This is a genomic window from Roseibium algicola (assembly GCF_001999245.1).
Lineage (GTDB): Bacteria > Pseudomonadota > Alphaproteobacteria > Rhizobiales > Stappiaceae > Roseibium > Roseibium algicola.
Genome location: NZ_CP019630.1, coordinates 5,138,058 through 5,193,758 on the forward strand (window position 1 = coordinate 5,138,058; position 55,701 = coordinate 5,193,758).

Annotated in this window: 53 protein-coding genes, 1 tRNA gene and 1 pseudogene (1 of these 55 cut by a window edge); 23 read left to right on the top strand and 32 right to left on the bottom strand. The window is 58.6% G+C overall.

Going from position 1 to position 55,701, the window contains the following annotated elements; all coding sequences use genetic code 11:
- Positions 1–78 precede the first annotated feature (78 nt).
- The 3 genes from B0E33_RS23810 to B0E33_RS23820 form a co-directional block, all read right to left on the bottom strand.
- Complete coding sequence (locus tag B0E33_RS23810; RefSeq protein ID WP_077292627.1) at positions 79–597, bottom strand: DUF3833 family protein; 519 nt, start codon at positions 595–597, stop codon at positions 79–81.
- A 68-nt stretch (positions 598–665) separates the two neighbouring features.
- Positions 666–1,670: a P1 family peptidase gene (locus B0E33_RS23815; RefSeq protein ID WP_077292628.1), complete on the bottom strand. Its 1,005-nt coding sequence runs from the start codon at positions 1,668–1,670 to the stop codon at positions 666–668.
- A gap of 54 nt (positions 1,671–1,724) precedes the next feature.
- On the bottom strand, positions 1,725–2,252 hold the full coding sequence (locus B0E33_RS23820; protein ID WP_023001030.1) for a flavin reductase: 528 nt from the start codon (positions 2,250–2,252) through the stop codon (positions 1,725–1,727).
- A 323-nt stretch (positions 2,253–2,575) separates the two neighbouring features.
- Between B0E33_RS23820 and B0E33_RS23825 the strand changes: the two genes are divergently transcribed.
- Positions 2,576–3,679, top strand: a complete 1,104-nt coding sequence (locus tag B0E33_RS23825) for a branched-chain amino acid ABC transporter substrate-binding protein (RefSeq protein ID WP_077292629.1) — start codon at positions 2,576–2,578, stop codon at positions 3,677–3,679.
- A 77-nt stretch (positions 3,680–3,756) separates the two neighbouring features.
- Here the strand turns inward: B0E33_RS23825 and B0E33_RS23830 are convergent, their stop codons facing one another.
- Complete coding sequence (locus B0E33_RS23830) at positions 3,757–4,371, bottom strand: YceI family protein (protein ID WP_023001032.1); 615 nt, start codon at positions 4,369–4,371, stop codon at positions 3,757–3,759.
- 351 nt (positions 4,372–4,722) lie between these two features.
- On the opposite strand from B0E33_RS23830, the gene B0E33_RS23835 reads away from it, so the two are divergent.
- Entirely contained in the window at positions 4,723–5,202 is a 480-nt protein-coding gene (locus tag B0E33_RS23835) for a L,D-transpeptidase (RefSeq protein ID WP_167579676.1), read from the top strand.
- A gap of 51 nt (positions 5,203–5,253) precedes the next feature.
- Here B0E33_RS23835 and B0E33_RS23840 read toward each other — a convergent pair whose 3' ends face one another.
- The 3 genes and pseudogenes from B0E33_RS23840 to B0E33_RS23850 all read right to left on the bottom strand — a co-directional run bounded on the left by B0E33_RS23840 (position 5,254) and on the right by B0E33_RS23850 (position 8,688).
- Complete coding sequence (locus B0E33_RS23840) at positions 5,254–6,129, bottom strand: hypothetical protein (RefSeq protein ID WP_077292630.1); 876 nt, start codon at positions 6,127–6,129, stop codon at positions 5,254–5,256.
- 360 nt (positions 6,130–6,489) lie between these two features.
- Positions 6,490–7,705, bottom strand: a pseudogene (locus tag B0E33_RS23845) (vWA domain-containing protein).
- A 50-nt stretch (positions 7,706–7,755) separates the two neighbouring features.
- A complete protein-coding gene (locus tag B0E33_RS23850; RefSeq protein ID WP_023001036.1) occupies positions 7,756–8,688 on the bottom strand; it encodes an AAA family ATPase in 933 nt (310 codons plus the stop codon).
- A gap of 163 nt (positions 8,689–8,851) precedes the next feature.
- On the opposite strand from B0E33_RS23850, the gene B0E33_RS23855 reads away from it, so the two are divergent.
- Together B0E33_RS23855 and B0E33_RS23860 are read left to right on the top strand one after the other, a co-directional pair.
- Complete coding sequence (locus B0E33_RS23855) at positions 8,852–9,199, top strand: c-type cytochrome (protein ID WP_075282432.1); 348 nt, start codon at positions 8,852–8,854, stop codon at positions 9,197–9,199.
- A gap of 147 nt (positions 9,200–9,346) precedes the next feature.
- The gene (locus B0E33_RS23860; protein ID WP_031269297.1) at positions 9,347–9,619 is read left to right on the top strand and encodes an usg protein; all 273 of its coding nucleotides are present in this window, start codon (positions 9,347–9,349) and stop codon (positions 9,617–9,619) included.
- 17 nt (positions 9,620–9,636) lie between these two features.
- Here the strand turns inward: B0E33_RS23860 and B0E33_RS23865 are convergent, their stop codons facing one another.
- Together B0E33_RS23865 and B0E33_RS23870 are read right to left on the bottom strand one after the other, a co-directional pair.
- Positions 9,637–10,446, bottom strand: a complete 810-nt coding sequence (locus B0E33_RS23865; RefSeq protein WP_077292631.1) for a tRNA1(Val) (adenine(37)-N6)-methyltransferase — start codon at positions 10,444–10,446, stop codon at positions 9,637–9,639.
- 1 nt (position 10,447) lies between these two features.
- Entirely contained in the window at positions 10,448–10,684 is a 237-nt protein-coding gene (locus tag B0E33_RS23870; RefSeq protein ID WP_055654874.1) for a putative signal transducing protein, read from the bottom strand.
- 174 nt (positions 10,685–10,858) lie between these two features.
- On the opposite strand from B0E33_RS23870, the gene B0E33_RS23875 reads away from it, so the two are divergent.
- A complete protein-coding gene (locus tag B0E33_RS23875) occupies positions 10,859–11,875 on the top strand; it encodes a polyprenyl synthetase family protein (protein WP_023001041.1) in 1,017 nt (338 codons plus the stop codon).
- Positions 11,876–11,972: 97 nt separating this feature from the next.
- Here the strand turns inward: B0E33_RS23875 and B0E33_RS23880 are convergent, their stop codons facing one another.
- The gene (locus B0E33_RS23880) at positions 11,973–12,854 is read right to left on the bottom strand and encodes a 4-(cytidine 5'-diphospho)-2-C-methyl-D-erythritol kinase (RefSeq protein ID WP_077292632.1); all 882 of its coding nucleotides are present in this window, start codon (positions 12,852–12,854) and stop codon (positions 11,973–11,975) included.
- Positions 12,855–12,866: 12 nt separating this feature from the next.
- Complete coding sequence (locus B0E33_RS23885; protein WP_077292633.1) at positions 12,867–14,654, bottom strand: tetratricopeptide repeat protein; 1,788 nt, start codon at positions 14,652–14,654, stop codon at positions 12,867–12,869.
- Positions 14,655–14,980: 326 nt separating this feature from the next.
- Between B0E33_RS23885 and ppdK the strand changes: the two genes are divergently transcribed.
- Positions 14,981–17,653, top strand: a complete 2,673-nt coding sequence (gene ppdK, locus B0E33_RS23890) for a pyruvate, phosphate dikinase (protein WP_077292634.1) — start codon at positions 14,981–14,983, stop codon at positions 17,651–17,653.
- Between the two features lie 41 nt (positions 17,654–17,694).
- Positions 17,695–18,651, top strand: coding sequence for an ArgK/MeaB family GTPase (locus tag B0E33_RS23895; protein ID WP_077292635.1), 957 nt, complete (start codon positions 17,695–17,697; stop codon positions 18,649–18,651).
- A gap of 76 nt (positions 18,652–18,727) precedes the next feature.
- On the opposite strand, the gene B0E33_RS23900 is transcribed toward B0E33_RS23895, so the two are convergent.
- The 3 genes from B0E33_RS23900 to map all read right to left on the bottom strand — a co-directional run bounded on the left by B0E33_RS23900 (position 18,728) and on the right by map (position 22,790).
- Entirely contained in the window at positions 18,728–21,007 is a 2,280-nt protein-coding gene (locus tag B0E33_RS23900) for a bifunctional diguanylate cyclase/phosphodiesterase (RefSeq protein ID WP_055654868.1), read from the bottom strand.
- A gap of 172 nt (positions 21,008–21,179) precedes the next feature.
- The gene (radC, locus tag B0E33_RS23905) at positions 21,180–21,893 is read right to left on the bottom strand and encodes a RadC family protein (RefSeq protein WP_077292636.1); all 714 of its coding nucleotides are present in this window, start codon (positions 21,891–21,893) and stop codon (positions 21,180–21,182) included.
- A 66-nt stretch (positions 21,894–21,959) separates the two neighbouring features.
- Positions 21,960–22,790, bottom strand: a complete 831-nt coding sequence (gene map / locus B0E33_RS23910; protein WP_023001049.1) for a type I methionyl aminopeptidase — start codon at positions 22,788–22,790, stop codon at positions 21,960–21,962.
- Between the two features lie 220 nt (positions 22,791–23,010).
- On the opposite strand from map, the gene B0E33_RS23915 reads away from it, so the two are divergent.
- Together B0E33_RS23915 and B0E33_RS23920 are read left to right on the top strand one after the other, a co-directional pair.
- Positions 23,011–23,096, top strand: a tRNA-Leu gene (locus B0E33_RS23915).
- Positions 23,097–23,458: 362 nt separating this feature from the next.
- A complete protein-coding gene (locus tag B0E33_RS23920) occupies positions 23,459–24,634 on the top strand; it encodes an alpha-D-ribose 1-methylphosphonate 5-triphosphate diphosphatase (RefSeq protein WP_077292637.1) in 1,176 nt (391 codons plus the stop codon).
- Positions 24,635–24,814: 180 nt separating this feature from the next.
- Here B0E33_RS23920 and phnE (B0E33_RS23925) read toward each other — a convergent pair whose 3' ends face one another.
- From phnE (B0E33_RS23925) to phnC (B0E33_RS23940), 4 genes are all read right to left on the bottom strand, one after another.
- A complete protein-coding gene (phnE, locus tag B0E33_RS23925; protein WP_077292638.1) occupies positions 24,815–25,672 on the bottom strand; it encodes a phosphonate ABC transporter, permease protein PhnE in 858 nt (285 codons plus the stop codon).
- Positions 25,673–25,674: 2 nt separating this feature from the next.
- Complete coding sequence (gene phnE / locus B0E33_RS23930) at positions 25,675–26,589, bottom strand: phosphonate ABC transporter, permease protein PhnE (RefSeq protein WP_077292639.1); 915 nt, start codon at positions 26,587–26,589, stop codon at positions 25,675–25,677.
- A 168-nt stretch (positions 26,590–26,757) separates the two neighbouring features.
- Positions 26,758–27,669, bottom strand: a complete 912-nt coding sequence (gene phnD / locus B0E33_RS23935) for a phosphonate ABC transporter substrate-binding protein (protein ID WP_077292640.1) — start codon at positions 27,667–27,669, stop codon at positions 26,758–26,760.
- A gap of 89 nt (positions 27,670–27,758) precedes the next feature.
- Complete coding sequence (phnC, locus tag B0E33_RS23940; protein WP_062488481.1) at positions 27,759–28,580, bottom strand: phosphonate ABC transporter ATP-binding protein; 822 nt, start codon at positions 28,578–28,580, stop codon at positions 27,759–27,761.
- Positions 28,581–28,878: 298 nt separating this feature from the next.
- On the opposite strand from phnC (B0E33_RS23940), the gene B0E33_RS23945 reads away from it, so the two are divergent.
- The 4 genes from B0E33_RS23945 to B0E33_RS23960 all read left to right on the top strand — a co-directional run bounded on the left by B0E33_RS23945 (position 28,879) and on the right by B0E33_RS23960 (position 32,063).
- Positions 28,879–29,751, top strand: a complete 873-nt coding sequence (locus tag B0E33_RS23945; RefSeq protein ID WP_062488482.1) for a phosphate/phosphite/phosphonate ABC transporter substrate-binding protein — start codon at positions 28,879–28,881, stop codon at positions 29,749–29,751.
- A gap of 62 nt (positions 29,752–29,813) precedes the next feature.
- Positions 29,814–30,566 carry a phosphonate ABC transporter ATP-binding protein gene (gene phnC, locus B0E33_RS23950; RefSeq protein ID WP_208997697.1) on the top strand — a complete coding sequence of 251 codons (753 nt, stop codon included), beginning with the start codon at positions 29,814–29,816 and terminating at the stop codon, positions 30,564–30,566.
- Positions 30,559–31,392 carry a phosphonate ABC transporter, permease protein PhnE gene (gene phnE, locus B0E33_RS23955; RefSeq protein ID WP_077292642.1) on the top strand — a complete coding sequence of 278 codons (834 nt, stop codon included), beginning with the start codon at positions 30,559–30,561 and terminating at the stop codon, positions 31,390–31,392. The genes phnC (B0E33_RS23950) and phnE (B0E33_RS23955) overlap by 8 nt, the downstream gene beginning before the upstream one ends.
- Positions 31,389–32,063 carry a class I SAM-dependent methyltransferase gene (locus B0E33_RS23960; RefSeq protein WP_077292643.1) on the top strand — a complete coding sequence of 225 codons (675 nt, stop codon included), beginning with the start codon at positions 31,389–31,391 and terminating at the stop codon, positions 32,061–32,063. Before phnE (B0E33_RS23955) ends, B0E33_RS23960 begins: the two co-directional genes overlap by 4 nt.
- Before the next feature lie 24 nt (positions 32,064–32,087).
- Here B0E33_RS23960 and B0E33_RS23965 read toward each other — a convergent pair whose 3' ends face one another.
- From B0E33_RS23965 to B0E33_RS23975, 3 genes are read right to left on the bottom strand one after another with little or no spacing between them, the layout of a single operon-like run.
- Entirely contained in the window at positions 32,088–33,260 is a 1,173-nt protein-coding gene (locus tag B0E33_RS23965; protein WP_055654850.1) for an osmoprotectant NAGGN system M42 family peptidase, read from the bottom strand.
- Complete coding sequence (ngg, locus tag B0E33_RS23970; RefSeq protein WP_077292644.1) at positions 33,257–35,038, bottom strand: N-acetylglutaminylglutamine synthetase; 1,782 nt, start codon at positions 35,036–35,038, stop codon at positions 33,257–33,259. Before ngg ends, B0E33_RS23965 begins: the two co-directional genes overlap by 4 nt.
- A 2-nt stretch (positions 35,039–35,040) precedes the next feature.
- Positions 35,041–36,816, bottom strand: coding sequence for an N-acetylglutaminylglutamine amidotransferase (locus B0E33_RS23975; protein ID WP_062488487.1), 1,776 nt, complete (start codon positions 36,814–36,816; stop codon positions 35,041–35,043).
- 84 nt (positions 36,817–36,900) lie between these two features.
- Between B0E33_RS23975 and B0E33_RS23980 the strand changes: the two genes are divergently transcribed.
- Positions 36,901–37,377, top strand: a complete 477-nt coding sequence (locus B0E33_RS23980; RefSeq protein WP_023001062.1) for a MarR family winged helix-turn-helix transcriptional regulator — start codon at positions 36,901–36,903, stop codon at positions 37,375–37,377.
- A gap of 14 nt (positions 37,378–37,391) precedes the next feature.
- Here B0E33_RS23980 and B0E33_RS23985 read toward each other — a convergent pair whose 3' ends face one another.
- Complete coding sequence (locus tag B0E33_RS23985) at positions 37,392–39,533, bottom strand: bifunctional diguanylate cyclase/phosphodiesterase (RefSeq protein WP_077292645.1); 2,142 nt, start codon at positions 39,531–39,533, stop codon at positions 37,392–37,394.
- Positions 39,534–39,985: 452 nt separating this feature from the next.
- On the opposite strand from B0E33_RS23985, the gene B0E33_RS23990 reads away from it, so the two are divergent.
- Together B0E33_RS23990 and sfsA are read left to right on the top strand one after the other, a co-directional pair.
- Positions 39,986–41,410 carry a TrkH family potassium uptake protein gene (locus B0E33_RS23990; protein ID WP_023001064.1) on the top strand — a complete coding sequence of 475 codons (1,425 nt, stop codon included), beginning with the start codon at positions 39,986–39,988 and terminating at the stop codon, positions 41,408–41,410.
- A gap of 62 nt (positions 41,411–41,472) precedes the next feature.
- Positions 41,473–42,177 (top strand): DNA/RNA nuclease SfsA, encoded by a 705-nt coding sequence (gene sfsA / locus B0E33_RS23995; protein WP_062488489.1) that lies wholly within the window; start codon positions 41,473–41,475, stop codon positions 42,175–42,177.
- Between the two features lie 50 nt (positions 42,178–42,227).
- Here sfsA and B0E33_RS24000 read toward each other — a convergent pair whose 3' ends face one another.
- The 5 genes from B0E33_RS24000 to B0E33_RS24020 form a co-directional block, all read right to left on the bottom strand.
- Positions 42,228–42,908 carry a L,D-transpeptidase gene (locus B0E33_RS24000; RefSeq protein ID WP_197923252.1) on the bottom strand — a complete coding sequence of 227 codons (681 nt, stop codon included), beginning with the start codon at positions 42,906–42,908 and terminating at the stop codon, positions 42,228–42,230.
- Between the two features lie 247 nt (positions 42,909–43,155).
- Entirely contained in the window at positions 43,156–43,665 is a 510-nt protein-coding gene (gene gpt / locus B0E33_RS24005; RefSeq protein WP_023001067.1) for a xanthine phosphoribosyltransferase, read from the bottom strand.
- A gap of 15 nt (positions 43,666–43,680) precedes the next feature.
- Positions 43,681–44,424 (bottom strand): competence/damage-inducible protein A, encoded by a 744-nt coding sequence (locus B0E33_RS24010; protein ID WP_077292646.1) that lies wholly within the window; start codon positions 44,422–44,424, stop codon positions 43,681–43,683.
- Positions 44,425–44,497: 73 nt separating this feature from the next.
- The gene (locus B0E33_RS24015; RefSeq protein WP_077292647.1) at positions 44,498–45,700 is read right to left on the bottom strand and encodes an FAD-dependent monooxygenase; all 1,203 of its coding nucleotides are present in this window, start codon (positions 45,698–45,700) and stop codon (positions 44,498–44,500) included.
- A 15-nt stretch (positions 45,701–45,715) separates the two neighbouring features.
- A complete protein-coding gene (locus B0E33_RS24020; protein WP_023001070.1) occupies positions 45,716–45,961 on the bottom strand; it encodes a zinc-finger domain-containing protein in 246 nt (81 codons plus the stop codon).
- A 214-nt stretch (positions 45,962–46,175) separates the two neighbouring features.
- Here B0E33_RS24020 and B0E33_RS24025 point away from each other — a divergent pair, with 214 nt between their 5' ends.
- Entirely contained in the window at positions 46,176–46,931 is a 756-nt protein-coding gene (locus B0E33_RS24025; protein WP_055654839.1) for an alpha/beta fold hydrolase, read from the top strand.
- A gap of 65 nt (positions 46,932–46,996) precedes the next feature.
- On the top strand, positions 46,997–47,881 hold the full coding sequence (locus B0E33_RS24030; RefSeq protein ID WP_023001072.1) for an alpha/beta fold hydrolase: 885 nt from the start codon (positions 46,997–46,999) through the stop codon (positions 47,879–47,881).
- Between the two features lie 131 nt (positions 47,882–48,012).
- Here B0E33_RS24030 and B0E33_RS24035 read toward each other — a convergent pair whose 3' ends face one another.
- Positions 48,013–48,825, bottom strand: a complete 813-nt coding sequence (locus tag B0E33_RS24035; RefSeq protein ID WP_077292648.1) for an enoyl-CoA hydratase — start codon at positions 48,823–48,825, stop codon at positions 48,013–48,015.
- A 166-nt stretch (positions 48,826–48,991) separates the two neighbouring features.
- Here B0E33_RS24035 and cysE point away from each other — a divergent pair, with 166 nt between their 5' ends.
- Both cysE and B0E33_RS24045 read left to right on the top strand, forming a co-directional pair.
- Complete coding sequence (cysE, locus tag B0E33_RS24040) at positions 48,992–49,828, top strand: serine O-acetyltransferase (protein ID WP_023001074.1); 837 nt, start codon at positions 48,992–48,994, stop codon at positions 49,826–49,828.
- 112 nt (positions 49,829–49,940) lie between these two features.
- Positions 49,941–50,156, top strand: coding sequence for a DUF3126 family protein (locus B0E33_RS24045; protein ID WP_006940479.1), 216 nt, complete (start codon positions 49,941–49,943; stop codon positions 50,154–50,156).
- A gap of 86 nt (positions 50,157–50,242) precedes the next feature.
- On the opposite strand, the gene B0E33_RS24050 is transcribed toward B0E33_RS24045, so the two are convergent.
- Positions 50,243–50,872 (bottom strand): hypothetical protein, encoded by a 630-nt coding sequence (locus B0E33_RS24050; RefSeq protein WP_156912475.1) that lies wholly within the window; start codon positions 50,870–50,872, stop codon positions 50,243–50,245.
- Between the two features lie 282 nt (positions 50,873–51,154).
- Here B0E33_RS24050 and B0E33_RS24055 point away from each other — a divergent pair, with 282 nt between their 5' ends.
- Positions 51,155–51,481: a DUF6949 family protein gene (locus B0E33_RS24055; RefSeq protein WP_023001076.1), complete on the top strand. Its 327-nt coding sequence runs from the start codon at positions 51,155–51,157 to the stop codon at positions 51,479–51,481.
- Positions 51,482–51,487: 6 nt separating this feature from the next.
- Positions 51,488–52,015, top strand: coding sequence for a gamma carbonic anhydrase family protein (locus tag B0E33_RS24060; RefSeq protein ID WP_077292650.1), 528 nt, complete (start codon positions 51,488–51,490; stop codon positions 52,013–52,015).
- A gap of 175 nt (positions 52,016–52,190) precedes the next feature.
- On the opposite strand, the gene B0E33_RS24065 is transcribed toward B0E33_RS24060, so the two are convergent.
- The 3 genes from B0E33_RS24065 to B0E33_RS24075 form a co-directional block, all read right to left on the bottom strand.
- Complete coding sequence (locus tag B0E33_RS24065; protein WP_208993515.1) at positions 52,191–52,700, bottom strand: transglutaminase-like cysteine peptidase; 510 nt, start codon at positions 52,698–52,700, stop codon at positions 52,191–52,193.
- Between the two features lie 545 nt (positions 52,701–53,245).
- On the bottom strand, positions 53,246–53,881 hold the full coding sequence (locus B0E33_RS24070) for a PilZ domain-containing protein (RefSeq protein WP_055654833.1): 636 nt from the start codon (positions 53,879–53,881) through the stop codon (positions 53,246–53,248).
- 367 nt (positions 53,882–54,248) lie between these two features.
- Positions 54,249–54,896, bottom strand: a complete 648-nt coding sequence (locus tag B0E33_RS24075) for a PAS domain-containing protein (protein ID WP_075282469.1) — start codon at positions 54,894–54,896, stop codon at positions 54,249–54,251.
- A gap of 555 nt (positions 54,897–55,451) precedes the next feature.
- Here B0E33_RS24075 and B0E33_RS24080 point away from each other — a divergent pair.
- Positions 55,452–55,701, top strand: the beginning of a protein-coding gene (locus tag B0E33_RS24080; RefSeq protein ID WP_062488494.1) for a rhomboid family intramembrane serine protease. 539 nt of this gene lie beyond the right edge of the window; only the first 250 of its 789 coding nucleotides appear in the window; its start codon is at positions 55,452–55,454; the stop codon falls past the right edge of the window.

The following is a 55,701-nucleotide window of genomic DNA, read 5'->3' on the forward strand; positions in this document are numbered from 1 at the left end:
CGGACAATTTCATCCGCAGAGTAAAAGCTTGAAATCACTCCCGATCAAGCGCCAAGTCGTACCTGAGCCCTGGAAGCTTTACCTTTTAAATGTCAGCGAAACCGTACCGACCGTAATCCCGGCTTTCATGACCTTGGCGGTGTTCCTGACCGTGTTTCTGTCGACCTGTGTCAGCGTGTCGTCAAAACGAAGCAGCAATGGCCCGTTCTCAGTCTCCAGGCTCGCGACGTAGGAGAAACGAAGGTCTCCATTTTCATCTGTGCGAACGTTTGCCGGACCCAGCACGTCGGCTCTCTGGCCGATGTATCGGTCTTCGGCAACCTTCTGGAAGAACCAGGTCTTGGTATCACGTTCACCGTCTTCGTAGACGAAGTCCTCGCGAAGCCGGAGCGTAAAGGTCTTGCTGTTCCAGGTTCCTGTCAGCGTGACGGTGAATGGTCGGTAGACACCGGCGATCTTGCTTTCAAAAACGCCCTTGCCCACCGTTTTCCCGCGGAAGAATTCTTCCAGCACCAGGGATTTGGCGTCGGCCGGAACAGAAGCAGCGACACCTATGGCGAACATGGCGAGAAGCAGAAAACGGTGAACGCGGGTCATGATGGGTAGAACCTCCTTCAGGAAAATCTGCCCAGTTTACGCAGGTCGGCGCGCGTCGGATCTGGTGACTAGCTTCCGAACCGCTCTCGCCACGTTGGGACCGGATCGTCGGCTGCCGGGGCTGCATTATAGACGCCGCGGGCGATGGCACGTGCCAGGCAAGAAGCGGCTGCCGCACCGAGCTGAACCATGTCTTCCAGTCCGTTTTCCATTCGGCGTTGGCCCGTGGAGAGGGCGAAGACGAGATCGCCATCAAGCGGTGTGTGGGCGGGCCAGAGAGCCCGCGCGAGCCCGTCATGCGCCATGACCGCGAGGCGTTTCGCTTCGCCCTTGGTCAGGATGGCATCGGTCGCAACAGCTGCGATCGTGGTGTTGGCACCGGCCTTGAGGCCGTCAAGTTTCGTGCGGACCGTGATGCTGTCCGGCGGCAGCGGATGCGCCATTCCCAGGCCACCGAACTCATCGCCGATTTCAAACGGCGCCGCCCAGAAGTGCGCGCTGTCCCCCACGGTTGCTCGCCCAAGCGCGTTCACCGCGACAATGGCGCCGACCGTGATGCCGTTTTCCAGTACATGGGAGGCAGACCCGAGGCCGCCTTTCAGATTTGCGGTGGTGGCTCCGGTGCCGGCACCGATGGAACCAAGGGAAAAATCATGGCCGATTGCATCAAGTGCAGACCGGCCGAGATCCCGGTAAGGCGCTGCCTGTCCCCAGCTCTTGTCGCCGCCGTTCAGGAGGTCGAACAGGATGGCGGTGGGTACGATCGGAACGCGGACCGGGCCGACCTGGAACCCGTAACCCAGTTCGGCAAGGCGTCCCTGGACACCTGCACCGGCATCCAGACCGAAGGCGGATCCACCGGCCAGCGCGATGGCGTCGATCTTCTCGACGGTCTGCTCCGGCTCCAAGAGCGCGATTTCACGGGTGCCAGGTGCACCGCCGTGAATGGCCACCGAGGTGACCGCGGGTTCGTCCGGTACGAGCACGGTCGCCCCGGATTTCAGTTCAAGATCGGAAGCATTGCCGACCTTGAGGCCCGGGACATCGGTGATCAGGTTGCGTAAACCGGCCATGGGCAGACGGTCCTCGATTGAAGGTGGACGATAAGGAGTGTGATCGGCTGCGTGTCAGGTGTCGAGGCTTTTGTAGCCGCGGCGGACATAGAGAAGGGATTTGCCGGGATCGGTCATCCGAAGGTCGGTCACGGTGCCGACGATGATCGAATGCGTCCCCATTTCGGTGACTGAATAGACTTCGCAATCGACGCTGAGACGCGCGCTGTCGAGGGCGGGGCAGCCAGTGGCCAGACTTGTCCAGTCGCCTTTCTCGAACCGTTGCGGCATGTCCAGCTTGTCTCGCCCGGCAAAGGTGTCGGAAATTTCCTCGTGATCGTCGCTGAGCGTGTTGAGACAGAAGCAGCGGTTTTCGAGAACTGCGCCATGGATGCGTGTTTTCCTGTTCAGGCAGATCAGAATGCTGGCGGGCTCGTCGCTGACCGAACAGGCAGCCGAAACGGTTGCACCCATGCGGCCGCCGGGGCCGTCAGTTGTCACCACGTGGACGGCTGCAGCAATCCGGCTCATGGCTTCCCGGAAAATGGCGGTCTCCAGAGGAAGCCTGTCCTGGTCTTCGGATTCTGAAGAGGTTGGGGACATCAAGTCGGCTCCTGGGCGGCTCAGCGGGAATCAATCGTCTGTCGGACGCGGACGGGAGTTTAGGCGGCCACGGAAAGGATGCCTAGACCATGCTGTGCTCGACACGAGGCAGACGGGTTTTTCTGATATTTCAAGGTCAACACCTTATGAACGCGCGTCGGAAGGTCTCGTAAACCCATCCAACCGAAGTCTTGGGCCGAAAAGCTCATGAATTCATATGGGGCAGGTGTTCCGCATTTGCCACTTAAGCCACAAGTGCGGATTGAGCTGCGGACAGGGCCGCGCTAGGGGTAGGGGGCGATCACCGGATCTTGGGGAGACGAATGACCTTTCAGCAGTTTCTGGCCAGTGCTGGCCTCCTGGCTTACAGCGCCGTTGCGACACCTGCTGTCGCCGACATCCGGATCGCTGTTGCCGGGCCGATGAAAGGGCAGTTTGCTGCTTTCGGTGAAGAAATGCGTATTGGCGCGGAAAAGGCGGTTGCCGATCTCAATGCGGCCGGCGGGGTCAACGGCGAGACACTGGTGCTGGAAACCGTCGACGATGGCTGTGATGCGGACCAGGCTGTGGCCGTGGCCAACCAGTTGATCGGCAGAGACGTTGTCTTTGTTGCTGGCCATCTTTGTTTCAGCAGCTCTATTGCCGCCGCTGAAGTCTATGCCGGAGCGAGGATCGTTCAAATGTCACCGGCAACAACCTTGCCGAAATTCACCGATGAGCGGCAAGGCGAAGGCATCTTTCGTCTCGCCCCGAGGGATGACCGGCAGGCGGACGTGGCCGGCAGGTTGCTGGTGAATGAATTCGGTGACAAACGAATTGCAATTCTGCATGACAAGACAGCCTACGGCAAAGGTCTTGCCGACGCGGTCAAGGCGGTCGTGAACGAGCTGGGAACCAGCGAGAGCATGGCGCTGGGGTTTGACGCAGGCGGTGACGATTTCCGCAGCCTCGTGTCACAACTGAAGCTTCAGGCTGTCGATGTTGTTTATCTGGGCGGTTATCACCCGGAAGCGGGGCTGATAAAGCTGGAGATGGACCGTCAGCGGTTGAGCGCGGTGCTGGTGGCCGGTGATGCACTGATGACGGAAGATTTTTGGTCCGTAACAGGTGAGGCGGGGAATGGAACCTTGCTGACCTATCCGGAGATCCCTCGGGATCGCCCCGAAGCGCAGGAACTGGTTGCTGATCTGGAAGAGGCGGGAGGTTCCGCGGATCGCTTCACATTGACGACCTATGCCGCAATTCAGGCCTGGGCACAGGCTGTCGAGGTCGCTGGTGGTACGGCGTTGCAAGGCGTGGCGACTGCTCTTCAGGACGGAACCTTCGACACGGTGCTCGGAGATGTAACCTTCGACGGCAACGGTGACAGCAATCTGCCGGACTACATTGTCTATGAGTGGCGCAATGGTGTGCCAGAAGCCCGCTAGATCTGCCCCATAATACAAGAGCACGCGGCCTTTGCAGGCACGCGTGCTTCTCAGGAATACAAGGCAAATGGTGTAAGTCAGCTTCGTTTTCCGGTGCCTCTGATCTCGAGATTGACCTTGTCGGCGTAGATCGGCAAACCGGCATCCATGCCGTAGAGGCTGCGGAAAAACCCGCCTGACACTTCGAACCCGACCTGACCGTTGGCCTTGCTGTCGGTAATCTTCACCGAAAGCTTGGTGCGTTTCTGTTTTCCGCGAAGGTTCAAGACACCCTCGACTTCCGCCGTGTTCTGGCCGGTAATATGAACCCGGGTGCTCTGGAATGTGGCCACCGGGTGGTTGGCGACATCAAACATGGCCGAACTCTTCAGAAAACCTGTAACCTTGTCGTTGTTCGTGTGAACACTTCTCAGGTCGACCTTCACGACCACCTGGCTCTTCTCCGGGCGGTTTTGGTCCAGTGTCATCTTGCCGGATACGGTCTTGAATTCACCCGTGACAGGGCCGCGTCCGAGGACCCGGACAGAAAAGCCGGTCGCCAGTTGAGCCGGTGACAGCAGGTAGGTGCCAGTCAGGGATCCGGCGAATGAAGGCAAAGGTGCCGCGGCGAGTGCGACAAGACAGGCGAAGGTTGCGACGGTTTTTCGAAAGGGGCGTTTGAAGCCGCGTGTCGTGGCAGATGTTTGGGTCATTCGACAGGTCCTTGAACAAGATCAACGATGCAACTGGTGCGGCCATGTTCCGCAAGTTTTAAACTCAGGCTCTCTCTTCGAGCCATGGACGCACTATCTCATGAGGCTCCGTCAGACGCGGTGACGCCCGTCACAGGCAAAGATGCGATTGTTCGACCGGTATTCGCTCACCCTCAGATACCAGTTGGCTGGCCGTATTGTCTCTTCACGTTGGAGTGCTGATTAACCTTTTGGTAAGAAAATAGGCCTGTCCCGGTTCTTTCAAGGGAAGGGGCAAGGTAATCTCGGCGCAACTGCATGGAGTTTGTAATGCGTCTGGTCTCCTTGTTCCGCGTTTTCATTCCTTTGATGATGCTTGTTGCAATCAGTGTTCCGCCAAAGTCTGCCAATGCCGCCGAAGTGGTGGGCTTTTCCGATGCCCGCTTTCGCGCCGGAACTATCGTGATAAAGAATTCCGAAAAACGGCTTTATCTGGTGCTCGGCGCCAACAGGGCGATCCGCTACAGGGTTGCAGTCGGCAAACGGCAAAAATCCTGGACCGGACAGGCATTCATAACGGCTAAATACGTGAAGCCCGACTGGGCTCCGTCGGACGAAGTCCGTCGAGACTTTCCGCATTTGCCGACGGTCATTCGCGGTGGCGCGCCCAACAACCCGATGGGCGTTGCCGCCATGACGCTGTCCAACGGAAACTACGCCATTCACGGCACCAACCGGCCGGGCTCCATCGGGCGCGCGGTTTCGTATGGCTGCATCCGGATGGCCAACCACGACATCGAGGACCTGTTTCAAAGGGTAACGGTTCGCACGCTTGTGGTGGCATTGCCGTGAGCGAGCCAGGTGCATTCACTGGCTAGCCGGTAACTGGCGAGGAGATCAGTCTTACCTGTCTCGCTTGCCATTGCGTCCGGATGACGGTGCCGACCAGGCATTTTCCGGGGGTTTCTTTCGGTCCAGATAGGTTCCCAGCATCAGGACGACACCCAGCAGCAGGCAGCTTGTTCCCGCGAAGAACAGTTCGAACGGCGCCTGCTCGGAGGGGGAAATCTGCATTTTATGAAGCACGACCGTGCCGATGATCATGGGCAGCAGGTAAAGAGCAAGCGCGGTGAACTGGCGGTAGAAATTTGACCTGCCTGGTTGCATCACGCTCTGGAAAGGAGCCTGATTGCGCATCTGGACCAGGAGGTCTACCGACACCAGCCACATGCCGAATTGCGTGATCATCGACAGTTCGTTCCCCCACAGAAAGAACGCATAGACTGTTTCCGCAAAGCCGAAGGACAATACGGCCAGGCAGACAGATACCAGGAGCAGCCTGACGACAGTATGCCGTTCCTGGGACAGCTCGAAACTGAAGCAGCAAAACAGGAAGAGAGCCGTTTCAATCGAGAACCGGCCGTACATATTGATCGATTCCAGGGAATGGGACAGCCAGCTGTCGGCAAATAGCGTGATCTGATCCGGAAACAGAGCCTCGGCAATACGAAGGCCCGAGAACAGGATCATCAGGCAGCACAGGGTACCCCTGAGCCAGACCGAGCGCGCCCATTGCAGGCGAAAGAAGATAGCTCCGGCCAGAATGAGAAAACCAAGTGCCGTGATTGGATGAGTAGACGGCTTTGGGCCGGAAAAGGGATCGCCGGAAGAAAGATAGACGTTGTGTCCCAGACCAAACAGGATGACGAGCAGAAGCGAACAGCCAATCACTTGATGGTAGACTGTTTTGTCGAGATCCTGATTGTTGTTCCTGGTCATAACGCGGCAGCAAATTCAAGAGGTAACGTCTGTTTCACACCACAAAAGTGTAGCGCAGTTTAATCGCGTTTTCGAGGTCAAGTTCATGCGGCAGCGCACACCCTGCCGCAGAGGCAGCATGTCGCATTTAGTTTCATGAAATTGAATATACGGTGGGTCCGAGGCCTGCAAACGACCTCTCAAATGACCCTGTCAACTTCTAGTGCCCCAACACGAAGCTGGCAGGGTCTCTTTGTTCATGCCGTCATTTTGAAGCAGAAAATCACCTGCTTCCAGCCTGCATGAAACCAGGCCAGTCAGGCGCCGTCTTCCAGACTTTTGAGTGTCAATTGGACACGTCTGCGCAATAGGCTACCAACGTTACGGTTTCAACCAACGCTTCGGATTGGCACTGCTGTCGCGACCGCCTGAACCCGACAACGCAGAGACAAGATCGGCAACCGCGTCGAGTGAATGAACCGCTCTGAATTCGTCCACATTCGGCAGCATGGCGCGGATACCCTTTGCCTTTGCTTCGAAGCCTTCGAAGCGCAGCAGCGGATTAAGCCAGATTAGTCGACGGCAAGAGCGGTGCAGCCGGTCTATTTCCCGCTCAAGATCCTCGTCCGTATCGCGCTCCAAGCCGTCGGTGATCAGCAGTACGGTCGGCTGTCCCGACAGCACACGGCGAGACCAATGCCGGTTGAAATCATGCAGTGCAGAGGCGATGCGGGTGCCTCCCGACCAGTCCTCGACACCTGACGAGCAAGCTTCCAGGGCCTCGTCCGGATCCTTCATGCGCAATTGTCTCGTGACGTTCGTCAAACGCGTGCCAAACAGGAATGTGTGTACATCCCGCCGTTCCACGGTCAGACCATGCAAGAAATGCAGCAGAAGCCTGGAGTACTGGCTCATGCTTCCTGAGATATCGCAAAGGGCGACGAGCGGTGGCCGTTTTTTCCGCCGGTTTGCGGAACTTCAGGTCAATTATGTCACCACCGGCCCGCATGGAGGCGCGCAAGGTTCGGCGTGGATCGACTTTTCCTCTGGACGCCGGCTTGAGGCGACGAAGCCTGATCTTGTCCAAAGGCATTGTCATGGCCCTGAGCGCCAGCTTGGCTTCGGTAATTTCATCCGACGTCATCTGCGCGAAGTCCTTGGTCTGCAGCAATTCCTTGCCGGAGACGGTGAACTTTGCATCGATTTCGATCTGGGGAACGGTTTCCTCTGCGACCCGCTCTTGCGCTGCCTGAAACGCCTGCGAGACCCGTGTCTGGCCGGCCTTCGGTTTTTCAGGCTCACCTCTGGGCGGGGCGACCGGCGACAGAATCGCCAGCATCTTCTCGATCAATCCACGGCTTTGCCAGTAGATCCGGAAGGCCTCGTCGAACAGCACCTTCTGTTCACGTTTTCGCACGAAGACCGCATGCAGTGTCCAGTAGAGGTCCTCACGGCTTTCGATGCCGGAGACTTCCACGGCCGCAACCGCATCCACCACGGAGGCGGGGCCGACGGGAACGCCCGCCTTGCGCAGCGTTCGCGCGAAATAGACGATGTTGTCCGTGATCCGCGATCGCAACTCAGGAGAGGGTGTCATTGCAGCCTCCCGGATGAGTGCGATGGGCCCCTTGTGGTCTTGTCACCTGTTCAAACCGCCGGCATGGATTGCTGGTGCGGAGCGTCCTTGCGGATGTCGTCGATCATCTGGCGCACTTTGGAGCCGCGGACGCGTTCGATGTCGTCCTGGTATTTCAACAGAACGCCTAGCGTGTCGGATGCCATGTCCGGATCGAGCGCCATTTCGTTGAGTTCGGAAAGAGCTGTCGCCCAGTCCAGGGTTTCGGCGACACCGGGTTGCTTGAAAAGATCCTCGTCGGCACGCAGCTTCTGCACGAAGGCAACCACTTCGCTTGCAAGGCGCTGGGCGGCACCGGGAACCTTGCGGCGGACAATCTCCAGCTCGCGCTCGGCATCGGGATAGTCGACCCAGTGGTAGAGACAGCGGCGCTTCAGGGCATCGTGAATTTCACGCGTGCGGTTGGTCGTGATGATGACGATGGGCGGCTCTGCTGCCTTCACGGTGCCGAGCTCGGGAATCGTCACCTGGTTATCGGCCAGAACTTCCAGAAGAAAGGCTTCGAACGCTTCATCCGCCCGGTCGAGTTCATCGATCAAAAACACCGGCGCGCCTGCCAGCGAAGGTTCGAGCGCCTGCAGCACAGGGCGCTTGATCAGGAAGCGTTCGTCGAAAATCGATTTGGAAAGCTCGGAGTGGTCAGTGTCGCCGGCTGCTTCCGCGACACGGATTTCGACCATCTGAGCGGGGTAGTTCCACTCATAGACAGCGGAGGCGACGTCGAGGCCTTCATAGCATTGCAGGCGGATCAGGTCTCTTCCGAGGGTCGACGACAGGACCTTGGCAATTTCCGTCTTGCCGACACCGGCTTCGCCTTCCAGAAACAGGGGGCGTTTCATCTTCAGGGCCAGATGCAGAACGGTGGCAAGCGACCGGTCGGCCACGTAGCCCGCCTGATCCATCAGGGCGAGAGTGTCGTCAATGGAAGCCGGCAGCTGGTTCATGTTTCCTCCGGTGAACGGGTGGTGATCCCGGTTATATAGAGATACTGGCGTCGAGAACATTGGTGTTGAAGGCACATTTTTCGTGGCCACCGTGTTCCCCCTAATGGGTTTCTGTTTTCGAACCTTCTATAAAAGCGAAACTGATTCAAGGGAGGGAAGTAGAGTGTCGCGCAGCAAACCGTTTTTTGGTGTCGCCGTCATCCTGTTTGCAGCATCGCCTGCTCTGGCTTCTGACGGAGCTTATCCGACGGATCCGGTGAGCGTTGCGACCGGCCGGGAGCTGGCGGAAATCCATTGTGCTACCTGCCATGCAGTCGGCAGGGACGACCAGAGTGCACAGGCCGGTGCGCCCGCCTTTCGTGATCTTTCCAGCCGGTATCCGCTGGAAAGCCTGGAAGAACCATTGGCGGAAGGCATCGTGACGGCACATGACAACATGCCGGAATTTGCGCTGGAGCCGGATGACATCGACGCCTTTCTGGGGTATCTGACCACCATCCAAGTGAAATGATGCTTTTTGCAGCACATGGCTGCTGTTGTTAGCAGTGCCTGTCGAGTGCTGCTAAATTGCTGTTTTTAAACAGCAAATATCCAAAAGTCGGGTTTGGTTAACCAGATTTCCGTGACAATCTTTCTTTGCACAGAAGAAAGGATTGGCATGAAAACCAGCTCTGACTTTGAAAAACGCCTTCTCGGCTATGGACTGATGACGGCGGAAATCCTCTACCGTCTGCCTGATCATCCGAAGTTGCTGCAGAGTTTCCTGTGGCAAACGGAAGACCTGGCGCCGAAATTTCCCGAACTGACCAGGTTTCTCGTGTTCTGGGAACGGGAGATAGAAGGTCGCATCCATTCCGTTCGCGTTGCGCACCAGACCCTGATCTCGCCGGTTGATTTCCGCTATGCGGACGGAGAAATCGTGGTGCACTGAGATGAACGGGACAGGAATCAGCGCGCGCTGAGGCCGAGTCCTTTGCCATCACGCATGACGGCTTTTGACTGAGGGGTGAATTCGGATCCGTCCCCCTCATGCAGTACGAACCCCGGCATCAGCCGCAAGGGGGCCTTGCTGGCGCGAATGGCGCGCAGCAGAACACGTGTTGCTGCCGCTTCCTGTCTCGGACGAAGCGGAATGACTTCGATTGCGCCGAACCGGCCCTTGAGAACGCTCAACAGTTCCTGCAGACCGTCTGCCCGAAAGATGACGGTCAGGCTGCCGCCTTCCTTGACAATATCCGTTGCTGTTTTCGCCCATGGCTCCAGTCCCCGGTCATCGAGCATATGCGCGCCGGCACGAGCACTGTTGGGCGATGCCCGGAAGCGGTCCGCCTCATAGTAGGGCGGGTTCATGATGGCATGGTCCGCCATTGCGGGGGTAAGACCGGCTGCGTGGCGCGCACTTCCCTTGGCCGTAATATCAGCCTCCAGAAGGGAGACACGGCTGGAAAACGCGCCATTGGCGGGGTCTTCAAGGCCGCGACGGGCGAGGGCGAGCACGGTCTCGTCTATATCAACCAGCGTTACCCGAATATCCGGCAAGCGCGCCGCGGCGCAAAACCCGGCGGTTCCGACACCCGCGCCAAGGTCGATGACATGTCCCCGGGTACCATCCGGCAGGGCCGCCGCCAGATAGACCGCGTCAAGGCCCGCCCTGTGCCGGCCACGCTTGGGCTGATGCACATAGACCTTGCCGCCCAGAAAAGCGTCATGGGTCGTTTCCTGTGATGTGCATTCGGTGCTGTCCGTCGGCGAAGTCATGTCAGGCCCGGCCGCTTTCCGGGCGCAGTTCATGTTCCAGACCGGCGTCTCGCACCAGCTTGCGCGCCATCTGGATCTGGTCTGAATCGACAAGTATGCGGCGCGGGATCATGGCCAGCGAACCTTCCAGAATGCTCATATTGCCGTCTGCGACAAAATGTTTGATGCCGGCATCTTCAAGAATCGATTCCAGAAAGGAAATCAGGACGGGATCGTTTGTTCTGACTAGTTCTTCCATTAGATTCCCGGCGTTAGCGGTCCATGTCCTGCGGTCGAACAGAAAGCCTCATCCGACCCGTTTACAGCAAAACCAGCTGATTGCGGCATTTCAACAGTTTGTCAATGGATTGGCGGCTTGCCCCGAAGGCGTTCGCAACATATTGTCCGCACAAATATTCAGGGAGTGCCATTAGTGGCCGTTGTTGCAACTTATACAGACGATCAGCCGCGCCGTCCGAGCATTCAGTCGCTCGTTGATCTGGTGTCCGGCGGCATGGGCGAGGTCAACGATCTGATCCTGTCGAAGGCAGGATCGAATGTTGAATTGATCCCGGAAATCGCCAAGCACCTGATTTCCTCAGGCGGCAAGCGGCTCCGGCCGATGCTGACGCTGGCCTGTGCCGAGATGTTCGGCTACCAGGGCGATGGTCATGTCACGCTGGCGGCCAGCGTGGAGTTCATGCATACCGCCACGCTGTTGCATGACGATGTCGTGGACGAAAGCGACATGCGTCGGGGCAAGCTTGCAGCGCGCAAGCTCTGGGGAAACCAGGCAAGTGTTCTTGTCGGCGACTATCTGCTCGGACAGGCCTTCAAGATGATGGTCGATGTCGGTTCGCTGGAAGCGCTGCGCATCCTCTCCACGGCATCCGCAGTCATTGCCGAAGGCGAAGTGCTGCAGCTTGGCGCTGCAAAGAACATCGCCACGACCGAAGCAGACTATCTGCGGGTGATCGAGGCCAAGACCGCCGCTCTGTTTGCCGCTGCTGCCGAAGTCGGCCCCGTGATTGCCGGGCAGTCAGTGGAAATGAAGCGGGCCGCACGGACCTACGGCATGGAACTCGGCTATGCGTTCCAGCTAGTTGACGACGCGCTCGACTATGGTGGCTCTTCCGCAGATCTCGGCAAGGATGTCGGCGACGATTTCCGAGAAGGCAAGATCACACTGCCGGTGGTGTTGGCCGTTGCCCGTGGCACTGATGCAGATCGCGACTTCTGGAGACGTTGCCTGGAAGGCGAGGAAATCCAGGATGGTGATCTGGAACAGGCCATCGAGCTTTTGAAGAAATACGACGCCTTGTCTGAAACGGTCGAGCGGGCGAAGGACTACGGCAACAAGGCTCTTGCTGCACTGGACACGTTGCCGTCGGGTGCGCACAGCGATGCCTTGGGCGATGCAGTTGCCTTCTGCATCTCGCGTGTGAGCTAACGCTTACAAGTCTTTGTTTTTCTGAAGAAATTGTAAAGTCGCCATTTAAGAAATGGCGGCTTTTTCTTTGTTTTCTAAAAGCCAACCCTGCGTTTTGTCAGGAGAGCGGCCCGGAGGCAATCCACCAGTCGGGATGGCTGTTGCGCAATGCACGTTCGACGTCCATGGCGGCATTCAACTCACACAGGCCGAAGCAGGTCGCACCGGAGCCGGACATTCTTGCAAGGTCAATGCGGGTATCGGCTTCCAGCTCGGAAAGAACCTGACCGATTTCAGGACACAGACCCTTGGCCGGGTCCTGCAGATCGTTGCGGCAGCTTGCCAGATAGGCGACCAGCGAGGCCAGCGTTTCAAACTTTTCCGGCATGAGATCCATGGGAGCGTTGTCCCGCTGTTCCATGGATTTGAAGACTTCAGGAGTGGATACGCCGACCCTCGGGTTTACAAGCACGATACCGCAAGGCGGAAGGTCCGGACCGGCACTTAGGTCGCCGCCGATGCCGCGCATGATCTGGGGTTCCGGAAACAGGCAAACCGGTACATCCGCCCCAAGCGTTAGCGCCAGCGCGTGCAGATCCTCCTCGGCAAGATAGGTGCCGGTGAAGTCCTCCAGGAGGCGCAAGGTGGTAGCGGCATCGCTGGAGCCGCCGCCGATGCCGGAAGCGACAGGCAGGCGTTTGGTCAGTGTCAGACGAACCTGTGGAACATCAATACCGGCCTTTTTGGCGAAGCTGCGCACGGCCTTCAGGATAAGGTTGTCTTCGACCGGGCCCGTCAGGTCTCGCGCAAACGGGCCTTCGACTTGCAGGTCGAGCTCACCGGCAGCTTCTATCGCCAGTCTGTCGCCGATCTGGGGGAAGACCACGAGCGAATCCAGCAGATGATAGCCGTCCGGCTGCCGACCTGTAATATGCAGTGCCAGATTCACCTTGGCCCGGGCCAGCTCCACCCGGGGGGAAGACTTTGAGGCGAGGGCCATGGGTGTGTCCGGTTAGCCGCCGTTTTTGCCGGTCTCGGCTTTGGCGGCATCCGTTCCCGGAACCTCCTTCAGGCCTTCGGCAATCTTTTCCAGAATTTTCGGCAATTCCTCTGCGTCCGGACCCAGGTCGCGGGCGTGGTTCCACTGGAACCTTGCCTCGTTGCGACGACCGACCATCCAGTAGGCATCGCCCAGGTGATCGTTGATGACCGGATCCGCCGGGCGAAGCTCGATAGCCCGCTCGAGTTCCTTCACCGCTTCTTCGTAGCGACCAAGACGGAAATAAACCCAGCCAAGGCTGTCGACGATGTATCCGTCTGTTGGCCGCAGTTCGACGGCTTTCTTGATCATGCCCAGGGCTTCATCCAGCTTCAGACCCTGGTCGACCAGGGAATAGCCGAGATAGTTGAGCACGAGTGGCTGATCCTCGTTGAGTTCAAGCGCCTTGCGGAAGTCGGCTTCGGCAAGTTCCCATTTTCCCAGTCTTTCCCGGGCGATACCGCGGAAATAAAGCATCAGCCAATGCTGACTTTGCAGTTCGGAAATGGTGTCGATGCCCTTGGTATAGGTTGCCTCGGCGTCCTCGTAGATTTCGTGTGCACGCAGGATGTTGCCAAGTGCGATCACGGCTTCAAGATCCGAGGGATCCTGTTTGATCAGCTCTTCCAGATGGCTGCGGGCTTCATCCACCATCTCCAGGGCATTGTAGTTCATGCCAACCTGGATTTCGGCTTCGCGCTTCAGCACGCTGTCATCGGGCACCATCATCAGGGCTTCGATGGCCCGTTCCGGCTGCTCCATCCGCTCAAAGACACTGCCGAGAGCAATGGCTGCAAATTCGGCCTTCGGATCGAGGTAGAGCGCAAGCTGCAGATAGGAGGTGGAAAGCTCTTCACCGCCATCGCGGCCGATTACGGCACCAAGGCCATAGAGGATTTCCGCCATGCCGGCTGCCGGATCAGTAACGAGCGGCGGAATGATCTCACCGCTGCTGATAGCCTCGCGGGTCTGGTCAAGCTTGGGGTGACCGCGGAATTGCGCATCGTATTGATCGAGCGCATCAAGTGCTTCCTTCTGGCGTCCGTTGGCGGCCAGAAGGCGGGTGTAGGCGTCCACGACGCGCAGGGCACCCTGGTCGATGGCATAGGCGCTTTCGGCGGCTTCCAGTGCTTCCTGGTTACGCCCGGCGGCAAACAGAAGATGTGCCTTGTGGGTGGACTTGAACACTTCGAACCAGTCCGGTCCCTCAAGTCCGTCAATCATCGCGACGGCTTCGTCGATCTTGCCGCTGCCATAAAGCGTCCAGGCGCGGGAGATGCCAATGGAAAGCTGCGCGAGCGGGCCGTTCCGGCCCCGCTCAAGTTCTTCGTTGGCCTTTTCATAGCGGCCGTCCAGCATCTCCTGCGCACCGAGCGTCAGCTGTGCGAGGAAATTCTGCAGACCGGCGCTTTCCAGCTCCTTGGAGTAGACAACGGCCTGTTCGACATCGCCGTTGGCCAACTTCAGGAGGAAGGTGCGTTCGAGCAGCATCGTATTGCTCGGGTCGGCGGCCAGGGTTTCTTCGTAAAACGCCGCTGCCTGAGCGTAGTCTTTCTGGAAACCGGCGAGGCGGCCGGAAAGGTAGCTGCCGGACAGCGTGAACGGCAGATCGGACGGTGTGCCAAGTGTTTCCGGTTCGGTGCTCGTTTCGGCAAGTGCGGTAGCGGGAAGAAGGGCGAGCACGCTGACCAGCGCAAGCAGTTTCCGGCGGAGAGGGCTGCGATCCCTGGTCGAAACGGCACCGGTCGGATTTGTCATCATTGTTCGCACTTCTGTCCCTGAATCTGGTGGGTTTACTGCTTATTACCTTTGACAATGGCGTCTTTAAGGCTGACCGGCAAGGCGCCCGGGATAACTTTCTGCGGGTTTAAATCCTTTTGATTTTGCTCAACGTCGGAAATGCTAAGACTTACGACCAATCATAACCGGTTTCGCTGAAAAAGGGCTTGAAGACAAGCAGTTGCCGTAGCAGGAATGTGCGGTGCAAAAAGATCTGGTGCCGGTGCGGCCCGATTGCTGCCGGAATGATAATGCGAGTTGGCTGCGCGCGAGACGCCGCAGACCGAACTAGGCGAGGAGAGTATCAGATGACCAAGTGGGTCTACAGTTTCGGCAATGGTGCTGCAGAAGGTGCAGCGAATATGCGTAATCTTCTCGGTGGGAAGGGCGCAAACCTTGCCGAAATGAGCAGCCTGGGTCTGCCCGTGCCACCGGGCTTCACCATCACCACGGAAGTCTGCACCTGGTACTACGAGCATGAAAAATCCTATCCGGACGCTTTGACGGCACAGGTTGCCGAAGCGCTCGAGAAGGTCGGCGAGGCGACCAACCGAAAGTTTGGTGACCCGGAACGGCCGCTGCTGGTTTCCGTCCGCTCCGGCGCCCGTGTTTCCATGCCCGGCATGATGGATACCGTCCTGAACCTCGGCCTTAACGACCAGACAGTCGAAGCGATCGCGCAAGAGGCGGGAGACAGGCGTTTCGCCTACGACAGCTACCGCCGCTTCATCCAGATGTATTCCGACGTGGTGCTGGGCCTCGACCACCATGAGTTTGAAGAAATTCTGGAAGAGTACAAGGAACGCAATGAACTGACGCTCGATACCGAAATCGATGCGGATGCCTGGCTGGGCATCATCGAGAAGTTCAAGGCGCTGGTGGAAGAAGAACTGGAAAAGCCGTTCCCGCAGGATCCGCAGGAGCAGCTCTGGGGCGCGATTGGCGCGGTCTTCAGTTCCTGGATGGTGCCGCGTGCCGTGACGTATCGCCGTCTGCACGATCTGCCGTCCTCCTGGGGAACTGCCGTCAACGTTCAGGCCATGGTGTTCGGCAACATGGGCGAGAGCTCTGCGACCGGCGTCGCCTTTACCCGGAACCCTTCCACTGGCGAAAACGCCCTTTATGGCGAGTTCTTGGTCAATGCACAGGGCGAGGACGTGGTTGCCGGCATCCGGACACCGCAGGATATCACCGAGAAGGCCCGCATCGGGGCCGGGTCTTCCAGCCCGTCGCTGGAAGCGCTGATGCCGGAGGCATTTGCCGAATTCCAGACCTATTGTGCCAAGCTGGAAGCCCATTACAGGGACATGCAGGACCTGGAGTTCACGATCGAGAAGGGCAAGCTTTGGATGCTGCAGACCCGGTCGGGCAAGCGCACCGCCAAGGCGGCGCTGAAGATCGCGGTCGACATGGTTGCCGAAGGGCTGCTGGGTGAGGAAGAGGCCATTGGCCGCGTGGAGCCTGCTGCGCTCGACCAGCTCCTGCACCCGACAATTGATCCGAAAGCAAAGCGCGATGTGATCACGACCGGCCTGCCAGCCTCTCCCGGCGCTGCATCCGGTGCCATCGTCTTTTCCTCCGACGAGGCGGAAAAAGCCAAGGCGGAAGGGCGCAAGGTCATTCTTGTTCGCGTGGAAACCAGCCCGGAAGACATCCATGGCATGCATGCGGCCGAGGGTATTCTGACCAGCCGGGGCGGCATGACAAGCCACGCAGCCGTGGTGGCGCGCGGCATGGGCAAGCCATGTGTCGCCGGGGCTGGGATGATGCGGATCGACTATCGCAACGGTGTGATCAATGCTGCCGGACGGCAGTTGAAGGAAGGTGACATCATCACAATCGATGGCGCCACCGGGCAGGTTCTGGTTGGTGAGGTCGAGATGCTGCAGCCGACGCTCTCCGGCGATTTCGGCACACTGATGGGCTGGGCCGACAAGGTGCGCCGCATGCGCGTGCGCACCAACGCGGAAACGCCGCAAGACGCCAAGGTTGCGCGGGAGTTCGGCGCTGAAGGTATTGGCCTTTGCCGCACCGAGCACATGTTCTTCGAAGGCGAGCGTATCATTGCCGTGCGCGAGATGATCCTGGCCGAGACCGAAGCCGGACGCCGGACAGCACTTGCAAAACTCTTACCGATGCAGCGACAGGACTTTACCGATCTCTTCGAAATCATGCACGGCCTGCCGGTAACGATCCGTCTGCTGGATCCGCCACTGCACGAATTCCTGCCGAAATCGGAAGAGGAACTGGCGGACGTCGCAAAAGCCATGGGTGCCGATCCGGAGTTGCTTCGCGACAGGGCGCTGGCACTGGAAGAATTCAACCCGATGCTCGGCCATCGCGGCTGCCGTCTGCTGGTTTCCTATCCGGAGATCGCTGAAATGCAGGCCCGGGCCATCTTCGAGGCGGCTGTCGAGGCTGCCAAAGTAACCGGCGCACCGGTGGTTCCGGAAATCATGGTTCCGCTGGTTGGCCTCAAGGGAGAACTCGACCTCGTACGCCAGAGCATCGAGGCCATGGCAAAAGCCGTGATGAGCGAAACCGGAGCGGAACTGACATACCAGATCGGCACCATGGTGGAACTGCCGCGCGCCGCCCTGAAAGCGGCGGAAATCGCACAGTCTGCTGAGTTCTTCTCCTTCGGTACCAACGATTTGACGCAGACCACCTTCGGTATCTCGCGCGATGATGCGGCTTCCTTCCTGGGGACGTATCAGACGCGCGGCCTGCTGGAGCAGGATCCGTTCGTCTCTCTCGATCAGGAAGGCGTGGGTGAGCTTATCAAGATCGGCGTTGAACGCGGCCGGTCGACCCGTCCCGACATCAAGCTTGGCATTTGCGGGGAGCATGGCGGTGATCCGGCCTCGATCTCCTTCTGCGAAGGCGTCGGTCTGGACTATGTCTCCTGTTCGCCGTTCCGTGTGCCGATTGCCCGCCTCGCAGCAGCTCAGGCGGCCTTGAAGTTCAAGTCCGGAAGCTGAATGGGGCGTAAAACTCCGGTCGAGGCCAAGGGGAGTGCGGTGTGAGCGATGCTTACCCCCAGCTGGACACCTTGCGCGCGGGTGGCAAGAGGCAGCTCGCGCGGGTTCTCAGCCGGCTGGAAAGCCATGCGGAGGACGCCGAAACCGCGGCTTTTCTGGATTCGGCCGCCGGTGAAGCCTCCGCGAAAGTGTTGGGCCTCACCGGTCCGCCCGGCGTCGGCAAATCAAGTCTGACCGACGCGCTCATCAAGGCGTGCCGGTCGGCAGGGCAGACTGTGGCTGTGCTTGCGATTGATCCGTCTTCCGCGGTGACCGGTGGTGCCCTTCTGGGTGACCGAACCCGCCTGAAAACCGATCCATCCGACGATGGCGTCTTCGTCCGCTCCATGGCGGCGCGAGATCGCCTCGGGGGCCTCTCCGATCATGCGGTTGCGGCAATTGCCGTTCTCCGGTGCGTGTGCGACTGCGTGATCGTTGAAACCGTTGGTATCGGACAATCGGAAGGGGACCTGAAGCAGGCTGTCGACACGGTTGTTCTGTGTATCCAGCCCGGATCGGGTGACAGTCTGCAGTTCATGAAGGCCGGCATCATGGAGCTGCCGGATATCGTGGCTGTCACCAAGGTAGATATGGGTGTGCTTGCCCGTCGGGCTGCCTCGGATGTCGCGGGCGCCCTGTCGTTGAGCGATACCGACAGCACTGCAGGGTGGAAGGTGCCTGTGTGCGAAGTCTCCGCGCAAACCCTCAGCGGTGTTGATGATCTGGTTGACCACTGGACGCGCCACCATGCGCACATCGCGTCAGGCGAGGTCTTGCAACGCCAGCGCAAAGCGCAGCATGTTGCCTGGTTCAAGGATATGGTGCGTGCGGAATTCGGTCACGCTGGCCTGAAGCTGGCTGCCGGGGTAGAGCAGGACTGGCTGACATTGGCCGAGACGGCTCCCTTTGCGAGCTTCCACGGGTTTGCCGCCAGGCTCCGTCCGTTGCTCGGTCTTTGAGCCTGGTAGCGTTTCCAGGTCGTTCCTGAACAAATCGTAGGGCTGACGGGCAGGCATTTGCCCGTACGAAGTGTCGTCAAGCTTCCGCCGCGCGCACCTGATAGCTCAGGTCTGTACCGTAACCGGGTGTACCGACGCGGTGAAATTCGTCCAGGAACGCCGTCAGGGCGGTGTCCGTCAGCGGGCGGGAAATGTAGTAGCCCTGCATTCGGTTGCAGTCGTGTGCCTGCAGGAAACGGATCTGTTCCAGCGTCTCGATGCCTTCGGCAACAATGGTCATGCCAAGCGCTTTGCCGAGCTGGATGATCGACACCAGGATGGCCTCGGCTTCGGCGTTGCCGTTCATGTCGGAAACGAAATCCCGGTCGATCTTGAGCGTGTCGAAAGGGAAGCGGCGCAGGTAACTGAGGCTGGAATAACCTGAACCGAAGTCATCGAGCGCAACCTTCACGCCCAGGTTCTTCAGCCTGCGCAGGGCCTTCAGCACCGAATCGTTGCGGCCTGCGAAAACACTTTCGGTGACTTCAATTTCCAGGCGCTGTGGCGGCAGGTTGTTGGCGGCAAGGATCGCCATCACCTTTTCGACGAACCGCGGGTGCTTGAACTGGTTTGGCGAAACGTTGACCGAAACGGTGATGCCGGGCCATTCATGCGCCTTGGCGCAGGCCTTGTTGAGCACCCAGATGCCCAGTTCGTTGATCAGGCCGGTTTCCTCGGCCACCGGAATGAACTGCGCCGGGGAAATGACGGTGCCGTCTTCCTTGGTCCAGCGGGCCAGCGCTTCAACGCTGACGATCCGCTTGGCCGATGTGTCGGACTGAGGTTGGTAGGCAAGTGTCAGTTCGTCGTTCTTGAGCGCCAGCCGAAGTTCGCGGGACAGCCGGTCCTTGGACTGGACGTGATGTTCCATGTTCGGTTCGAAGAAGGAGCGGCGGTTCCGACCGTTTGCCTTGGCATCATAAAGCGCGATATCGGCCTTGCGCAGCAGCTCGTCCGGATCGTTGCCGTCGCGCGGGGCAATTGCAGCGCCCATCGAGAGGCTGGCGTGAAGTTCACGGCGCCCGATCATGATCGGACGGCCAATTTCGTCCTGCACCTGGTCGAGGATGTATTCCAGCCAGACATCGTCTTCGCAGTTCTTGATGACCATCGCGAATTCGTCGCCGCTAATGCGCGCAACGATCCCGGTTTCAGGAATGACGCGCTGCAGTCTCTGGGCGACCGCAGTGATCACCTTGTCGCCGGCGGAATGGCCAAGCGTATCGTTGATGTCCTTGAAATGGTCGAGGTCGATGTAGACGACGGCGGTATTCGTTCCCTTGGCAACGCTTTCGTCCAGCGTGTCCGTCAAAAGTGCATGGAACCGCGCGCGGTTCGGCAGGCCGGACAGGGCGTCATGACGCGAGGAGTGGACTGCCTTGGCTTCGCTGCGTGCAAGACGTTTGGTCATCTGGCGGGTGAAGATGGTCACGGCGATGACCACGGCGGCAATCATGAAAGCCGCCAAGGCCAGGAAAGGATTGATCCGGCGTATCATCTGGCTTCCGGGCTCGGTTGTCTGCCAGGCGATCAGGCCGACATCCTGTCCAAGCGGGGACTTCAGCTGAAACCTGCCGACGCCATCGCGCTGGGTCTGGTTGTTGGCGAGAACAAACCCGTCAAGGCGAGACATTTCCGAGATTTCCGTCAGCTTTTCACCCCGCAAGGGTACCAGACTTACCAGCACTGACGGCGGGAAACGGACCCGGGAGATCGACTGGATCTGCGGCATGATGGCGGCGGCACTGAAGAGATACGGTTCGCCCGCCAGGGAGACGAGGCCGGTTTCGGCAATCGACCGGCGCGCGTCGCTGCTTTGCGGAATGAAACTGTAGAGCCCGGATGGTGTGCGGCGGAAGGAAATGATGTAGCGGGCGCGCACCTTGGCAACTGCGGGCTTCAGTTCCTGAAGCAACTCCTGCGTCATCCATTTGTTGGTGTGGTTCTGCGCGTAGACATATTGCACGCCGTAATCGCGGTTGATCAGGATCGACTTGGAAAAACCGTGGTTCTGGAACAGCCAGTGCATCAGGTTGTTGTAGATCCAGCCTTCGTCCGGGTTGATCTGGTTGACCCGGTGATAGGCTTCGTCCCAGATCACGACGCCGTTCTGCTGCTTGACCATGTAATTCTGGGTCAGCTGCAAAGCGCCGGAAATGAGCTTGTTCTGGGATTCGACAGCGGTTTCGTCCGACAGGCGGGCAGACCAGTGCAACAGGCCGAAAATACCGACAACGGATATCATGACGATTACGACCATCGGAATAATGATCGCGTTTGCTATCTGTCCGCCGGAGTTTTTAGACGAATTGTACATATACGAGCCCGATTTCTTTGGCCCGAGTATTGTCGATCTGGGTTAAGGAATGCCGCAAATTCTAAGTAAATTAAGGGTAAAGTCTCGAAACTCTCGATCCGGTTTTGCAAACAGTCTTAAAGAGCTTAGCTGTACGGGTCCCAAGACTTGGCCTGTCCGTTGCTCTGGCAACTCAAATCAGCTGTAAGCTGCGGAAGCTGACGTTTGTACGCAGGCCAACGATGATATGGTCATGCACCTCGATCCCGAGTGGGCCGGCAATGTCGACGATTTTCTTGGTCATCTGTATGTCGGCGCGCGATGGGGTCGGATCGCCCGACGGGTGATTGTGGACAAGGATCAGGGCCGTTGCCGAAAGCTCCAGGGCACGCCGGATCACTTCGCGTGGATAGACCGGGGTGTGATCGACCGTGCCCGTCTGCTGAACTTCATCTGCGATAAGCGCATTTTTCTTGTCGAGAAACAGGATCTTGAATTGCTCTACCGGGGCAAGCCCCATGGAAACCTGCAGGTAGTCCATGACCTTCTGCCAGCTGTCGAGCACCTGCCGTTTTTCCAGCCCGGCCTTGTGAAAGCGGATGACCGATGCATGCACCGCCTGAAGCGCATCTATGCTGATGTCGGACAGCCCCGGAATTTCCTTGAGCCGTTCCCGGGGGGCGGCAAGGGCTGCCGGAAAGGAACCGAAGCGCTGAAGCAGTGCTTTGGCGATCGGCTTTGTATCCTGGCGGGGCAGGGCGGAAAATAACAGGAATTCCAGGAGTTCATAATCGGCGAGACCTTGCTCGCCCGTTTTACGAAATCGTTCCCGCAGCCGCTGGCGGTGTCCCTTGTGGTCGCTGCCGGTTGCGGCCGGTGCTTCACTGGCGGTCGTCGTCTCTTTCATGAGCTCCTGCGTCAGCCGCTGTCAGATGACGGTGCATCGCCGGTAAACGGACTTCAGGCCGAACAATCAGTCCGTCTGCAGGCCCGGCTTGTGGATGCCTTTGGGGGACGTGGTGAAGATCTGGCAGCCTTCAGGCGTGATGCCGATGGAATGTTCGAACTGGGCGGAAAGGGACCTGTCTCGCGTGACGGCCGTCCAGCCGTCGCTGAGAACCTTCACGTGCGGGCGGCCCAGATTGACCATCGGTTCGATGGTGAAGATCATGCCCGGCTTCAGTTCAACACCTTCGCCAGGACGCCCGTAATGCAGGATGTTGGGAGTGTCGTGGAACAGAAGACCAAGACCGTGCCCGCAGAAATCACGCACGACCGAACAGCGTTCAGCCTCGACGAAGGTCTGGATGGCAGCACCGATATCACCGGTGGTGTTGCCCGGCTTGGCAGCCTCGATACCGCGCATAAGCGATTCATAGGTCACATCGATCAGGCGCTCGGCAGCGCGCTTCAACTGGCCGACCGGATACATACGGCTGGAATCTCCGTGCCATCCGTCCAGAATGAAGGTCACGTCGATGTTGACGATGTCGCCCTCGCGCAGGGCCTTGTCGTTGGGAATGCCGTGACAGACGACATGGTTGATCGACGTACAGGAGGACTTTGTGTAGCCGCGATAGTTCAGCGTCGCCGGAATGGCGTTGTGATCCATGCCGTACTGGTAGACGAAGTCGTCGATTTCCTGGGTGGTCGTGCCCGGTTTGACGATGTCGGCCAGCTCGTCCAGACAGGCTGCGGTCAGCTGTCCGGCGCGCATCATGCCTTCAAAATCTTCAGGGCCGTACAAACGTACCTGACCCGTGTTTTTCAAAGGGGCTTCCGAAGCGTCGATATAGCTGACCATGGGGTTTACCGTGTCTCACAATTATCCGGTGCCATTCTAAGCCCACAAGGCCCCGTTCGGCACCAATTATCCGTTACCTGTTCTCATACCGCCCAAAGCGCCCATTTTCCAGCTTCTGTTCCCGCAAAATCAGGCTGACGTGGAAACTTCCCGCCTGTGCGGTGAAAAGCGGCAGTGCCTTCTTGCGCTTTTCGGGCAGGAGAGCTAGGGGAAGGGAAAAGCGGGCGTGGTGGAATTGGTAGACACAAGGGACTTAAAATCCCTCGGCCCTAGGCTGTACGGGTTCGAGTCCCGTCGCCCGCACCATGGTTTGTTGCGCTACCGGCCTTTGGCCCACTTGAGCGGCGGCTTGGTTCGAGGTTTCGTTTCGCGCCTGTCCTTCTTCCCTGTGCTCTTGCCTTTCCAGCCGGTTGAGCGCAGATTTTGTGTCCGACCCTGCTAATCCATGCCTTCGCCTGCAATCTGCAGATTTTTCCGGATTGTCACGGATCCGTTGAACGACTGTCACAATTTGCGCCCGAAAGAGCGCTAGATCATCGGTCGATCAACCGGAAACGCGTTTGCTTCCGGCCCCAGTTCACTCCCGCTCTCGCGGTGTCATATCTCATTGCGGTCCGCTACCGGGCCATCCTTGAATTCGTTCGACTTGCTCGCCGGAAGGAGTTTCCATGACTTATGCCGACAATCGCGTGCCCTCCGGCAGTGCCCTGACAGTTCTGAAAAACGCCCGGCTGGTGCTCGCTGATGAAGTCGTCAGCGGTCACATTGCCTTTTCCGAAAGCGGGATCGTCTCGGTGGACCAGGGCAGTGCGCCGCAAGCCGGGTTCGATCTCGAGGGTGATTACCTGCTGCCGGGGTTGGTCGACATTCACACCGACCACTTCGAAAAGCATGTCTTTCCGCGTGCACATGTGCGCTGGGATCCGCTCAGAGCGGCGATGGCCCATGATGCTCAGATCATCGGCAGCGGCATCACCACCGTGTTCGACAGCCTCTGCGTGGGGGCGACGATCAAGAACCCGGAGCGCCGCGAAATCCTGGCGCCAATGATCGACGCCCTGGAAACGCTTCAGTCCGGAGGCATGCTCAAATCGGAACATCTGGTGCACCTGCGCTGCGAGATCACCGATGGCGAGACCACGCGCCTGACGGAAGAAAACATCGGCAAGGACATCGTGCGCATGGTGTCGGTGATGGAACACCTGCCGGGCCGGCGCCAGAGCAAGGACGTCGAGGCCTATATTCACCGACGCATGGCCGACACGGGCGAAACACGTGCCGTTGCCGAGCGTGAGACGCAGGAGCTGTTGAACTTCTCCGATGAAATCAGCTCGAAGGTTCGTCCGACTGTGGTCGCGCTGGCGCATGCGCACAAGCTGCCGCTGCTCAGTCACGACGATACGGAACTGGAACACATCGACGAAGCCCTCGGTGAGGGTATCAGCGTTTCGGAATTTCCCTGCACACTGGAGGCAGCCCGCAAGGCCAAGAGCCACGCAATGCACGTCGTCGGTGGTGCGCCCAACGTCATTCGCGGCGGATCCCAGTCGGGCAACATCGCGGTCAGCGCACTGTTGGCGGAAGATCTCGTCGACATCCTGGCTTCGGACTACGTCCCGCGCTCGCTGCTCGACTGTGCGTTTCTTGTAGGGCTGGACGATGCGTTCCACGCCGACCTTCCGGCAGCTATCCGGATGGTTTCGAAAACGCCTGCCGAGGTTGCCGGACTATCAGACAGAGGCGAGATCGCAGAAGGAAAACGCGCCGACCTGCTTCATGTCGGCGTCCTCAACGGACATCCCTTCATCAAGCAGGCCTGGCGGAACGGACAGCGGGTGCTCTGATCATTCGACTAAAATTCCTCCTGCGTCATGCCATGGCTTGACCATGGCATCCATGCCGTTTCCGAGGTGAGCATGAGGCGCTGATCAGGATTTTCCGAGGTCTTGCTGATTGGGAGGCATGCAGCGGAAAAAGGAAACTCGGCGGGAGGAGAAAAACGCTGCTTCTCCCCCAGGTGAAAATTACTTTCGCCCCGTTTCAGCGCCGATGATCCGCCGCCGCAGGAAACCGGAGAAGCCGTCGATCAGGTAGACCATGAAGATGATCAGGAAAATGATCGTCCAGGCTTCCGGCCAGCGGTAGGCGTGGATGCGGTCGGCGAGGAGGAAGCCGATGCCTCCGGCGCCGACAATGCCCAGGATGGTGCCGGTGCGTGTGTTGGATTCAAAATTGTATAGGATGATCGAGAGGATCACCGGCAGGGCCTGAGGCAGAACCGCAAAGCGGATTGTCTGCAGGCTGCCGCCGCCGGAAGCGCGCACGCCCTCAACCGGCTTTTGGCTGGTGTTCTCGATGGCTTCCGAAAAGAGCTTCGAAAACGTGCCGACTTCCGAAACCGCGATGGCCAGAATGCCTGCCAGTGGCCCGAGGCCGAAGGCGCGGATGAAGACGAGTGCGAGGATCAGCTGTTCGATCGCCCGCAGGGCGTCGAAACCGCGCCTGACACCGAGCCGGAGCCAGGACAGTGGCAGGATGTTCTTGGCGCCCAGGAATGCCAGTGGAAACGCAACCAGGGCTCCCAGAAGCGTGCCCATGAACGCCATGGCGACAGTTTCCCCGAGGCCTTTCAGAACTTCCTGCCATTCCGCCCAGCTTGTCCAGATGTGGGGTGGAAACATGAAGGCAAGCACATCGCCAAAGCGGGTCGCCCCGTGAAGAAGTTTTTCAGGCGCAAAGCCGAAATCCCACAGGCACCAGCCGGTCAAAAGAAGGAAAGCCGACCAGCCGGCGAGACGGATCAGGCGCGTCCGGAGCGGCGTTGAAAAGGCGCCTGGTACGAGCGTTCTGGCGCGGGCGATATCTGGACGTTGTGCGGTCATGATCAGATGCCTTTTCCGGTCAGGCCGATGATGCGGTGACGCACCTTTTCGCTCAGCATGTCGATGACGATCACGGTGAGGAAGACGATCAGGAACAGCGCCGAAAGATCGGTGTATTCCTGCAGGGACATTGCCACGCGGATCTCCTGGCCCAGGCCACCTGCGCCGACGAAGCCGATGATGGAGGAGGACCGAACGTTGATCTCGAACCGCAGCAGCGTGTAGCTGATGATGTTAGGGACAACCTGGGGCACGATGCCGTAGCGGATCTGGTCGAACCAGGTGCCGCCCGACGCCTTGATGCCTTCGAGCGGGCGCATGTCGGCATTTTCGTTGGCTTCGGAATAGAGCTTGCCGAGAGCGCCGGTGGCATGAAGACCGATGGCGAGAACACCGGCCAGCGGGCCGACGCCAAAACAGAAAACGAAAATGAGGGCCCAGACGAGATCCGGAACCGTTCGGATGATTTCCAGGAACCGGCGGGTGACGTTCAGGACCAGTCTGTTGGGGGAGAGGTTCCGTGACGCCGGGAAACTGAGGAGAAACGCACCGACGATGCCAAGCAATGTTGCCATATAGGCGATCAGGATCGTTTCCAGGAGCAGCCAGAGCCAGACCTTCCAGCGCCAGAACCAACCGGCAAGATCCGCCCCGATTGTCTCGCGGTGAAGCTCCGGCAAGGTCTTGTAGAGATACTCTCCAAGCCGTGGCAAACCTGCCCAGATCTTCCACATGGACACACGGTCGCCATCGGGCAGGGTGACGTCGGTCATGTCGAAGAAACCGCCTAACCACGCCGTTGCGAAGAAGCAGAGTGCGAAGACCGTGGTCGAGACGAGGTTTACCCGGAGGGCTGACCGGCGGGCGGCAGCATAATCGATTTCGAACCGGTCAATGGCAGGGGAGAGCGCTGTCATGCCTCTAGTTCCAATGATTTTGGGCAGGAGGCGCTGACGCCGCAGCGTTCTGCGCCACAAGTTTTTCCAGGCGTCATCCCTGGAAACGCGAAGTGCCGCCCGGGATGACAATGGTCGGGTCGTCGGGAGGAACCCGGATCGGCCGGTTTCCTCCCTCGCTCTGAAAAGTCAGCCGCCGCGGCGCTGTTTCTTCAGCCAGTCCCGCATTTCGACGATCCACTGGTAACGGTCGTGATCAACCTCGATCCACGCTTCCTGGGTGCTGTCTTCGCCGCCGGTCATTTCGATGAATGCCAGCGTATCCTTTTCCGGGATTTCCATAACCGCGGTGCGCATGGCATCGATCAGGCCCTTAGGCAGGTTGCTGCGGGCAGCCAGCGGACCGGAAGTGATTTCCGGTGACTTCCAGATGGTGCAGATCGCGTCTTTCTCGATCATGCCCTTGGTGACCATGCGCTGCGGAATGCCGTCTTCCTCGTTGGTGATGTAGGTAGCGGCAGCGTCATACTGCTTGTTGTAGACACCAAGCACACCGGTTTCATGGGCCCCGGAGAAGGGAATGGCACCGAAATAGGTTTTCGGCTCGTAGCCTTGTTTGCTGAGGTTGAAGTAAGGCACGGCATAACCGGACGTGCTGTCCGGATCGGCAAAAGCCAGTGTCTTGCCCTTCAGGTCGTCAAGGGTCTTGTAGCCGCTGTCACAACGCACGGCGACGACCGAGAAATAACCGGTGGAACCGTCCTTCTGCAGGCGGGAGACAAGCGGAACGACACCGCCGTTGGTTTCCGTGTAGGCAGCGGCATAGGAAGACGAACCGAAGAAGGCGAATTCGATCTGGTCGGCCGCCATGGCCTGGATCACGCCGTCATAGGATCCGGCGGTGAAGATTTCGACATCAACGCCGAGTTCGTTCTCCAGGTACTTTTCGAAAGGCGTGTAACGGGCGATCCGGTCTTTTTCGTTTTCACCGGAAAGAATGCCGAACTTGACTGTCTTGTACTGGTCCTTCCAGCTGTCCGCCACGGCCGGGGAGGCTGCAAGAACGGCAGCGGAAACGGCTGCTGCAAAAATGGCCTTCATCTCAAGTCTCCTTTGGTGCCGGCAGATCCGGCGATTTGCGCGGCAAAGGCCGCTTCAAGAGCGAGAGCGGATGATCCGCTTCGCGAAGGTCAGGCCCCGACAGCCTTCATCGGCGGCCGGGAAGTGGTTGTCGAAAGGGAGGTGGAGGTGACTGCTTCGTTGATGTCACCGGAAAGATCGTCGGATCCGTAAATCTGCCGAACCCTTTCACTAGTCAGGGCGTCCGGCGTGCCGTCGAACTGAACCCGCCCGTCCTTCATTGCGATGATCCGGTCGCAGTAGGCACGGGCGGTGTCGAGCGTGTGCAGATTGACCAGCACCGTAAGACCGTCCGTCCGGTTGATTTCGCGCAAGGCGTCCATCACACGACTGGCGTTGGCCGGATCAAGTGAAGCAATCGGTTCGTCGGCCAGCATGATGCGCGGGTTCTGCACCAGCGCCTTGGCGATGGCGACGCGCTGCTGCTGCCCGCCGGAAAGGGTTCCCGCGCGTTGCAGCGCCTGGGGCACAAGGTCCAGCCGGTCCAGGGCTTCGATGGCGCGGGCGCGGTCCTCGTCAGTAAAGGATCGTGTCATGGAGCGCAGGAACCCAGTGTGGGCGATGCGGCCAACCATGACATTGGTCAGCACATCCATGCGCTCGACGAGATTGAACTGCTGAAAGATCATGGCGCAGGACGCACGCCAAAGCCGCAGATCGCGACCCTTCAGGGCCGTGATGTTCTTTCCCTCGTTAAGGATCGTCCCCCGGCTGGGGTCGGCCAGCCGGTTGATCATGCGCAGGAACGTGGACTTGCCGGCACCGGACCGGCCGATCACGCCGACCATCTGTCCCTTGGGAATGGCAAGGGAGACACTGTCCACCGCGGTCAGGTCTCCAAAGACTTTAGATAATTGCTCAATGACCAGCATCGGGCCCTCCGAAAAACGGAGAGCGAACTAGCAGACATGTGCCGAGAACAGATGTCTATACGATTATACTTTTATGAAGTTTTACGACAGAAGCATCGAGAAAATTTGCCGGAAAACAAATAAGATCAAGTTTTGTCTGGAAGTTCGAAGTTAAAGAAATTTTCTGCTTCGTAGATCCATCTTTCTCTGATGTAAATTTCGTAAAATTTACATAATACGGTCACGTTCCGCGGCGCGCGTGTCGTTACGCTCCTGTTGCCTTGCCGGCTTTGTTTCGGCTGTCTGAGGAGTTCCTGTCATGCGCTTTTTGAAATCCGCCGCACTCGCGGCTGCCGTTCTTGCCGTTTCCCTGTCTTCTTCCCTGGCCGACACGTTCAAACTGGCCGTTACCGACGTGGAGGGCCTGGAGCGGCTGCAGGTTGAATGGGGGCCGTTCAAGAACGCCCTTGAAAATGCAACAGACCACACCTTCGAGTTTTTCCCGGTTACCAGCCGGACCGCAGCGGCTGAAGCCTTGCGCGCCCAACGCGTCGACTTTGTCGTAACCGGTCCTGCCGAGTACATCGTGATCAACAAATTGACCGAAGCCCGTCCGCTTATAGGTCTTGGCCGCCCGGATTACTTCTGTGCCGTCGTCGTACGAGCCGACAGCGGTTTCACGCGGCCGGCCGATCTCAAGGGCAAGAAGGTGGCCTTCGGTGATATCGGTTCCACTTCTAACATGCTGTGCCCGATGCAGCTGATGGCCGATTATGGCGTCGATCCGGTCAAGGACATCGAGAAGCTGCATACTTCGCGCAACATTGCGCATGAAGCCTTGAAGAAGGGTGATGTTGCCGCCATCGGGATCAATCACAATTCGTGGATTGGCACCCGCAACAAGGATGATAGCGTCCCGAACGGCTTTTTCCGGGTAATCGCCCGTTCCGGCGATCTGCCGAACGACATGATCATGGCCGGAGCCCATGTCGATCCCGCGACAGCGCAGAGCCTGCGTCAGGCGATCCTCGACAACAAGAAATCGATCATCGCCGCGATCCTGCAGCACGAGGAAAACGACAAGTATTCGGGCATGGATCTGGTGGCGATCGAAGATGGTGCCTATGACCTGGTGCGGTCCATGTACACCACCGCCGGTTTCCCGCAATACGACAAGTTCATCGGCGAATAATGGCGCAGCCTCTGCTCCAGTCCGCCGGCGCAATCGCGCCGGCGGTCCCAGCCCGACAGCCCATGACGGAGACGCCGTGTGACCTGAAGGTCGAAGGCCTTTGCAAGACTTTCGGCAAGGACCGGAGCGTGCTGCGCGAAGTTTCCTTCTCCGTGGGCCGTGAGGAAGCTGTTGCCTTGATCGGTTCAAACGGTGCTGGAAAATCGACCGCATTGCGCTGCGCGCTGCGTCTGATCGAGCCGGAAGCCGGTTCGGTTCTGTTGTTCGGTGAAGACATTTCCTCCGCGCGACAGCGCCAGCTCAGGCGGGTTCGCACCGAGGTCGGCTTTGTCTTTCAAAAGCACAACCTGGTGCCTCGTGTTTCGGCGTTGACCAACGTAATCCATGGCAACCTGGGCCGCACCGGTGGCATGCGCGGCTGGTCGCAGTTTCTCGCCAAAACGGCCTTGCGTGACCGGGCAATGTCTTGCCTCGAAAGGGTAGGGCTCGCGGACCATGCACTGAAACGGGCGGACCAGCTCTCGGGCGGTCAGTCCCAGCGGGTTGCGATCGCCAGAGCCTTGATGCAGCAGCCCAGAATGATCGTCGCGGACGAACCCGTTGCCAGCCTTGATCCGGTTGCCGGCCAGGAAGTGATGGACCTCTTCCGCCAACTCACCCGGGAGGAGGGGATCACGCTCCTGTTCACCTCGCACAACGTGCAACAGGCGCTCGCCTACTCCGATCGGGTCCTTGCGATCCGGCAGGGAGAAGTCGTTCTGGACGAGAAGAGCAGCAACCTGAGTGTTGCAGATCTGGGGAGGCATTATGGCTGATCTCCTAACATTGAAACGCTCCCGCATGCCGGATCGGTTCGAACGCCCGGGTGCATTTCATTTTGTCGCCTATGTCGCGCTGCTGGCCTTCGTTGTCTGGTCGTTTCAGGGGGCAGGCTGGTCGTTTTCCGCTCTGGTTTCTGGCGGTCCGGCGCTGATCGACTTCCTGTCGAGGGCCTGGCCGCCTTCGCTGGAAAGGTTGCCGCAACTGTCAAAGGCGTTGCTGGAAACCTTTCAGATGGCGCTCGCGGGCACACTTATCGGCATCGTCCTCAGCCTGCCGTTGGCGATCCTGGCCGCAAAAGGCCTGACGCGGCCGTCGATGTTGTCCCGGGCTGTCTATACCTGTGCCCGCTTGCTGGTCGCCCTCTTCAGGACGGTGCCGGATCTGGTCTGGGCATTGGTCTTTGTCATTTCGGTTGGACTTGGCCCATTCGCGGGCACGCTTGCGATTGCCGTCGACACCATCGGTTTTTGCGGACGCTTCTTCGCTGAAGCCATGGAGGATGTGGAGAAAGGACCAACCGAGGCGCTGACAGCGGCCGGTGCAGGGCGTTTCGACACGATCTTCTGTGCAGTGGTACCTGCCGCGATGCCCTCCTTTATCACCACCTCGCTGTTCGCGCTTGAAAAGGCCACGCGATCCTCAGTCGTGCTTGGTCTTGTCGGGGCAGGGGGCATCGGCATCGAACTCAAGGTGGCCATGGACTTTTTCGACTACCAGCTCGCTATGACCATCATCCTGATGATCTTCGTGCTGGTTCTTTGTGTTGAGCGGCTTGGCACAATCGCCCGCAGCCGGATACTGGAAGGATCGTCTCAATGAGCGACACGCACACTCTGGAAAAAACCGATACCGCCCATCTCGCGTGGGACAAGCGCTGGCAGACAGAAGAAGGCCGCGCGGATTGGCTGCGTCCGGAGGCGGACGTTGCCGGTCTGATCGAAAGACTTCAGAAGCAGGGGCCGGTGAAGGCCCTGGATCTGGGCTGCGGGGTTGGCCGACATGCGCTTTCCTTTGCCCGCGCCGGGTTCGAGACCCACGCGATGGATCTTTCCGAAGCGGGGCTGGGTGAGCTGAAAAAGAGCGCGGCACTGGAAAGCATGCAGATTGCGACGCATCTGGCGCCGATGACGTCGCTGCCCTTTGAGGATGACAGTTTCGACTATGTCCTGTCCTTCAACGTGATCTATCACGGTGATCCGTCGATCGTCCGTACAGCCATTTCGGAGATTGCCCGGGTGTTGAAACCTGGCGGAATCTACCAGGGAACCATGTTGTCAAAGCGCAACGCGAACTTCGGGATCGGGACGGAAATTGCCGCGGACACGTGGGTTCGTGAAGGGGACGACGACAAGGATCACCCGCATTTCTATTGCAATGCGGGTGAACTGGTTTCGCTTTTCGACCGGTTTGAGCTGAGCTACCTGGAAGACAAAGTGCACTCGAAGCCCGGGTCGTGGCACTGGCACATGATCGCGGAACTCAACCGCTGAACGAGCCGGTCTCGGCGGCGGGCGTTATTCGCCCGCCGGTTCCGGCAGCGGTTCGTCCGTCTCCGGATTGAGTGTCTGGTCGGCATCGGCGGTCGGCTGACGGGTAAAGCCCTTGAGGTCCGCAAATTCGCGGGCGTCCCGCTGGATTTCCACCGGGCTGAGGGCATAGCCGGTCGCCAGTTCGGCGAGCGAGCGCAGCGCGTGCATGTGGATGCGCTCATAGCCGTGGCTGGCATCAACACCAAATGTGATCAGCGCCGTGCGCACGTCCGCACCCGCCTCGATGGCGGTTGCCGCATCCGAGCGATAGAAGCGGAAGACATCCTTCTGGAACTTGATGTCGTTGTCCCGGCAGAGTTGGACCATCTTGCGGGTGAGATGATAGTCGAATGGTCCGGTCTGGTCCGCCATGGCGATAGTGACGCCGAATTCGTCCGAATTCTGCCCTGGGGCAGTGGTGCCGTTGTCGATGGCAACCAGCGACGCGATGTCTGGCGTCAGGATGGACTGGGCGCCATGGCCGGTTTCCTCTGCAATCGTGAACAGCCAGAACACGTCGACCGTCGGTTCGATGTCGGATTCCACCAGCGCCTTGATCGCCGCCAGCATCACCGCAACACCTGCCTTGTTGTCCAGGTGGCGGGAAACGATGAAGCCGTTTTCCAGGAACTCCGGCGCCGGGTCTATGGAAACAAAATCGCCGACGTCGATACCAAGCCGGTGCAGGTCGTCTACCGACTTGGAATAGGCGTCTACGCGAAGTTCGACGTAGGGCCATCCGACCGGAAGTTCATCCACGCCGGTGTTGTAGGTGTGCCCCGACGCCTTCAGCGGCAATATGGTGCCGGTGTAGGCGCCGCTTTCGGAAAAGATCGTCGTGCGGGCTCCTTCCGCGAAGCGGGCGGACCAGTGGCCGATAGACACCAGCTCCAGTCGGCCGTTGTCTTTCAGCGATTTTACCTGGGCGCCAAGCGTATCGAGATGCGATACGAAGGCCCGCGCGGGACGGCGCGACTTGCCGGACACTCTCGCCCGAACACCGCCACGGCGGGTAATTTCGTAAAATACCCCCAGCGCCTCCAGTTCCTTGGAAACGTGCCGGACAATTTCGTCCGTATAGCCCGTCGGGCTGGGGATTTTCAGAAGTTCCTTCAGTCGATCGTTCAAATAGGAAATATCGATATTCAGCAAGGTCATGTTCCGGCCCGGTTCAAGGTCGTCCTGACGGGTTGAGGCACCGACAGGGGAAACAGGAAGTCCACGAAGCGTTCTGCGGTTGGCTGAGGTTCGTGGTTGGCGAGCCCCGGCCGCTCGTTCGCCTCGATAAAGCGGTACTCCGGTTGTCGCGGGTCTTTGACCATCAAGTCAATGCCTGTCACCGGAATTTCAATTGCGCGCGCTGCCTTGATCGCGGCTTCGATCAGGGTGTGATGGGTTTCACCAGTCACATCATGAATGGTGCCACCGGTATGAAGGTTGGCCGTACGGCGGACCGGCAAGGTCTTGCCTTCTGGCAGAATATCTTCCAGCTGAAATCCGTTGGCTGTGAGGCAGCGCAGAACCTCGTCGTCCACTTCGATCCTGGATTCCCCGCCTGTTGCCGCAGACCGGCGGCGGGACTGGATTTCGATCAGTTCTCCAATCGTGGCCTTGCCGTTTCCGGTGACCTCGGCCGGTTTGCGCAGGGCGGTCGCCACTACCTTGTAGTCGATCACGACAAGCCGCAGATCCTGACCGGTCACGAATTCCTCCACCAGAACATCATTGGAGTGGGTACGGGCAACTTCCACCGCAGCCATGACGTCTTCGGTCGTTGTCAGTCCGATGGCGATGCCCTTGCCCTGTTCACCGCGCGCAGGCTTGACCACAACCGAACCGTGCTGGTCCAGAAACGCGGCGATCTCATCAGCGGATCCTGCCAGGATCTGGTCAGGCACGTTTACACCGGCCCTTTCGACGATCCGGCGCGTGGTGGCCTTGTCGTCGCAGATGGACATGGCGACGGCGCTGGTGAATTCGCTCAAGGATTCCCGGCAGGCGACCGAGCGGCCACCATAGGACAGGCGGAAGAAGCCGCCTTCCGCGTCGATGATCTCCGCCTGGATACCGCGCCGCCGTGCCTCGTTCACGACAATGGTGGCGTAAGGGTTCAGCTTGTCTTCAACGGCAGGGCCGGCGAACAGGGCCTCGTTGATGGTGTTCTTGCGCTTGATGGTGAAATAGGGAACCCGCTCGAAGCCGAGTTTGTCGTAAAGGCCAATGGCAAGTTCGTTGTCGTGAAGCACCGACAGGTCCATGTGCGGTGCGCCCTTGCCCTTGAAGACCTCCGCCATGCGCCGGACCAAGGCTTCCCCTATGCCCGGAAACCGGGCCTGCGGGGAAACCGCAAGGCACCAGAGCGAACTGCCGAGATCGGCATCATTGGTGGCCCGGCTGTGATCGACGCCCATTGCCGTGCCGACGATGACACCGGTCTCGTCTTCTTCCGCCACGAGCACCGTGATGGTGCGCGGATCGAGTTGCGACCAGAAGAACTCCGGCGGCACCGGCACCATGCCGCGGGTGAGATAAAGTTCGTTGATCGCCTCCGCATCACTGCGGGAAGACAAACGCCGTACCGTGAAGCCCTTGCGACGATTACGCGCCGGCCGGTAGGTCGCGAGATCCAGGCGGAACGTGTGCGAGGGGTCAAGGAACAGCTCCTGCGGGGCCGAGCCGACCAGTACATGCGGATCACGCACATAGAACGCGATGTCGCGTCTGTCCGGTCGCTCGTTGCGCAGGACCTCGACCAGTTTCTCGGTTTCGCCATAGGTGTTGGCAAACACCAGCCGTCCCCAGCCACAATCGATAAACCGGTTCTTCTGGGCTTCCGTCTCGTCCAGCCGGTATTCCGGTTTGAGCCCATGCTGGCGCATGCGCTTCAGGCGGTGGTCAAACGCACCTTTCGGTCGCGAAGGTTCATTCTCGGCCATGTTCAGACCTCCTGTGCCTGCAGCCACATTTCCAGAAGCGCGACCTGCCAAAGCTCGGAACCACGCAAAGGCGTGATGTATTTGGTCGGGTCGGCATACAGTTTCTGCAGGTAAACCTCGTTGAAGAGGCCTCGTTCCCTGGCGGCCTGACTGGAAAGCGTGTCGCGCACCATGTCGAGGTAGTCACCCTGGATGTATTTCAGCGCAGGCACCGGGAAATAGCCCTTCGGACGGTCGATGACGGCACTCGGAATGACCTTGCGCGCAGCTTCCTTCAGGACGCCCTTGCCTTCCTGTGCGAGCTTGAACTCGGCAGGAATGCGTCCGGCGAGCTCGACCAGTTCGTGATCGAGGAACGGAACGCGCGCCTCAAGGCCCCAGGCCATGGAGTGGTTGTCGACACGCTTGACGGGATCATCCACCAACATGACGTTGGTATCGAGCCGCAGGGCCTTGTCGACCGGATCGGCAGCGCCGGAGCGGGCGAAATGCTCTTCGACGAAGGCAAGGCTTTCATCCCTGGCACAGTGGTAGGCGGGGGAAACAGCCTCTGTCATCTGTGCTTCGGTCCGGTCGAAGAATGCCGTGGCATAATCAGAAACCGGACTGTTTGAGCCGCTGAGCTTCGGATACCAGTGGTAACCGGCAAAGACTTCGTCGGCACCCTGGCCGGACTGGACCACGGTGATGTGCTTGGAAACCTCACGTGACAGCAGATAGAAGCCGATATTGTCATAGGAGACCATCGGCTCGGACATCGCCTTGATCGCTCCGGGCAGGTTTTCCTGAAGCTCGGAGGAAGGGATGAAGATCTGCTGGTGATTTGTTCCGTAGTGTTCGGCAATCAGGTCCGAATACTGGAATTCGTCGCCCTTTTCGCCATGTGCTTCTTCAAAGCCGATGGAGAAGGTCGCAAGACCCTTCTGGCCTTCCTCGGCCAGCAGACCGACGATCAGGCTGGAATCGACACCGCCGGACAGGAGAACGCCGACAGGTACGTCGGCCACCATGCGGCGGCGAACGGCTGTGCGCAGGCTTTCCAGGACTTCATCGCGCCAGTCGTCGGCGCTGCGGGCAAGATCTTCCGCCGTCTTTTCAAAACGCGGTTCCCAATAGGTGTACTCGGAAGAGGTGCCATCAGCTTCAAGCGTCCGCACCGTGGCCGCGGGCAGCTTGCGCACGCCGTTCAGGATCGTGCGCGGCGCGGGAACGACAGCGTGCCAGCTCATGTAGTGATGCAGCGCCACCCGGTCGATCGACTTGTCGATGCCACCGCCTGCCAGAAGTGCAGGCAGGGAGGAGGCAAAGGCAAGACGCCCATTCGCTTCGCTCAGGTAAAGCGGCTTGATGCCGAACCTGTCGCGGGCAAGGTGAATGCGGCCGCTGTCGTGCTCGTGAATGGCGATGGCGAACATGCCGTGGAACCTGGAAAAGCAATCCTTGCCCCACTCGGCCCAGGCCTTGAGGATGACCTCGGTGTCGCTGGTGGAGAAGAACGAATAGCCGCGGCCAATCAGGTCGGATCGCAGCTCCTGATAATTGTAGATGCAGCCGTTGAAGACCAGGGACAGGCCAAGCGCCATGTCGGTCATTGGCTGCGTACCACGTTCGCTTAGGTCAATAATCTTCAGGCGCCTGTGGCCAAAGGCGACCCGGCCGCGCTGCGTTACACCCATACCGTCGGGGCCGCGCGCCGCCATGGCGTCCGCCATCCGGCTGACCCGGACAACGTCTGCCTGACTGCCATTGAAAACCACTTCGCCGCAAATGCCGCACATATTGAAAAAAATCTCCGTTTTGTAACTGGACGTGCACTATATAGAGGTCTAATCATTAGAGTTCAAATTAATAGAGGTGTAATAATGCAGGCGATGCAGGCATCGCAAGTGGTCAAGGCTATCCGGAAGATCGTCCGGGCCATTGACTTGCGCTCCAGAGAAGTGTCCAGACTGACCGGGCTCACGATCCCGCAAATCGTTGTTTTGCAAGGGATTCGAGATCTGGGTGAGGTGACGACCAAAGCCCTTTCGGACAACGCTGACCTGAGCTCGGCGACCGTGGTAACCATTCTCGACAAGCTGGAAGAAAAGGGTCTTGTCGAGCGGTACAGATCCGTCTCGGACCGGCGAATCGTCCATGCCAAGCTGACGAAAAGTGGAAAAGAGGTTGCCTCAAACCTGCCTGGCCTTCTGCATGAAGAGTTCGTGCGAAAGTTCGATGATCTGAATGCCGAGGACCGGACGCACCTCGTTTCTTCAATCGAGCAGATTGCCGAAATGATGAACGCGCACAAGCTGGATGCGGCACCCATCCTGATGACGGGAAAGCTCTCGGGTTAAATCTTCGGGGAACTTCAAGCGCGTTTCTTGGAGGACTGGTCGGAACCGCTTGTGAGGCCGGACGCTTTCAAGGTCGCCCTGAAGCTCTGCAGCTGAGATTGAATGAGGTTTGCCGGTACGGCCGGGGAGCAATAATAACCCTGAAGACCGTCGCAGTGATGGGTCACTGTCAGCGCGAACTCTCCTGCAGTCTCGGCACCTTCCGCTATCACACGCAAGCCCAGGCTGCGTCCAAGCCGAACGATCGCCTCAAACAGCTGTTCGCGTTGCGGGTGCGTATCCGCCCCGGAAATGAAGGCTCGGTCGATCTTCAGCTCCTGGAATGGCAGCCGGTGCAGATAATTCAGGGAAGAGTAACCCGAGCCGAAATCGTCCAGGGAAAGTTGGACGCCAATCTGCTGAAGTTCTGAAAGGATGTTCAGAACCAGCTGTTCCCTGGTGTCGACAAAGACGTTTTCCGTCACTTCAAGACACAGATAGCTTGCAGGCAGGCCATAGTCGTTCAGGGTCTGGCGAACCGTGTCGGCAAAATTGGACTGGCGGAATTGAAGCGGTGATACGTTGATGGAAACCTGGCCGAACTCGAAACCGGCCTGCAGCCACTCTGCGGCCTGCTTGCACGCCGATTCCAGAACGTATTGGCCAAGGTCCAGGATAAGGCCGGTCTTTTCCGCAATCGGAATGAACTCTCCCGGCGGGATGAGGCCACGTTTTTCGTGTGGCCAACGGAGCAGGGCTTCCAGGCCAATGAGACGGCCGTCGGCAGGGCAAACCTGGGGCTGATAATGCAAGACAAGCTGGCGGGTCTGAAGTGCGGCCCGCAGCAGCGTCTCCGTGAGCATTTCACTCTGGACGCGGTCGTTCAGGGGCGGAGAGAAGAATTCGTATCGTGCGCCTGCGTTCCGCTTTGCTGCCCGCAAGGCAAGTCCTGCCATACGGTGAGCCGTTTCCGCGTCCTCTGCATCTTGCGGCAAAAGGGCTATGCCGATGCTTGGTTCTACACGGATTTCGCCTTCTTCCAGCTGGAAGGGGACGGACAGCATGTCGATTGCCTGCACCGCGTAGTCTTCTGCAATCGCGCCCTTGCTGTCAAAGGGCAGGAGAATGCAGAAATCGTCTGCCGAAATTCGAGCAATCTGCGCGCTCGGGCCGAAGATATTTGCAAGACGTGCGTAGGCCTGTAACAGGACCCGGTTACCTGCCTGCTGGCCGAAAGTGTCGTTCACCTTGGCAAAGCCATTGAAATCCAGATGGATCAGTGAGGCCGAATACGTGCCGGACCTTGCCCGTTGCAAGGCTTCGCTCAGGTCCGAGAAGTATCTGGCACGGTTGCCTGCGGTTGTTACGGGGTCCGTATAGGCAAGCTTGTGAAGTTTGTCCTGCAGGTCGGTGACCCTCTCCAGACCATGTGCCAGATCACCGATCTCGTCCCGCCGGTCTGTGAAGGGAATGCGTTTTGGTTGGGTGCCGGTGGCCAGTTCATCCGCTGTCTTTGCCAGGCGGCGCAGTGGCCGCAATTCGAAACGCAGGAACAATCCACCCACGAGGATGACAGCAAACAGGATGACAATGGCTGCAGAGGCCATGCGTGTCTTCAGTCGGTTTTCTGCCAATGTCAGGTCGTCTGCCCAGCCGACATCAACTGCGATTGCACCGACAAGCTTACCGCTATCAGTGACAATCGGCGTCATATAGGCGAGGCGGAACCTGCCCTGAACCGGAACATTGCCCGCATATGGCTGGCCTGCAGAAAGACTGGCAAATGCGGGGTGTCCTTCACTGATGGAAAAAGCCGGCGGGGGCTCACCCTTGGGGTGGCTGACGGTGGTGGCGAAGCGGTCGAAGGATCTGGTCTCGCTCGACCAGCTGAACAAATTCGCCGCGCCCTGATTGGTCTTGCCTATGGTTTCGATCAAGCCGTCCAGCTTTTCGCTCGGCTGGAGCAATTCTTTGGCAGAAGCTTCGGAAACGCGAATGACGATCGGCTCACCACTATCAGCGAAAACCGGATTGAAGCTTTCATTCGTGCCGTAATGCAGCATTGAAGCAGCGGTACGTGCGGCCCGGTCCAGCCTGATGGTGGCATTTTCCTGAGTGCTTCTGGACAAATCGAGATAGGCAAGCCCTGAGACCAGCCCGATGCTGCAAAGCACCATCACCACCAGGGTGAGGCTGATCCTGAATACAAGCGAATGTAGTCCGAGCCGTTCTATTGCACCAAATCCTTGTCAATTTCACGTATAGGAAGCTGGATTGGCAATTAGCACGTAAAAGTAATTCTTATTCGCTACGAAATCCTGAACAGGGCTAAAAAAATTGGCGGTTTCCCGCGCTGTTCCTGCGTAACGTGCCCGTGCACAGATGCCAATCAACTTCGCCAGGCGGTTCCAAAATGGAAGGACAAGCTCTATTGGCGGTGTGAGACATGCCTTTTGTTGACCAAGACCCGGATGGTCATCCCCGTCATCTTCCGGGGAACGCGCGCCAAAGCCATTGGAAAATCGGCAGAAAGGCGTTAGGACGAGTGGTTGGTGCGGCAATTCGCGGATCGGCCGACCGACACAGCGTTTTTCGGGAAGACTGATACTTGATTTCTCTCAGACCAGTTTTGAATGTTCTCGGATTTCTGTATGTCGGCCTGGCAACTGCCATGCTCATTCCCGCTATCGTGGACGTTGCCCAGAAAAATGCCGATTGGCAGGCCTTTGTCTTTTCCGCACTTCTGACCGGCATGATCGGCATGCTGTTGTCTCTTGCCGTCGGCGGATCGCTGCGCGAGGGACTGGACACACGGCAGACCTTCGTTCTCACGACGCTTGCTTGGACGACGTTGCCGGCCTTCGGCGCGCTGCCGTTCCTGTGGCTTGGCATCGGCTACGCGGATGCGGTGTTCGAGGCGGTATCCGGTTTCACCACCACGGGATCCACCGTTCTGACCGGCATCGACAGTCTGCCGCCGGGCCTCTTGGTCTGGCGTTCGCTGATGCAGTGGATGGGCGGCGTCGGTATCATCGTTATGGCCATCGTGCTGCTGCCGTTCCTGAGGATCGGGGGTATGCAGCTTTTCCAGAGCGAGAACTCCGACCGGTCCGAGAAGATTGTCAGCCGGTCGGTTGAACTGATCCGGTTGATCGGCCTTGCCTACCTGTTCCTGACATTCCTGTGCATCGTCGCCTATCTGGTCACGGGGATTGAGCTGTTCGATGCCTTCAATCACGCCCTGACCACGATCGCGACGGGCGGTTTTTCCACCCATGATCAATCCTTCGGCTATTTCACCAATCCGGCCTCGGGTTGGGTTGCGATCGTTTTCATGATCATCGGTGCCTTGCCGTTCGTGCTGATCGTCCAGGCCTTGCGCGGTCATCCGCTGCAGCTCTGGCGAGATCCGCAGGTGAGGGCATTGTTGGGGTTTCTAGCAGTCGTGGCTTTGACGCTGACGGTCTATCTCGGCCTCAACATGCACTTTCCCTTCGATGAAGCGCTGTTGAGGGCCACCTTCAACGTGGTTTCCATCGTGACAGGAACCGGATATGCGCTGGGCGACTATTCGCAATGGGGCGCGCCGGTCGTCGGGATCGCGTTGCTGCTTATGTTCGTTGGGGGGTGTACCGGTTCAACGACCGGCGGCATCAAGATTTTCCGCTTCCTGGTCTTCTTCGGTACCGTCCGCGCGCATCTGCGCCGCATGGTGCGTCCGCACCGGATCATGTCGGAAGAGTACGGCGGAACAAGATTGACGCCTGAACTGTCCTTCTCGGTTCTGGCCTTCCTTGTTGTCTACATGGGGTCGGTGGGCATCATCACCGTTGCCTTGTCCTTCTTCGATCTGGATCTGGTTACCGCCATTTCCGCCGCGGCAACATCCGTGGGCAACGTCGGTCCGGGCCTGGGGCCGGTCATCGGCCCGGCAGGGCATTTTGCTCCGCTGCCGGATGGCGCCAAGTGGCTGTTGTCCTTTGCCATGCTGGTCGGCCGCCTTGAGCTGTTCACAATCCTGGTTCTTCTTGATCCGGATTTCTGGTCAAAGTGACCTTTAAGCTCACCTGAACGAACGGGGCCGTCCGGCCCTGATCTGCACGAGAGAGATCTGCCATGAAGTTTTCCGCGCCCCTTGTCAGTGGCCGTCTGGTCAAGCGCTACAAGCGTTTCCTTGCCGATGTTCTTCTGGACGACAATGGCGGTGCGATCACGGCCCATTGCGCCAACCCGGGCTCGATGCTCGGCTTGAAGGAGCCGGGATCTCGTGTCTGGCTGTCGGCTTCGGACAACCCGAAACGCAAGCTCAAGTATTCCTGGGAAGTGATCGAGGCCGACGGGGCTCTGGTCGGCATCAACACTGCGCATCCCAACAAGCTGGTGGAAGAAGCGTTGGAGGCAGGGCGTATTGCCGGACTTACAGGCTATCAGACGCTGCGCCGTGAAGTGAAATACGGCAAGAACTCACGTATCGACATTCTGCTGGAAGGTGCAGACGGCGCGAAGACCTACGTGGAAGTGAAGAACGTCCACCTGATGCGTGAGGCAGGACTTGCTGAATTTCCGGACAGTGTCACTGCCCGCGGGGCCAAGCATCTTGTGGAACTGGGCGACATGGTGGCCGAGGGACACCGTGCGGCAATGGTGTTTCTGGTCCAGCGGCCCGATTGCAGCCGGATGAGCCTTGCGGACGACATCGACCCTGCCTATGCAGCCGCCTTTGCCGAGGCCAGACGCGCCGGAGTGGAAGCCTTTGCAATCGGCTGCGATGTCCGGCTGGACGGCATTGATGCAGTCAAGCCGGTCGAAATCATCGCCTGAGCGAAGCCAAGCCAAACCAAGCCAAGTCAAGCCAAATTGGGCGGCAGCTGTTACGCCTGCCGCACGACAATCGGCGTGCCGTTTGGCACACGGTTATAAAGATCGATAATGTCCTGCTGGAGCAGGCGCACGCAGCCGGACGACACGGCCTTGCCAATGGACAAGGTTTCCGACGTGCCGTGCAGGCGGTAGAGCGTGTCGCGATTGCCTTCAAAAATATAAAGTGCTCGCGCACCCAGCGGGTTGTCGAGTCCCGGCGGCATGCCGTTCCTGTATTTCTCCAGTTCTGGCTGACGGTCGATCATTTCAGCCGGCGGCGTCCACTTGGGCCAGGCCGCCTTGCGTGCGATGCGTGCACGGCCACCCCAGGCGAATCCTTCCCGGCCGATCCCGACGCCATACCGCATTGCCTGGCCGCCCTCCATGGTCAGGTAGAGAAACCGGTTGGGCGTATCGACGATGATCGTGCCCGCTGGTTCGGGAGCGGCATAGGTAACCAGTTGGCGGTAGTAGACCGGATCGATCTTCGACAGATCCACGGCCGGAATAGGGTAGGGCTCTTCCGGCATTGCCCGGTACATCTGAAGGTACTCGGGCGAGATGCGCACAGCTCTTCCCAGACCATCGGCTGGGTAGCCAGGTCCTGCAATTTGTCCGGTTCTTTGGCTGGATACGCAACCGGTCACAAGAGCGGCAGCAGCGGAGGCGAGGAACAAACGTCTGTTGAGCATTCCGTTTTCCGAAATAGGTTTTCGTAGCGTGTAACGACCATGTTTTCGGAGAGGAAACGCATGACAGGCGACAAAGTTCTGATTTGCCGAATTTTTGTTTCGGCGAGCCGAGAGATCTGGCCGGAATGACTTGAAGGCAGACGCAAAAAGACCGGCCAAACGCCATGTCTGACCGGTCGATTGTCGATTTACAAACAGGGTTCCAGCCGAAACGTGGCAGGACCTTCAAAAGTTTGCGAAGTCTGGATCAGCCCGCGGTTTCTTTCGAAAGCGGCGGCTGGAATTGCCAGCCCATGTCCCAGGGGAAATAGATCCAGGTGTCCTGCGATACTTCAGTGATGAAGGTATCGACCATGGGCACGCCAACCGGCTTTGCGTAAACAGTCGCGTAGTGCGCCTTCGGCAGCATTTCGCGAACCACTTTCAGGGTCTTGCCGGTGTCGACCAGATCGTCGATCACCAGAACACCGCTGCCTTCACCGTCTTCCAGGTCGATGACCTTCGGGTCGATCGGCTTGATGACCTTGAGCGAACCCTGGCTGTCGTAGTCGTGATAAGACGCAATGCAGACGGTTTCGATGGTTCGGATGCCAAGCTCACGCGCAACGATCCCGGCCGGTACCAGTCCGCCACGGGTGATGCAGACGATCGCCTTCCATTCGCCTTCGCTAGAAAGGCGCCAGGCAAGTGCGCGGGAATCTCTGTGAAACATGTCCCAGGAAACGGGGAATGCTTTGTCTTGGGCTGGGTTTTCCATTTCTAGTCCTTCAGATTATCCCGACAGGTCGGCGACAGCTTCCGCGACATCCCTGACCGCGGCCATCAGTATCGCCTCGTCCCGCGAGCGGATCACGATTTGTGTGGTGAACTTGCCGTCCGTCGCTCTCGGATAAGAGCCAATCAAGGTTTGCGGATGCGCGTCCTGAATGGCAGCGAGGCGCTCGGCGATGCGGCTTTCAGGCATGTCTGCAGCAACGGTTTCCGACAGCATCTTCTTGCCAGTCTTCAGCGAAGGCGCAAGCGCGTCCATCATCGCCTGCATGATCGACGGCACGCCTGCCATCACGTGGACGTTCTCGATCCGGAAACCCGGTGCCTTCGAAACCTTGTTTTCGATGAGGTCCGCGCCTTGGGGGATTCGTGCCATCCGCTGGCGAGCCGGGGTGAATTGGCCCGGCGGGTAGTGGGGTTCCATGATTGCGACAGCGCGCGGATCAAGGTTCAGCGCAACACCAAAGGCGTCGGCGATGCTTTCGGCCGTGATGTCGTCGTGTGTCGGGCCAATGCCGCCGGACGTGAACACGTAGTCGTAGCGCGCCCGCAGCGCATTGACGGCACCGATGATTTCCGGCTTTTCGTCCGGAACAATGCGCACTTCCTTCAGGTCAATGCCAAGCGCAGTCAGGTAGTCGGCGAGGAAGCCGATGTTCTTGTCCTTCGTGCGGCCGGACAGGATCTCATCCCCGATGACCAGAAACGCAGCGGTTACAACGTCATCTGCCCTCTGACCGGTCATCTTCACACTCCCTGACACATGGATGGGGATTGGCTTTATCCCAGCTTGACGCCGGGCTCAAGCGAAAGCGGGTCTATTGCCCGGGGGTCCAGCCATAAATATCGTCAAACCTGGCAGCCAGGCTGGTTGGTTTCGACAGGCGCAAAACGGTGTCGCGGGCGAAGGCCATCGCGCCACCATAGTGGAATGTGCGGGCATTTCTGAAAGAAATACCCTGAATGTGCTGTACCCGTTGTTTGCGTTGCCGCTCAAACGCCCTGAAGGCAGCGGGGATGTTTTCGACATCCTGTGGCATATGCTCAGCCAGGATCGCTGCGTCCTCGATAGACATTGCCGCCCCCTGCGCCATGAACGGCAGCATCGCATGGGCGGCATCACCGATCAGCGCAATATTGCCATGAGTCCAGGGGCCTCCAGCGTCCACACTGCACAGGGCCCATTTCAACCAGGCGTCAGGGATCGTGAGAAGATTGCGAACTTCCGTTGGCCAATCCCGAAAAATCTTCAGAAGGGTTTCCTTGTTGGCCTTTGCAGACCAGGTCTCGTCCTCCCAGGCCTCTTCGACCAGCCCGACGATGTTCAGTTCCCGACCGCCACGAACCGGGTAATGCACCAGATGGGCGCTCTTGTGGAACCAGAGGCCGGCATCGCGGCGCCAGCGCTCGGGCACCGCATCGATCGGGACCGTGGCCCTGTAGGCGACCTGGCCGCTGTAATGAGCGTCTTCATGTCCGGGAATGAGCCGCCTGGTCCTGGACCAGACCCCATCAGCGCCAATGAGAGCCCTGCAACGAAGTTTTCCCGAGATCTCATTGTCCTGGAACACGCAGGTCAGGTGCTCGTAGGGCGAGGATTCCAGATCGATAACTTCGCTTGAAAGGCGGAGGGAAATACCGTCACTGGCCTGGACCTTCTCCAGAAGCACGCGCTGGAGATCTGCCCGGTGGATTTCCCAGAAAGGATAGCCGTGTCGCTCCTTCAGGAAAGTGCCCATCGTCACCCTGGCGAGCTCTTCGCCGGATTTTGCCGAGCAGATTTTCACAAAATCCGGGGCATAGGCATGTGGGGTGAGGTCTTCCAGCAAGCCAAGCTGATCGAGTACCGAGCAGGCGTTGGGAGAAAGCTGAAGGCCGGCGCCAACTTCCGAAAGTTGCCGAGCCCTGTCCATGAGGACAATTTCATGCCCTTGAGCATGCAGGCAAAGGGCGGCCGTTAGACCGCCAATCCCTGCGCCGGCAATAATGATCGGAAGACCGGTCTCACCATTCGTGCTCATGGACAGACCAATAAATTACGCCGCTACAGGCGTCCAGGTGCAGTCTGAAGGCGAGGATTCGGTTGCCTGCAGTGTCTTGTCGAACTTGTAGAGCGTGGAGCAATAGGGGCAGACCACTTCGTTCTCACTACCCATGTCGAGGAAGACATGGGGATGATCAAACGGAGGATTTGCGCCGATGCACATGAATTCCCGTGCGCCGATCGCCACCGAATCGTGTCCGCTGGAGTTCTGGAAATGCGGGACGACATGATCCGCCATGTTGAAATTCCTCTGTCTCTAAAGGGTTGGACCCCGATAGCAAATTTTCCGGACCATATCCATTTGTAAAATATATGGGTAGATCCGGAATCTGCGATCCACAACCGCAGCAAGGCTCCACCTGGAGCCGGAAATGGGCTTTACCTTCGCTGCCCAAACCCCTTACTCTACCGTGAAATTGTGTTTTCCGTTTACGTAAGGGTTAATGTCTTAGATGCCTCAGTTCGAGTTCGATGGTGTTAGGATCGCCTATGAGGATAAAGGTGAGGGGGACCCGATCCTGCTGATCCACGGGTTCGCGTCCAACAAGCAGGTGAACTGGCAGTATCCAGGTTGGGTCGATTTGCTGGTCGGCGACGGCAGGCGCGTGATTACCATCGACAATCGCGGCCACGGCGACAGTCAGAAGTTCTACGACCCGGCAGCTTATGGTGCACCGGTGATGGCGGAAGATGCCAAACGCCTGCTCGACCATCTTGATATCGAACGTGCCGATGTCATGGGCTACTCGATGGGCGCAAGAATCTCGGCATTCCTGACCCTCAATCACCCGGGCAGGGTGCGCCGCGCGATCTTCAGCGGTCTGGGCTACGGCATGATTTCCGGCATCGGAGATCCGGAGCCGATTGCGACAGCCCTTGAGACCGACCGCATCCAGGACATTTCCGATCGCACTGGACGTGCCTTCAGGGCCTTTGCGGAGCAGACAGGGTCCGATCGCCGGGCGCTGGCGGCCTGTATGCGCTCCTCGCGGCAGAAAATCAGCGAGGAAGACGTCGCGCGCATTGAACGTCCGGTGTTGATTGCCGTCGGTACGAAGGACGATATCGCCGGGTCACCGCACAAGCTGGCGGCCTTGATTCCGCACGCGGAAGTTCTGGAGATCCCGGGCCGCGATCACATGGTTGCGGTGGGCGACAAGGTGCACAAGCAGGGCGTTCTGGCGTTCCTGAACAACATTGAAGCGTAAGGCCTGACGCCACCGGAGGCGCAAGCCGCGCTGTGGTGTGCTGATCGGGTATCGAGGGAGGTTGCATGGGTCCGAAGCGTGTTGAATTCCAGGGCGCGGAAAAGAACGGTCTGGTGGCAGACCGTTACGGGGTAGGGGACTTACCTGTGATCATGCTCCACGGCGGCGGGCAAACCCGGCACTCCTGGGACGGTGCTGCACGCAGGATCGCGGATCTCGGGCACCCGGTCTATTCACTGGACCAGCGCGGACATGGCGAAAGCGATTGGGTTGCCTCGGGAAACTATACATTCGACGATTTCGCCAGGGATCTCGTGGCTGTCACCAGTCAGGTTGAGGCCTTGCACAAGGCGAACCCGGTTGTCGTTGGTGCGTCGCTTGGCGGCTTTGCCGGTATGCTGGCGGAGGGACAGGAAAACAGGGGCGGTCTTTCCGCGCTGGTTCTGGTGGACATCACGCCGCGGATCGACATGGGTGGTGTCGCCAAGATCCTGGGCTTCATGGGAGACAGGGTCGATGACGGCTTTGCCGATGTGGAAGAGGCCGCTGATGCGATCGCCCGCTATCTGCCCAACCGCTCGCGGCCCAAGGACCTGTCCGGCCTCTCAAAGAACCTTCGCCTCCATGCAGATGGCCGCTACCGCTGGCATTGGGACCCGGCTTTCCTGAAGTCAAAGCATCATCAGGACGAAGACAGGGCGGTGGAGTCGCAAGAGCGCATGCTGGCTGCGGCGGGCAATCTTTCCGTGCCTGTTCTCCTGATCCGGGGGCAGAACTCCGAATTGGTGTCCATGGACCATGTTCGCGAGTTTCAGGCGCTGGTGCCTCACTCGAAATTCACCGATATCCGTGATGCCGGACACATGGTTGCCGGTGATCGCAATGACGTTTTTGCTGGGGCGGTAGAGGACTTCCTGATCGCACTCAAAACCGATGCCGCGATGGCCTGAGGCAGGTTTGCCGACAAGTCGTCGTGACGTGTTCGGGTGTTCGCTGTGAAGTGAAAACGGGAGTCGTTTCAACTTGCTGGCAGAAGTGGTTGAGAGGTTGATTCAGCTTCGGAGCTTGGCTTGCGATCTTGTCAGACGCCAGTGAACACCGGCGATCTCTTTTCCAGAAAGGCCCTGCAGCCTTCGCGGTAGTCGGCACTGTCGATACAGACCTGCGCATTTGCAAGGTCAGCCGTTGCGTCCGCCTGACTGCCGGGCTGGGCGAGGCGATTGATGGCTTGCTTGGCTGCCTTCAGTGACAAAGGCGCATTGGCGCAGAGTGCCTTGCTCAGCGCGTTGATGTGCTGGTTCAGATCCCTGTCATCCACCACTTCATTGACAAGGCCCATGTCCAGAGCCTTTTCGGCCGTCAGGCGCTCGGCCGAAAACAGCAATCTCTTGGCGTTGGATGGTGAAACGGCCTCCAGCAGATCCCCGAGCGCTTCGGGCGGATAGGCAAGACCGAGTCTCGCTGCAGGAATGGCGAAAAAGGCCGAACGAGCTGCAATGCGCAGATCGCAGGCGAGCGCAAGGCCCAGGCCGCCGCCAAGGCAGGGGCCTTCAATTGCCGCAATGACCGGGACAGGCAGCGCCTTAAGCGCCTTGAAGGCGGCAACATTTATGTCATCGTATCTCTTGGCGGCTTCCGGCGTAGAGCGGATTGCTTCGAATTCCGATATGTCAGCGCCCGCGCAAAAGCTCTTGCCACCGGCACCGCGCACGATGCAGACGCGCAGGTCCGGATCCCGTGCCAGTTCTGCCAGAAGACCAGGAATTGCCTGCCATGCCGCAAGAGGCAGCGCGTTTTTTCTGTCGGGCGCATTCAACACAAGCTCTGCAATCTGACCGTTGCGGATCACCATCGGGTTGCCGGAAGGGGCTGATTGGGACGTTTGTGTTGGCATGATTTAACCTCAAATTGCGATTTCAGTTAGCAAGATGCTGAAAATCTTCAGGTATCGGGGTTCATTCGAAACGGTCATATCTGATATCAGGAAGTTTGATTTGGGAATATCAGACGACAGTCCTATTTTAAGGACCACTCGTGACGGCTTGAAAAGGAGACAGGCCATGTCGGCACCGATCAGCAAGACCGGTTTGAAAGAAGTTCCGACCCATGATCCGGTCTGGCATCAACTGAGGGATGAAGCACAAGCGATGGTCGCGGCAGAGCCGGCCCTGTCGTCCTTCGTCTACGAAACGGTTCTGAACCATGACAGCCTGGAAGAGGCCGTCGTTCATCGCCTTGGCGACCGGCTGGGCCGGGACATTGTTTCCGCATCATTGATCCGGCAAACCTATCTTGAAGCCCTGGCAGACGAGCCGGAGCTGGCCAAGATTTTCCGGGTCGACATCGTTGCCGTGTTCGACCGCGATCCGGCATGCTTCCGTTTCCTGGAGCCGGTCCTTTACTTCAAGGGCTTCCATGGCCTGCAGACGCACCGGCTGGCAAACTGGCTGTGGCGTCGTGGCCGGAAGGATTTTGCCCTTTATCTGCAAAGCCGCAGCTCGGAAGTTTTTCAGATCGACATCCATCCGGCAGTTCCTGTCGGGCGCGGTATCTTCATCGACCACGGTACCGGCATTGTTGTTGGCGGAACCGCGGTGATCGAGGACGATGTCTCGATCCTGCAGGGCGTCACCCTTGGCGGCACCGGCAAGGAAGATGGTGACCGCCATCCGAAGATCCGCCGCGGTGTCTTGCTGGGGGCGGGAGCCAAGGTGCTCGGCAACCTGGAAATCGGACATTGCTCGCGCATTGCGTCGGGGTCCGTGGTGCTTCAGGACGTGCCTGCAAACACGACGGTTGCCGGGGTTCCGGCCAAGATCGTCGGCAAGGCAGGGTGCGCAGAACCGGCCCGCAGCATGAATCAGCTGCTCGGTGAAGACGCCGGCCAGACGAATTGAAATTCCGGTTTCAGGAAGACGGGGAAAGCTTGCGGAAAGGCTTTGGCATTTCCGTTGGCTCCTGTAGGGTCCGCGCCAGATTGATGCTGAAGGCAAAGAACAGGAGAGCGCCGTGAAACCCGATGAAATCCGAAAGATCGAAGCCTATCTGCGTTCGAAGTTCGAGAACAAGACCATCAAGGTGCAGGCCCGCCCGCGCAAGGACGACTCTGCTGAAGTTTACATCGGCGATGAATTCATCGGTGTCATCTTCCGGGATGATGAGGATGAAGATCTGAGCTGGAACTTCCAGATGGCAATCCTTGAAATTGATCTGGACGAAGTCTGAGTTTCAGACTTTTCGATCGTAAAGTGAAAAGGCGGCTCCTCTGGTGAGCCGCCTTTTTCATTTCTCCGCCATCCACTCAAGTCAGGTCATTGCATCCGGTAACCTTCGATGCTGGCAACGATGTCGCCGTCGAGACGGCGCCAGTCCGGCAGAAGCGATTGATCAAAGCTGTAGCGCAGCTCCAGACCCGAGGCGAACACGATGGCGCGGTGACAACCGGCTTTTCCGGAAGTGCTGTCTTTGCGGCATCGTGCGATGAAGCCGTTTTGAACGGTTGGATCGTAGACGATGAGATCCGTCGCAGGCGCGCCACGCGCCGACAATTTCAGCACCTTCAGTCCAGAAGGCCCCTTCATCTCGCCGCCGCGTGCAAGACGCCTGTAGAACGGATCAAGCCTTGCCCGCAGGCTCTCCCGGCCGGGATTGCTCTCAAGGTCAACCTGGATCGTCGCAGGGGTGTCCCATCCGGCATCGCTGTTCTTCGTGGCACTGGAAGACCAGTGCAGGTTCAGGCGAAGTGTTTCAAACGCGGCTTCGGAACCAAGGGCCTGCCGTTTCTGCGAAGCCGTCGCGATCAGGTTCAGGGGAAGCTCAAAGCGGGTCGTGCCAACCGCAAAGCGGACGGGCTGGTCCTGTCTGATGCCTGCCTCCATCGGCCAACCGGATGACCAGGAGTAGATCTTCCCGCCAACATGAGCCGTGCCCAATACACACATTGCCAACGCCAGCCAGGTGAAGTGGCGGGGATCGGTTCTGATCGGGCCTGGCAAGGAGACAGGTATCACGACTTCAGTCCCTTGATTGGCTGTGCACATATATGGGACAGGTTGTCCTGAAACGGCACAGGTGTCCCGCTTGGGGAAGGCGTTGATACTGCTCGAAGTGGCTCAATTGAGGGGATTTCGCTCATTTGCCGTTCCGGCACAGTCTTTGCTCTTGACCCTTTACGAATTCTTAATCACTTTCCGTGCGAAAGAGTTAACAAGGGGTTAACGGGCGTGCTGTTCAATCTTCTAATCGTTGGATATATCGCATGCGCCGGATTTGTTGCGTCCGGTGTGCTGGGCAGCCTTTATCAGCTGATCACGAAGCAGCCGCCGAAGTTCGCCTTTGACGGAGAGGGCATCCTGTCGTTTATCGCCGGCGTTTTTGTCTGCGTGTTCGCTGGACCCTTCATCATCATGCGCAATGCCATTCGCGGACGCAGGATCGAAAAGCGGCCGTTGGGTTGGCTGGTCGCGTCTTCGACGATTGCCGGCATGTGGAGCATGTGTTCCGGTGTTATGGTGATCAACGTTGCCCTGATCATGATTGGTTACACCTGAGGTCTCATGCCGGTCTTTGCTCTTGATGGACGTACGCCCGTTTTTCCGGAAAACGGAGAATACTGGATCGCACCGAATGCGACGCTGATTGGCGATATCATTCTGCAGGAAGCCGCAAGCGTCTGGTTCAACGCGGTCCTGCGTGGTGATAACGAGCCGATTACCGTCGGCATGCGCTCCAACGTCCAGGACGGCTGCGTCTTTCATACGGACGTGGGTTACCCGCTGACCATCGGCGCCAACTGCACGATCGGCCACAAGGCAATCCTGCATGGCTGTACGATCAAGGACAATTCGCTGGTGGGCATGGGCGCGACAATTCTGAACGGCGCTGTCATCGGCTCCAACTGTATCATTGGTGCCAATGCCCTTATTGCCGAAGGCAAGGAAATTCCGGACAATTCTCTTGTGGTGGGCGTGCCAGGAAAGGTCGTGAAAACGTTGCCGCTGGAAGCGGCGAACGGGATTGCGAATTCCGCCGACGGATATGTGCGCAACTGGCGCCGCTTCAAGGCCGGCCTGCGGGAACTCTGACCCGCTTTGATCTTGACCCCTTCGACCCGATCCCGAATGAGCTGGGCCTGAAAAGGCGGGAACCGGCCTGCGGGGGGCGGGCCGGTTCCCTGGACCCGGTCGTGGTAGGGATGGGGAGGGTGGGGACGCGACCGGATCGTCCTAGAGGCCGGCTGAAGCCGGACCAATCCCAATCCTAGTTGGACACGCTACTGACAGTCGTCACGCGCGTGTCTGCAATACCTGTCCACTGCACGGGCGAGCTGGCGGACTGACGCTTGATGTAACGGTAGGGTGTCGAATACCAGGGCAGCACCGCCTCGATCTGGTTGTCGAGGATCATGTCGCCATGGTCCGTACGTACCGTCAGAACGGCATGACCCGAGTTCTGGGTATCTTTTGCAACAGTGATCAGAAGGGCGCTCTTCGGCCAGCCGGCTTCTATCAGGACCCGCTGCTTTTCAAGGACGTATTCTTCGCAGTCACCGTATCCGTTTACCGGATAGGTCCAGTATTCTTCCTGGCCGAACAGGTCCTGGTCGGTCATAGGATGAATCCGGCGATTGACTTCCTTGTTGATTGCAATGAGTTCGTTCCAGCGCGCTTCGTCCAGCTTCACGACAACCGGCTTGTATGTTTCCTTCGGACAAGCCGAGACGTTGTCACGGCAGAACTGGTCATAGCCGACGGGTGCCTTGACAACCATTTGCATGTCCATGAAGCGGCCGGGTTCTGCCTGTGCAACCGATCCCATGACGGTGCAAGACAGCAACATTGCAGATGCGAGTAGAGTTCTGTGAAGTAATTTCATCGTAACGCCCTCCCCAAGGCTGACGCAACGATGACTCAATGATTTTTACTTGGAGAAAATCTCCAAAGTAAAACTGTATTTGTATTTTATGTGTGTTTGAGTTTCTTTTTATCGTTATTTGAATTTACTTTAATTCAAGTTGGAGGAAAATTTTCGTAAAATTTGATGCATCCTCCAGAAGTCATTGAATTAGCGAGAAATTGGTGTTTTTCGAGTGGTGCGAAATCGGTTTTCAATCGCCTGGTTTTCGGTCTGGAGCGGGTCTTGTGCCCGTCCTCGAGGGTGAGAAAAGGGCACGAAAGTTTTTTGATTTTTTTGGTTCTGGCCACCAGAAAAGAAACGCGACTACCCGGAAAATTGCGCAGAAACGAAAAGACCCGGCAAAAAGCCGGGCCTGTCTGAATGGTTCTAAGCACTTGCGATTGATGAGAAAGCTAAAGTCAGCTTTCCTCTGGTGCCGATATGTGATGTTCCAGCAATTCGCGGCTTTGAACAGCAGCAAATTCGACGGCTATGCCACCTTCGATGCGGCGAATGACACGCGCATGCATCTTGCCGAGCGTGATGGCGTCGCCCATCTCCGGCACGATGTCCGTGGCGATGGCCGCGCCGGACAGGGATACGTCTATGATGCGGCAGACATGTTCCGAGCCGTCCGGCAGGATCATCTTCGTCATCGGATTTTTGGGCACGAAGCGGTCGTGGCGGCGGTCTTCGGGAAGATTGAGTTCGTCCCGGTTCGCAAGCCACGTCAAAACATTGGCGATCTTGTCGCGTTTGCGGACCGTATTGCGCAGTTCAACCGCAAAGCCACCATCGATCAGGCGGGAAATCCTGCCTTCGACGCGGCTCAGGTGGTCAAGATAGGCAATCACGCGTTCGCCGACCCTGCCGGTGACCGGTGTAATCATGGCCATGCCGCCAGGCGACATGTCGATAACCTGACAAGGATATTCGCGCCGATCTTCAAGCATGAAGCGGCCCAGTATATTGACCTGGACCCGTTGATGGCGCCGGCGGTCAGTGACTTGAAGCGATCTGCTTCCTTCGGTTGCTGTTGCCACTCCGGCGCTCATGCCTGTTCTATCCAAAACGGTGCGCAAATCGCATTGTCCCCGGCTGAGATGCGATTCAAAAGACGTCTTTCAAAGCACTTTAGGTAGCTGGGGTTAACGATGTGTAAGAGTGTAGCTCAGAAGGCGCACAGGTCCAGACTTGTGATCGATAAAAATGCGGGTACGGCCGTGATGTTCGGAATTCGAGCGTTCTCTGGCGAGAAAGCACAATAACGCGAGAGTAAAATCCGGAAGGAAGGACTTCTTTTCAGCTGAATAGAGGCTGCAAAACAGCCGGTACCGGACATGAATTCGGGCCAGCTGATTCTCGGCCGGCCCGATTTCGCAGGTGAACAGGGATGTTACCAGACTTGCTATGTTGTGCGGATCAGGTCTTGCCGCCGGAATAGACGGTCAGATGTCCGACCTTGCGCTCCGCACCGCTCGGCAGGGGCGGTGTCGGCATGGCGATGCCCTCGGCGGTGAAGCGCGGCAGGATCGGGTTGAGCGTGGAAGCAGGGGAATCCACGAAATAGGGGCGCTCGTCCGGCCAGACCAGGCGCAGGCTGCTGATCGACTGGCTCAAAATGGGATGCAGGCCGATCCAATAGGGTTTTTCCATCGGGGTACAGCTTCCCAGGACACGGATCCTGCCTTCACCTGGAACATTCAGCGGTACCAGCAGCATTTCCATCTGCAGGATCTGTCCGCGTTCCGTATGGCCGTTGATGCCGATCACGGCCGCGGCCGCATCTTCGGTGATGGCAGCGATCAGGCTTTCCAGGGCTTCACGGTCTTTCACGCTCCAGCCGCGAAGGAAGTTGCGGCCCTTGAGTTCCCGGCAATGGGCGGAACACAGACGTGTACCGGCGAGGCGATAGCGCACGTCCCTGGAACCGTTCGTCTCCAGAATGAAGGTGTCACCAAGAAGACCGCGGATCTCACCCGGATCGACTTCGCTGCGGTTCGGTGCAGGACGGGCGCCGCGAAGATTGTCCCAGTAGTTGTAAAGAGTTTGCGTTACGCCGTGTTTCATCTGGTTCGCCTCTTTGCCATTCTTGCGCCCGGTGTTTCGTCTCAAGACAGTTCTTGTTTCAAAACGGGACGAAAATGCTTCCCTGTTGGTTTTTGACCTTTACAAAGCAGGGCGCGTGCCAAGTGCTTGTTGGCGTGAAAGCTTGAGTGGCGGTCAGAAATTAAGGTTAATTTTCGGTAAAGCTTGTATTAGGGGCGGTTGCCTGTCAGCTTAACACTCAGTTCACATAGACGGCGGGTGGGAGGAACCTGTTGTTGCAGGTCAGGCCGCGGGCCGATAGGTACAGCCGCCAAGAGCTGCCTCGGTAAAACAAGCGCCGGCCGGAGTGAACAACTGTCCTGAACGGGCGTCGTGGGGACGCGACCGGTTTTGGGGGGCATCGCAAAGCGCTGGTCACCTTTAGGTGGCCGGCGCTTTGTATTTTCAGGCTTTTTGGGGATTGTGACCGGAGAAGTCGAATTCACTATTTCCCGGTTTCGCTTGTTCTGGCGGTCGAACCACTCTTGTTTTGTCTTCGATCTGGCTTAGAAGAAAGACAGGAAAGGCAGAGGGTCCATGAACGTTTACCGCATTGATGAAGAACGCGCCCGGCGCGAAAAAGCCCAGAAGGAACAACCTCCCCAGCGGCCGTCCGGTCCGCCCGTGTTCAATCTGCCCGGGATCATCGTCTGGCTTGGCGGTATCCTGATTGCGATCCACGTTCTGCGTGTGATGATCCTTCCGGCGAACCTGGACAATCTGATCATCGAACTTTTTGCATTCTGGCCGGTAAAATATGCCTATCTCGGCAGTCTGCCGCCTTTTG

Bases quoted from the DNA above. Each gene is read 5' to 3' on its own strand.
- B0E33_RS23810 (WP_077292627.1), bottom strand. From the start codon at position 597: ATGACCCGCGTTCACCGTTTTCTGCTTCTCGCCATGTTCGCCATAGGT.
- B0E33_RS23815 (WP_077292628.1), bottom strand. From the start codon at position 1,670: ATGGCCGGTTTACGCAACCTGATCACCGATGTCCCGGGCCTCAAGGTC.
- B0E33_RS23820 (WP_023001030.1), bottom strand. From the start codon at position 2,252: ATGTCCCCAACCTCTTCAGAATCCGAAGACCAGGACAGGCTTCCTCTG.
- B0E33_RS23825 (WP_077292629.1), top strand. From the start codon at position 2,576: ATGACCTTTCAGCAGTTTCTGGCCAGTGCTGGCCTCCTGGCTTACAGC.
- B0E33_RS23830 (WP_023001032.1), bottom strand. From the start codon at position 4,371: ATGACCCAAACATCTGCCACGACACGCGGCTTCAAACGCCCCTTTCGA.
- B0E33_RS23835 (WP_167579676.1), top strand. From the start codon at position 4,723: ATGCTTGTTGCAATCAGTGTTCCGCCAAAGTCTGCCAATGCCGCCGAA.
- B0E33_RS23840 (WP_077292630.1), bottom strand. From the start codon at position 6,129: ATGACCAGGAACAACAATCAGGATCTCGACAAAACAGTCTACCATCAA.
- B0E33_RS23850 (WP_023001036.1), bottom strand. From the start codon at position 8,688: ATGAACCAGCTGCCGGCTTCCATTGACGACACTCTCGCCCTGATGGAT.
- B0E33_RS23860 (WP_031269297.1), top strand. From the start codon at position 9,347: ATGAAAACCAGCTCTGACTTTGAAAAACGCCTTCTCGGCTATGGACTG.
- B0E33_RS23865 (WP_077292631.1), bottom strand. From the start codon at position 10,446: ATGACTTCGCCGACGGACAGCACCGAATGCACATCACAGGAAACGACC.
- B0E33_RS23870 (WP_055654874.1), bottom strand. From the start codon at position 10,684: ATGGAAGAACTAGTCAGAACAAACGATCCCGTCCTGATTTCCTTTCTG.
- B0E33_RS23880 (WP_077292632.1), bottom strand. From the start codon at position 12,854: ATGGCCCTCGCCTCAAAGTCTTCCCCCCGGGTGGAGCTGGCCCGGGCC.
- B0E33_RS23885 (WP_077292633.1), bottom strand. From the start codon at position 14,654: ATGATGACAAATCCGACCGGTGCCGTTTCGACCAGGGATCGCAGCCCT.
- ppdK (WP_077292634.1), top strand. From the start codon at position 14,981: ATGACCAAGTGGGTCTACAGTTTCGGCAATGGTGCTGCAGAAGGTGCA.
- B0E33_RS23900 (WP_055654868.1), bottom strand. From the start codon at position 21,007: ATGTACAATTCGTCTAAAAACTCCGGCGGACAGATAGCAAACGCGATC.
- radC (WP_077292636.1), bottom strand. From the start codon at position 21,893: ATGAAAGAGACGACGACCGCCAGTGAAGCACCGGCCGCAACCGGCAGC.
- map (WP_023001049.1), bottom strand. From the start codon at position 22,790: ATGGTCAGCTATATCGACGCTTCGGAAGCCCCTTTGAAAAACACGGGT.
- B0E33_RS23920 (WP_077292637.1), top strand. From the start codon at position 23,459: ATGACTTATGCCGACAATCGCGTGCCCTCCGGCAGTGCCCTGACAGTT.
- phnE (WP_077292638.1), bottom strand. From the start codon at position 25,672: ATGACCGCACAACGTCCAGATATCGCCCGCGCCAGAACGCTCGTACCA.
- phnE (WP_077292639.1), bottom strand. From the start codon at position 26,589: ATGACAGCGCTCTCCCCTGCCATTGACCGGTTCGAAATCGATTATGCT.
- phnD (WP_077292640.1), bottom strand. From the start codon at position 27,669: ATGAAGGCCATTTTTGCAGCAGCCGTTTCCGCTGCCGTTCTTGCAGCC.
- phnC (WP_062488481.1), bottom strand. From the start codon at position 28,580: ATGCTGGTCATTGAGCAATTATCTAAAGTCTTTGGAGACCTGACCGCG.
- B0E33_RS23945 (WP_062488482.1), top strand. From the start codon at position 28,879: ATGCGCTTTTTGAAATCCGCCGCACTCGCGGCTGCCGTTCTTGCCGTT.
- phnC (WP_208997697.1), top strand. From the start codon at position 29,814: ATGACGGAGACGCCGTGTGACCTGAAGGTCGAAGGCCTTTGCAAGACT.
- phnE (WP_077292642.1), top strand. From the start codon at position 30,559: ATGGCTGATCTCCTAACATTGAAACGCTCCCGCATGCCGGATCGGTTC.
- B0E33_RS23960 (WP_077292643.1), top strand. From the start codon at position 31,389: ATGAGCGACACGCACACTCTGGAAAAAACCGATACCGCCCATCTCGCG.
- B0E33_RS23965 (WP_055654850.1), bottom strand. From the start codon at position 33,260: ATGACCTTGCTGAATATCGATATTTCCTATTTGAACGATCGACTGAAG.
- ngg (WP_077292644.1), bottom strand. From the start codon at position 35,038: ATGGCCGAGAATGAACCTTCGCGACCGAAAGGTGCGTTTGACCACCGC.
- B0E33_RS23975 (WP_062488487.1), bottom strand. From the start codon at position 36,816: ATGTGCGGCATTTGCGGCGAAGTGGTTTTCAATGGCAGTCAGGCAGAC.
- B0E33_RS23980 (WP_023001062.1), top strand. From the start codon at position 36,901: ATGCAGGCGATGCAGGCATCGCAAGTGGTCAAGGCTATCCGGAAGATC.
- B0E33_RS23985 (WP_077292645.1), bottom strand. From the start codon at position 39,533: ATGGTGCTTTGCAGCATCGGGCTGGTCTCAGGGCTTGCCTATCTCGAT.
- sfsA (WP_062488489.1), top strand. From the start codon at position 41,473: ATGAAGTTTTCCGCGCCCCTTGTCAGTGGCCGTCTGGTCAAGCGCTAC.
- B0E33_RS24000 (WP_197923252.1), bottom strand. From the start codon at position 42,908: ATGCTCAACAGACGTTTGTTCCTCGCCTCCGCTGCTGCCGCTCTTGTG.
- gpt (WP_023001067.1), bottom strand. From the start codon at position 43,665: ATGGAAAACCCAGCCCAAGACAAAGCATTCCCCGTTTCCTGGGACATG.
- B0E33_RS24010 (WP_077292646.1), bottom strand. From the start codon at position 44,424: ATGACCGGTCAGAGGGCAGATGACGTTGTAACCGCTGCGTTTCTGGTC.
- B0E33_RS24015 (WP_077292647.1), bottom strand. From the start codon at position 45,700: ATGAGCACGAATGGTGAGACCGGTCTTCCGATCATTATTGCCGGCGCA.
- B0E33_RS24020 (WP_023001070.1), bottom strand. From the start codon at position 45,961: ATGGCGGATCATGTCGTCCCGCATTTCCAGAACTCCAGCGGACACGAT.
- B0E33_RS24025 (WP_055654839.1), top strand. From the start codon at position 46,176: ATGCCTCAGTTCGAGTTCGATGGTGTTAGGATCGCCTATGAGGATAAA.
- B0E33_RS24030 (WP_023001072.1), top strand. From the start codon at position 46,997: ATGGGTCCGAAGCGTGTTGAATTCCAGGGCGCGGAAAAGAACGGTCTG.
- B0E33_RS24035 (WP_077292648.1), bottom strand. From the start codon at position 48,825: ATGCCAACACAAACGTCCCAATCAGCCCCTTCCGGCAACCCGATGGTG.
- cysE (WP_023001074.1), top strand. From the start codon at position 48,992: ATGTCGGCACCGATCAGCAAGACCGGTTTGAAAGAAGTTCCGACCCAT.
- B0E33_RS24050 (WP_156912475.1), bottom strand. From the start codon at position 50,872: ATGTGTGTATTGGGCACGGCTCATGTTGGCGGGAAGATCTACTCCTGG.
- B0E33_RS24060 (WP_077292650.1), top strand. From the start codon at position 51,488: ATGCCGGTCTTTGCTCTTGATGGACGTACGCCCGTTTTTCCGGAAAAC.
- B0E33_RS24065 (WP_208993515.1), bottom strand. From the start codon at position 52,700: ATGGTTGTCAAGGCACCCGTCGGCTATGACCAGTTCTGCCGTGACAAC.
- B0E33_RS24070 (WP_055654833.1), bottom strand. From the start codon at position 53,881: ATGAGCGCCGGAGTGGCAACAGCAACCGAAGGAAGCAGATCGCTTCAA.
- B0E33_RS24075 (WP_075282469.1), bottom strand. From the start codon at position 54,896: ATGAAACACGGCGTAACGCAAACTCTTTACAACTACTGGGACAATCTT.